General features: G+C 65.9%; 52 protein-coding genes and 1 other RNA gene (2 of these 53 only partly in view). 16 read left to right on the top strand and 37 right to left on the bottom strand.

Going from position 1 to position 56702, the window contains the following annotated elements; genetic code table 11:
- The 5 genes from JQ603_RS29780 to JQ603_RS29760 form a co-directional block, all read right to left on the bottom strand.
- Window positions 1-1379, bottom strand: partial view of a hydantoinase B/oxoprolinase family protein gene (locus tag JQ603_RS29780; RefSeq protein ID WP_212344967.1) — the 5' portion only. 280 nt of this gene lie to the left of the window's left edge; the window shows 1379 of its 1659 coding nt (coding positions 1-1379); the start codon lies at window positions 1377-1379; its stop codon lies beyond the left edge, outside the window.
- A 2-nt stretch (window positions 1380-1381) separates the two neighbouring features.
- Entirely contained in the window at window positions 1382-3466 is a 2085-nt protein-coding gene (locus tag JQ603_RS29775) for a hydantoinase/oxoprolinase family protein (protein WP_212344965.1), read from the bottom strand.
- 141 nt (window positions 3467-3607) lie between these two features.
- Window positions 3608-4414: an NAD-dependent protein deacetylase gene (locus JQ603_RS29770; protein WP_212344964.1), complete on the bottom strand. Its 807-nt coding sequence runs from the start codon at window positions 4412-4414 to the stop codon at window positions 3608-3610.
- Window positions 4415-4486: 72 nt separating this feature from the next.
- The gene (locus JQ603_RS29765; RefSeq protein ID WP_212344963.1) at window positions 4487-5323 is read right to left on the bottom strand and encodes an SDR family oxidoreductase; all 837 of its coding nucleotides are present in this window, start codon (window positions 5321-5323) and stop codon (window positions 4487-4489) included.
- Window positions 5324-5396: 73 nt separating this feature from the next.
- Entirely contained in the window at window positions 5397-6716 is a 1320-nt protein-coding gene (locus JQ603_RS29760) for a solute carrier family 23 protein (protein ID WP_212344962.1), read from the bottom strand.
- Between the two features lie 125 nt (window positions 6717-6841).
- Between JQ603_RS29760 and JQ603_RS29755 the strand changes: the two genes are divergently transcribed.
- Complete coding sequence (locus JQ603_RS29755) at window positions 6842-8170, top strand: dicarboxylate/amino acid:cation symporter (protein ID WP_212344960.1); 1329 nt, start codon at window positions 6842-6844, stop codon at window positions 8168-8170.
- Window positions 8171-8310: 140 nt separating this feature from the next.
- Here JQ603_RS29755 and JQ603_RS29750 read toward each other — a convergent pair whose 3' ends face one another.
- The 10 genes from JQ603_RS29750 to JQ603_RS29705 form a co-directional block, all read right to left on the bottom strand.
- Window positions 8311-9927, bottom strand: a complete 1617-nt coding sequence (locus tag JQ603_RS29750) for an ABC-F family ATP-binding cassette domain-containing protein (protein WP_212344958.1) — start codon at window positions 9925-9927, stop codon at window positions 8311-8313.
- A gap of 173 nt (window positions 9928-10100) precedes the next feature.
- The gene (locus tag JQ603_RS29745; protein WP_212344956.1) at window positions 10101-10448 is read right to left on the bottom strand and encodes a RidA family protein; all 348 of its coding nucleotides are present in this window, start codon (window positions 10446-10448) and stop codon (window positions 10101-10103) included.
- A 9-nt stretch (window positions 10449-10457) separates the two neighbouring features.
- Window positions 10458-11585 (bottom strand): NAD(P)/FAD-dependent oxidoreductase, encoded by a 1128-nt coding sequence (locus JQ603_RS29740; RefSeq protein ID WP_212344953.1) that lies wholly within the window; start codon window positions 11583-11585, stop codon window positions 10458-10460.
- Window positions 11582-13000, bottom strand: a complete 1419-nt coding sequence (locus tag JQ603_RS29735) for an NAD(P)/FAD-dependent oxidoreductase (protein ID WP_212344950.1) — start codon at window positions 12998-13000, stop codon at window positions 11582-11584. Before JQ603_RS29735 ends, JQ603_RS29740 begins: the two co-directional genes overlap by 4 nt.
- Window positions 12997-13293: a (2Fe-2S)-binding protein gene (locus tag JQ603_RS29730; protein ID WP_018641635.1), complete on the bottom strand. Its 297-nt coding sequence runs from the start codon at window positions 13291-13293 to the stop codon at window positions 12997-12999. The genes JQ603_RS29735 and JQ603_RS29730 overlap by 4 nt, the downstream gene beginning before the upstream one ends.
- A 27-nt stretch (window positions 13294-13320) precedes the next feature.
- Window positions 13321-14457 carry an NAD(P)/FAD-dependent oxidoreductase gene (locus JQ603_RS29725; RefSeq protein ID WP_212344947.1) on the bottom strand — a complete coding sequence of 379 codons (1137 nt, stop codon included), beginning with the start codon at window positions 14455-14457 and terminating at the stop codon, window positions 13321-13323.
- A gap of 8 nt (window positions 14458-14465) precedes the next feature.
- Window positions 14466-15272: an ABC transporter permease gene (locus JQ603_RS29720; RefSeq protein WP_212344944.1), complete on the bottom strand. Its 807-nt coding sequence runs from the start codon at window positions 15270-15272 to the stop codon at window positions 14466-14468.
- Complete coding sequence (locus tag JQ603_RS29715; RefSeq protein ID WP_212344942.1) at window positions 15269-16144, bottom strand: ABC transporter permease; 876 nt, start codon at window positions 16142-16144, stop codon at window positions 15269-15271. The genes JQ603_RS29720 and JQ603_RS29715 overlap by 4 nt, the downstream gene beginning before the upstream one ends.
- Entirely contained in the window at window positions 16141-17181 is a 1041-nt protein-coding gene (locus tag JQ603_RS29710; protein WP_212344940.1) for an ABC transporter ATP-binding protein, read from the bottom strand. The genes JQ603_RS29715 and JQ603_RS29710 overlap by 4 nt, the downstream gene beginning before the upstream one ends.
- A gap of 23 nt (window positions 17182-17204) precedes the next feature.
- Window positions 17205-18239, bottom strand: coding sequence for an ABC transporter substrate-binding protein (locus JQ603_RS29705; RefSeq protein WP_212344938.1), 1035 nt, complete (start codon window positions 18237-18239; stop codon window positions 17205-17207).
- A gap of 275 nt (window positions 18240-18514) precedes the next feature.
- Here JQ603_RS29705 and JQ603_RS29700 point away from each other — a divergent pair, with 275 nt between their 5' ends.
- The gene (locus tag JQ603_RS29700) at window positions 18515-19438 is read left to right on the top strand and encodes a LysR substrate-binding domain-containing protein (protein WP_212344937.1); all 924 of its coding nucleotides are present in this window, start codon (window positions 18515-18517) and stop codon (window positions 19436-19438) included.
- Here JQ603_RS29700 and JQ603_RS29695 read toward each other — a convergent pair.
- From JQ603_RS29695 to JQ603_RS29655, 9 genes are read right to left on the bottom strand one after another with little or no spacing between them, the layout of a single operon-like run.
- Complete coding sequence (locus JQ603_RS29695; protein ID WP_212344936.1) at window positions 19428-20801, bottom strand: amidohydrolase family protein; 1374 nt, start codon at window positions 20799-20801, stop codon at window positions 19428-19430. The two genes, JQ603_RS29700 and JQ603_RS29695, sit on opposite strands and share 11 nt — an antisense overlap.
- Window positions 20798-22381 carry an ABC transporter substrate-binding protein gene (locus JQ603_RS29690; RefSeq protein WP_212344934.1) on the bottom strand — a complete coding sequence of 528 codons (1584 nt, stop codon included), beginning with the start codon at window positions 22379-22381 and terminating at the stop codon, window positions 20798-20800. Before JQ603_RS29690 ends, JQ603_RS29695 begins: the two co-directional genes overlap by 4 nt.
- A gap of 41 nt (window positions 22382-22422) precedes the next feature.
- The gene (locus JQ603_RS29685; protein ID WP_212344932.1) at window positions 22423-23079 is read right to left on the bottom strand and encodes an aspartate/glutamate racemase family protein; all 657 of its coding nucleotides are present in this window, start codon (window positions 23077-23079) and stop codon (window positions 22423-22425) included.
- Between the two features lie 8 nt (window positions 23080-23087).
- On the bottom strand, window positions 23088-23972 hold the full coding sequence (locus tag JQ603_RS29680) for a polysaccharide deacetylase family protein (RefSeq protein WP_212344930.1): 885 nt from the start codon (window positions 23970-23972) through the stop codon (window positions 23088-23090).
- Window positions 23959-24774, bottom strand: coding sequence for an ABC transporter substrate-binding protein (locus JQ603_RS29675; RefSeq protein ID WP_212344929.1), 816 nt, complete (start codon window positions 24772-24774; stop codon window positions 23959-23961). Before JQ603_RS29675 ends, JQ603_RS29680 begins: the two co-directional genes overlap by 14 nt.
- Window positions 24775-24790: 16 nt before the next feature.
- On the bottom strand, window positions 24791-25555 hold the full coding sequence (locus tag JQ603_RS29670; RefSeq protein WP_212344927.1) for an amino acid ABC transporter ATP-binding protein: 765 nt from the start codon (window positions 25553-25555) through the stop codon (window positions 24791-24793).
- Window positions 25552-26409 carry an amino acid ABC transporter permease gene (locus tag JQ603_RS29665; RefSeq protein WP_212344925.1) on the bottom strand — a complete coding sequence of 286 codons (858 nt, stop codon included), beginning with the start codon at window positions 26407-26409 and terminating at the stop codon, window positions 25552-25554. The genes JQ603_RS29670 and JQ603_RS29665 overlap by 4 nt, the downstream gene beginning before the upstream one ends.
- Window positions 26406-27233: an ABC transporter substrate-binding protein gene (locus tag JQ603_RS29660; protein WP_212344923.1), complete on the bottom strand. Its 828-nt coding sequence runs from the start codon at window positions 27231-27233 to the stop codon at window positions 26406-26408. Before JQ603_RS29660 ends, JQ603_RS29665 begins: the two co-directional genes overlap by 4 nt.
- Window positions 27234-27283: 50 nt before the next feature.
- Entirely contained in the window at window positions 27284-28240 is a 957-nt protein-coding gene (locus tag JQ603_RS29655) for an N-carbamoyl-D-amino-acid hydrolase (protein ID WP_212344921.1), read from the bottom strand.
- A gap of 151 nt (window positions 28241-28391) precedes the next feature.
- Here JQ603_RS29655 and JQ603_RS29650 point away from each other — a divergent pair, with 151 nt between their 5' ends.
- Window positions 28392-29318, top strand: a complete 927-nt coding sequence (locus JQ603_RS29650) for a LysR family transcriptional regulator (protein WP_212344918.1) — start codon at window positions 28392-28394, stop codon at window positions 29316-29318.
- Between the two features lie 30 nt (window positions 29319-29348).
- Window positions 29349-30053: a type 1 glutamine amidotransferase gene (locus JQ603_RS29645; RefSeq protein ID WP_212344893.1), complete on the top strand. Its 705-nt coding sequence runs from the start codon at window positions 29349-29351 to the stop codon at window positions 30051-30053.
- Window positions 30054-30230: 177 nt separating this feature from the next.
- Here JQ603_RS29645 and JQ603_RS29640 read toward each other — a convergent pair whose 3' ends face one another.
- The 8 genes from JQ603_RS29640 to JQ603_RS29605 all read right to left on the bottom strand — a co-directional run bounded on the left by JQ603_RS29640 (window position 30231) and on the right by JQ603_RS29605 (window position 36442).
- A complete protein-coding gene (locus JQ603_RS29640; protein ID WP_212344890.1) occupies window positions 30231-30698 on the bottom strand; it encodes a DUF1348 family protein in 468 nt (155 codons plus the stop codon).
- Between the two features lie 78 nt (window positions 30699-30776).
- Window positions 30777-31226 (bottom strand): tol-pal system-associated acyl-CoA thioesterase, encoded by a 450-nt coding sequence (gene ybgC, locus JQ603_RS29635; protein ID WP_212344881.1) that lies wholly within the window; start codon window positions 31224-31226, stop codon window positions 30777-30779.
- A gap of 67 nt (window positions 31227-31293) precedes the next feature.
- On the bottom strand, window positions 31294-32214 hold the full coding sequence (locus JQ603_RS29630; protein ID WP_212344879.1) for a metallophosphoesterase: 921 nt from the start codon (window positions 32212-32214) through the stop codon (window positions 31294-31296).
- A 105-nt stretch (window positions 32215-32319) separates the two neighbouring features.
- Window positions 32320-33189, bottom strand: a complete 870-nt coding sequence (locus JQ603_RS29625) for a DUF6869 domain-containing protein (RefSeq protein WP_212344877.1) — start codon at window positions 33187-33189, stop codon at window positions 32320-32322.
- Window positions 33190-33282: 93 nt separating this feature from the next.
- Window positions 33283-34338 carry a Holliday junction branch migration DNA helicase RuvB gene (gene ruvB / locus JQ603_RS29620; protein WP_271582438.1) on the bottom strand — a complete coding sequence of 352 codons (1056 nt, stop codon included), beginning with the start codon at window positions 34336-34338 and terminating at the stop codon, window positions 33283-33285.
- Window positions 34335-34952, bottom strand: coding sequence for a Holliday junction branch migration protein RuvA (gene ruvA, locus JQ603_RS29615; RefSeq protein ID WP_212344874.1), 618 nt, complete (start codon window positions 34950-34952; stop codon window positions 34335-34337). The genes ruvB and ruvA overlap by 4 nt, the downstream gene beginning before the upstream one ends.
- Window positions 34949-35476 (bottom strand): crossover junction endodeoxyribonuclease RuvC, encoded by a 528-nt coding sequence (gene ruvC, locus JQ603_RS29610; RefSeq protein WP_212344872.1) that lies wholly within the window; start codon window positions 35474-35476, stop codon window positions 34949-34951. The genes ruvA and ruvC overlap by 4 nt, the downstream gene beginning before the upstream one ends.
- 219 nt (window positions 35477-35695) lie before the next feature.
- Window positions 35696-36442 carry a YebC/PmpR family DNA-binding transcriptional regulator gene (locus JQ603_RS29605; protein WP_018646706.1) on the bottom strand — a complete coding sequence of 249 codons (747 nt, stop codon included), beginning with the start codon at window positions 36440-36442 and terminating at the stop codon, window positions 35696-35698.
- A 218-nt stretch (window positions 36443-36660) separates the two neighbouring features.
- On the opposite strand from JQ603_RS29605, the gene JQ603_RS29600 reads away from it, so the two are divergent.
- The 5 genes from JQ603_RS29600 to JQ603_RS29580 all read left to right on the top strand — a co-directional run bounded on the left by JQ603_RS29600 (window position 36661) and on the right by JQ603_RS29580 (window position 44703).
- The gene (locus tag JQ603_RS29600) at window positions 36661-38409 is read left to right on the top strand and encodes a methyl-accepting chemotaxis protein (RefSeq protein ID WP_212344870.1); all 1749 of its coding nucleotides are present in this window, start codon (window positions 36661-36663) and stop codon (window positions 38407-38409) included.
- A gap of 119 nt (window positions 38410-38528) precedes the next feature.
- Window positions 38529-39953 carry a methyl-accepting chemotaxis protein gene (locus JQ603_RS29595; protein ID WP_212344868.1) on the top strand — a complete coding sequence of 475 codons (1425 nt, stop codon included), beginning with the start codon at window positions 38529-38531 and terminating at the stop codon, window positions 39951-39953.
- Between the two features lie 771 nt (window positions 39954-40724).
- Complete coding sequence (locus JQ603_RS29590) at window positions 40725-41189, top strand: (2Fe-2S)-binding protein (protein WP_212344866.1); 465 nt, start codon at window positions 40725-40727, stop codon at window positions 41187-41189.
- Window positions 41190-41197: 8 nt separating this feature from the next.
- Window positions 41198-43363, top strand: coding sequence for a xanthine dehydrogenase family protein molybdopterin-binding subunit (locus tag JQ603_RS29585; RefSeq protein WP_212344864.1), 2166 nt, complete (start codon window positions 41198-41200; stop codon window positions 43361-43363).
- Complete coding sequence (locus JQ603_RS29580; RefSeq protein ID WP_212344862.1) at window positions 43360-44703, top strand: c-type cytochrome; 1344 nt, start codon at window positions 43360-43362, stop codon at window positions 44701-44703. The genes JQ603_RS29585 and JQ603_RS29580 overlap by 4 nt, the downstream gene beginning before the upstream one ends.
- 413 nt (window positions 44704-45116) lie before the next feature.
- On the opposite strand, the gene JQ603_RS29575 is transcribed toward JQ603_RS29580, so the two are convergent.
- The 5 genes from JQ603_RS29575 to JQ603_RS29555 form a co-directional block, all read right to left on the bottom strand.
- Window positions 45117-45941, bottom strand: coding sequence for a TIGR00282 family metallophosphoesterase (locus JQ603_RS29575; RefSeq protein ID WP_212344859.1), 825 nt, complete (start codon window positions 45939-45941; stop codon window positions 45117-45119).
- Window positions 45919-46515, bottom strand: coding sequence for a 5-formyltetrahydrofolate cyclo-ligase (locus JQ603_RS29570; protein ID WP_212344856.1), 597 nt, complete (start codon window positions 46513-46515; stop codon window positions 45919-45921). Before JQ603_RS29570 ends, JQ603_RS29575 begins: the two co-directional genes overlap by 23 nt.
- Before the next feature lie 196 nt (window positions 46516-46711).
- Window positions 46712-46872, bottom strand: a non-coding RNA gene (gene ssrS / locus JQ603_RS29565) — 6S RNA.
- Window positions 46873-47133: 261 nt separating this feature from the next.
- Window positions 47134-47517: a cell division protein ZapA gene (locus tag JQ603_RS29560; protein WP_061025095.1), complete on the bottom strand. Its 384-nt coding sequence runs from the start codon at window positions 47515-47517 to the stop codon at window positions 47134-47136.
- Window positions 47514-47834: a DUF4164 domain-containing protein gene (locus tag JQ603_RS29555; RefSeq protein ID WP_020608063.1), complete on the bottom strand. Its 321-nt coding sequence runs from the start codon at window positions 47832-47834 to the stop codon at window positions 47514-47516. Before JQ603_RS29555 ends, JQ603_RS29560 begins: the two co-directional genes overlap by 4 nt.
- Before the next feature lie 371 nt (window positions 47835-48205).
- Here JQ603_RS29555 and tkt point away from each other — a divergent pair, with 371 nt between their 5' ends.
- From tkt to JQ603_RS29520, 7 genes are all read left to right on the top strand, one after another.
- Window positions 48206-50191, top strand: coding sequence for a transketolase (gene tkt, locus JQ603_RS29550; RefSeq protein ID WP_212344853.1), 1986 nt, complete (start codon window positions 48206-48208; stop codon window positions 50189-50191).
- Between the two features lie 148 nt (window positions 50192-50339).
- The gene (gene gap, locus JQ603_RS29545) at window positions 50340-51347 is read left to right on the top strand and encodes a type I glyceraldehyde-3-phosphate dehydrogenase (protein ID WP_212344850.1); all 1008 of its coding nucleotides are present in this window, start codon (window positions 50340-50342) and stop codon (window positions 51345-51347) included.
- A gap of 144 nt (window positions 51348-51491) precedes the next feature.
- Window positions 51492-52688, top strand: a complete 1197-nt coding sequence (locus JQ603_RS29540) for a phosphoglycerate kinase (protein ID WP_212344847.1) — start codon at window positions 51492-51494, stop codon at window positions 52686-52688.
- Window positions 52689-52740: 52 nt separating this feature from the next.
- On the top strand, window positions 52741-53808 hold the full coding sequence (gene fba, locus JQ603_RS29535) for a class II fructose-bisphosphate aldolase (protein WP_212344844.1): 1068 nt from the start codon (window positions 52741-52743) through the stop codon (window positions 53806-53808).
- Window positions 53809-54106: 298 nt separating this feature from the next.
- Complete coding sequence (locus tag JQ603_RS29530) at window positions 54107-55132, top strand: class I fructose-bisphosphate aldolase (RefSeq protein WP_212344837.1); 1026 nt, start codon at window positions 54107-54109, stop codon at window positions 55130-55132.
- 3 nt (window positions 55133-55135) lie between these two features.
- Window positions 55136-55825, top strand: a complete 690-nt coding sequence (locus tag JQ603_RS29525; protein WP_212344829.1) for a thiamine phosphate synthase — start codon at window positions 55136-55138, stop codon at window positions 55823-55825.
- Window positions 55826-55833: 8 nt separating this feature from the next.
- Window positions 55834-56702: the 5' portion of a tetratricopeptide repeat protein gene (locus JQ603_RS29520; protein ID WP_212344821.1), read on the top strand. Its footprint extends 214 nt past the window's final position; the window shows 869 of its 1083 coding nt (coding positions 1-869); the start codon lies at window positions 55834-55836; its stop codon lies beyond the right edge, outside the window.

Below are 56702 nucleotides of genomic sequence, written 5' to 3'. Positions count from 1 at the left end.
AACGGGGCATCGACGCCGCTGCCGACCTCGATGATCTGGCCGAGGCCGCCGCGGGTGCGCCCTGCTCCGCCGGAATCCGGACGCAGCTCCTTGCGCCAGAAGATCAGCGGCGTCTGCGTCTCCGCAATCTCCACCGGTGTGCCGCGCACGCCGCTTGGGTAAGCGGTCGCGGACAGGCCGTCCTTGCCGAAGCGCGCGCCGGTGCCGCCATTGGAGGTCACCGCCATCGAGAACCCGTAATTGCCGCCGGCGCCCGAGCGGGTCTGGCCGCGCACGTTGAGATTCCACAGGCAGGAGGTGCCTTCCGCCGGAACGCGCTCCGGAATGATCTGGCGCAGGCAGCCGAACACGACGTCGGGCAGCATCTGGCCGATGATGTGGCGCGACGCCACCGGCGCCGGCTTCGGGGCATTGAGGATGGCACCAGCCGGCGCCGACACCGTCAGCGGCGAGAGCGAGCCGGCATTGTTGGGGATCTGCGAGGCGACGACGCAGCCGAGGCCGAACACGGTGTAGGCCGTGGTGTAGGACAGGGGCACGTTGATGCCGAACTTCGAGGCGACTGATGTGCCGTCGAAATCGACGTGAATGCCCTGCTCCGAGATCGTCAGCGTCGCCGCCAGCGTCACCGGCGCATCATAGCCGTCGACCACCATGGTGTTGCGCCAGCTGCCCTTCGGCAGCTTGGCGATCTCGGCGAGCACCGCCTCGCGCGAGCGGTCGCAGATGTAGTCGCCGAGCTCATCGAGCGTGTCGATGCCGAACTCGGTCATCATCTCGACCAGCCGCTCGCAGCCGACGTCGTTGCAGCCGGCGAGCGAATAGGTGTCGCCCTCGGTGTCGATCGGCAGGCGCGTGTTGGTGCGGATCATCGCCATCAGCGTCTCGTTGACGACGCCCTGGTCGATCAGCTTCAGCATGGGGATGTAGAGCCCCTCCATGAACACGTCGGTGGCATCCGGCCCGAAGCCGATGCCGCCGATGTCCATCAGATGGCTGGTGCAGGAGAATAGCGCGACGACCTTGCCGTCCTTGAAGCAGGGCGTGGTGACGACGAAGTCGTTGAGATGGCCGGTGCCCATCCAGGGATCGTTGGTGATGTAGGCGTCGCCCTCTTTCATCGTCTCGATCGGAAACTGGGCGATGAAGTGCTTGACCGATTCCGCCATCGAGTTGACATGACCGGGCGTGCCGGTCACCGCCTGCGCCAGCATCCTCCCCCTGAGGTCGAACACGCCGGCCGAGAGATCGCCGCATTCGCGCACGATCGGGCTGAAAGCGGTGCGCAAGAGCACTTGCGCCTGCTCCTCGACCACGGCGATCAGCCGGTGCCACATGATCTGGAGGTCGATCAGGCTCGCGCCTTTTGCCTTGCTCATGATCAGGCCGCCTTTCGTTCCATGACGATGCTGCCGGCACCGTCGATATGCGCGTCGAAACTGGTCGAGACAAAAGTGGAGGTCTCGTCTTCCGCGATCATGGCGGGGCCCGCGATGGTCGCGCCCGGCGCCATGTCCTCACGGCGATAGAGCGGGATCTCGATCACTTCCCCGGCCCGGCCGTCGAAGAATTTTCGGCTTCCGGACGCCTTGGCCGCGGGCTTGCGCGCGACGGACGCGACGGCAGGCGGATTGCGCGCCTCGGTGGTGGCGAGCACCGACCAGCTCAACACCTCGATCGCAGCACCCGGGATCGGACGCTCGAACATCGCCGAATAGTCAGTCTCGAACTTCTGGCGCAAGCCGGCGAGATCGGCTGAAGTCAGCGGCCGGTTCGGCAGTTCGACGGTGATCTCGTGGCCCTGGCCGACATAGCGCATGAAGGCGGCGCGGCGCTCGCGCACGGGCGCACCGGCTGCACCGGGCTCGACCAGCGCACGCGCCTCACTCGCCATCTCCTGAAGCAAGTCGGAGACCGCCTTGGTGTCGAAATCGTCGAGCCGGACGTGACGGCTGCGCACCAGCTCGTAGGCGATGGGCGCCGCCAAAAATCCGACCGCCGAGCCGACGCCGGCATTCGACGGCACGATCACGCGGGAGACGCCGATCTTCTCGGCAACGCGCGCCGCGTGCAGCGGCGCGGCGCCGCCAAAGGCGATCAGCGTGTGCTGGCCGACGATGGCGCCGCGCTCGACCGCATGCACGCGCGCCGCACTCGCCATGTTCTCGCAGACGACCTCATGCACGGCATAGGCGGCAGTCTCCGCCGACAGGCCGAGTGCCTCACCGACATCGCGCAGCAGCGCCTGCTTCGACAGCTCCGGATCGAGCTTGATCGTGCCGCCTGCAAAGGCATCAGGATCGATCATGCCGAGCGCGACGTCCGCATCCGTCACGGCTGGACGCTGGCCGCCGCGACCGTAACAGGCGGGTCCCGGCTCCGACGAAGCGCTCTCCGGGCCGACAGTGACGCGCTTCATCGCGTCGACATGGGCGATCGAGCCGCCGCCCGCGCCGATCTCGACCATCTCGATCACGGGAATGCGCACCGGCAGGCCGGAGCCTTTCAGGAAGCGCGCGGCGCGGTCGACCTCGAACACGCGCGAGGTCTCGGGTTGGTATTTTTCGATCAGGCAGATTTTTGCCGTGGTGCCGCCCATGTCGAAGGAAAGCACCTTGCTCTCCCCTAACCGTGCCGCGATCTGTGCCGCGAAGATGGCGCCGCCCGCAGGGCCGGATTCGACGAGACGCACCGGAAAGCGCCGCGCCGTCTCGATCGAGGTGACGCCGCCGCCTGAGGTGACGAGGTAGATCGCACCGCGAAACTGCTCGACCTGCAGGGCATCGGCCATGCGGGCGAGATAACCGTCGATCAACGGCTGCACATAGGCGTTGGCGACCGCTGTGGAGGTGCGCTCATATTCGCGGATCTCCGGGCACACCGCCGATGACACCGTCACCGAAATCCCGGGCATCTCCTCACCGATGATCGCCGCCGCCCGCCGCTCGTGCTCGGGATTCGCATAGGAGTGCAGGAAGGCGATCGCGACGCTCTCGACGCCCAGCTCGCGCAATTTCGGCGCGAGCGCGCGCACCGCCGCCTCGTCCAGCGGGAGGCGGACGGCGCCGTGAGCGTCGATGCGCTCGGGTACGGTAAAGCGGAGGCTGCGCGGCGCCAGCGGCTTCGGCTTGTCGATCGAGAGATCGTACTGGTCGTAGCGGCTCTCGGTGCCGATATCGAGCACGTCGCGAAAGCCGTCGGTCGCGATCAGCGCCGTCTTGGCGCCGCGCCGCTCGATGATCGCGTTGGTCGCGAGCGTCGTGCCGTGAATAAACACGTCGATGTCGCTGATATGGGCGCGCGCATCGGCAAGAATGAGGCGCATGCCGTCCAGTACGGCCTGTTCGGGGCGCTGCGGCGTGGTCAACACCTTGCGCGTCTTGCGCGCCTCGCCCACGTTCAGCACGATGTCGGTGAACGTGCCACCGATATCCACGGCAAGCCGCACCTCGGCTCCCTCAAGCATTCCAAATTCTCCGTGCTGATCGTCAAGACAGGGTCCAAAAACGCAGCAATTTCCGTGCCATGAGGCATGCGGACAACGCTGCGCCCGGCCATTCTGCGCGGCACCTATGCAATAGGCAAGGCGTGTTCGCCGCCTGCGCGATCAGAGCAGGAATGCAAGCGCCGCTTCGCAGCGCTCCTCGACCTTGAGCGTCAGGAGATCGTCGGCGCGGGTGCGTCCGAGATTGACCGCGGCGATCGGAATCTGCCGTTTCGCGGCCGCCTGCACGAAGCGGAATCCGGAATAGACCATCAATGACGAGCCGACGATCAGCATGGCGTCGGCCTGCGACAGATGGTCCTGCGCCGTGGCGACCACGTCGCGCGGCACGTTCTCGCCGAAGAACACCACGTCGGGCTTGAGAATGCCGCCGCAGGCTGCGCAAGCTGGTACCTTGAACGACGAGAACTCCGCGTGCTCCAGATCGGCGTCGCCATCAGGCGCATCGGCGGCATCGAGCGTCAGCCACTCCGCGTTCGCGCGGCCGAGCGTGTCCTGGAATTCGCTCCGCGGCGTCTTCGCCCCGCAGCCCATGCAGCGGACGAGATCGAGCCGGCCATGCAAATCGATGACCTGCCGGTGGCCGGCGGATTGATGCAGCCGGTCGACATTCTGGGTCAGCAGCATCTCGCAGCGCCCGTTCGCCTCCAGACGAGCGAGCGCGCGGTGCGCATCATTCGGCTTCGCCTGGCCGAACCGCCGCCAGCCGATCAGGCTGCGCGCCCAATAGCGCTGGCGCGTGTGCTCCTCGGTCATGAAGGCCTGGAAATTGACCGGCTGGGTCCGCTTCCAATTGCCGTGACTATCGCGGTAGTCGGGAATGCCCGAATTGGTGCTGCAGCCGGCGCCGGTCAGCACGAACAGGCTTTCGTGCCGGCCGACGAAATCCTGAAGTGGGGAATCTGCCATGGCGCATCATGTAGTCTGCGCCGGCGGATTCTGCCAGATGCCCCGCACGGGCCCCGCCCGGGGCGGCCCGAGTCAGCTCGCCCAGTTCTCGCGAAACTCCGGAAACAACGTCACGCCTCCGCAGGCGTAGATGGTCTGCCCGGTGATGTAGCTCGCGTCATCCGAGGCGAGGAAGGCGAACACGGCGGCGATCTCCTCCGGCGTGCCGACGCGGCCGAGTGGAATGTGGCTGGTGACGACGCCGCGCTTTTCGGGATCACCGGTCCAGGCCGCATTGATCGGGGTGTCGATCGCGCCGGGACCGACCGCGTTGACGCGGATGCCGCGACCGGCGAACTCCAGCGCCAGCGTCCGCGTCAGACCGGCCATTCCGCTCTTGCTGATGGAATAAGCGAGATAGCCGGGTTTCGGGATGATCTGATGGACGCTGGAGCAGTTGATGATGCTGCCGCCTCCGCCGCGCGCGACGAAGTGCGCCAGCGCCTTCTGCGCGCAGAGCACGGCGCCATTCAGATTGACGTCGATGATGCGGCGATAGGTTTCGACATCGAGCGCATCGCTCGGCGATTCCCGCTGGAAGCCGGCATTGTTGACGAGACAATCGAGGCGCTTCCAGCGCGCCAGGATCGTCTCGAACATCGCGGCGATGTCCTGCTCGTTGCCGACGTCGGCCTTGACAATGACATGGTCGAGCCTGCCATGCCCGCGATCGCTCGACGCCGTCTGCGCCAGGGCGAGCGTCTCTTCGGCCCTTCCGGGATGATCAAAATAGTTGATGGCGACGGTCGCGCCTTCCTGCGCCAGGCGGATGGCGACGGCGCGGCCGATGCCTTGCGAGGCGCCGGTCACCAGCGCGTATTGACCGACGAGGCGCGAGGGAAAGGAGGTTGAGCGTTCGGTTTGCGGCATGTGTTCTCTCCGGGATGCGTCATCATGGATGGAACCGGCTTTTTGTTCCATCCCTTCCGCGCATTGCTGGGATTCACTCCGCGCGCCGCGCCAGCGGCGAGGTCAGGATCTGGTAGAGGATGATGGCGCCGAACGTCGCGGTGCCGATCCCGCCGATCGTGAACGCACCGAATTTGAGCGTGAGATCGCCCGCGCCCGCGGTCAGCGCCACGGCGACGGTGATGAGGTTCGCAGGATTTGCGAAGTCGACCTTGTTCTCGACCCAGATCCTGCCTGCCATTGCCGCGATCAATCCGAACAGCACGATGGAGAGGCCGCCGATGACGGGACCCGGGATCGACAGGATCAGCGCGCCGAATTTCGGCGAGAAGCCGAGCAGGATCGACACCGTGGCCGCGAAAGCAAACAGCAGGGTCGAATAGACCTTCGTCGCCGCCATGACGCCGATGTTCTCGGCATAGGTGGTGACGCCGGTGCCACCGCCGCAGGCCGCCACGATGGTCGCGAGGCTGTCGGCGAACAAAGCGCGGCCGAGATAGGCGTCGAGGCTGCGGCCCGTCATGGCGCCGACGGCCTTGATGTGCCCGAGGTTCTCGGCGACCAGAATGACCGCGACCGGCGCAATCAGAAAGATTGCATCAGCCTGAAAGGTCGGCGTGGTGAAATTCGGCAGGCCGAACCACGGCGCAGCCGAGAGCTGGGCGAAGTCGACCGGCTTGCCAAAGCCGAGGCCGTTCGCGAACAGCAGGTACAGGAGATATCCGCCGATCGCGCCGAGGATGATCGGCAGGCGGCGCCACAGGCCCGGCGCTGCAACGGCGACCACGCCGATCATCAGCACGGTCGCGAGCCCGATCCAGGTGTCGAACGCATTGGCGCTCACCGCCTTGACCGCCACGGGCGCGAGATTGAGGCCGATCGCGGCGACCACAGCACCGGTGACGGCCGGCGGCAGCAGCCTCTCGATCCAGCCGACACCGGACCACATCACGATCAGCGAAATCAGGCCGTACAGCACGCCGGCGCCGACGATGCCGCCGAGCGCGACGGAGAGATTCGGGTTCGGCCCCTGTCCGGCATAGCCGGTCGCAGCGATGACGACGGCAATGAAGGCGAAGCTCGAACCGAGATAGCTCGGCACGCGCCCCGCGACGATGACGAAGAAGATCAGCGTGCCGACGCCGGAGAAAAGGACCGCAACATTGGGATCGAATCCCATCAGCAGCGGCGCGATGATCGTCGAGCCGGACATCGCGACGCAATGCTGCAGACCTGAGACGATGGTCTGGCCCCATGACAGCCGCTCCTCCGGCATGATCACGCCCGAGGTCTTGAGCTTCCAACGCGGAAAATAGCCCTGTGCCTGCTCGTCCGAGCCTGATGCGATCGTCATGTTCCCCCCAGTTGCGGTGCAGCGATCGATGTTCGTGCGATCCGACAAAAATGTGATTGTCGCTTCTGCGGCGCCCATCACATGATGCAAATCATGCAAGATCGATACGTTCCAGGGCTCACTTTATGACACAGATTGCGATCCAGCCAGCCGTCCATCGCCGGCACCAGCCCTGGTACAAGATCCTTTACGTCCAGGTGCTGATCGCGATCGTGCTCGGCGTGCTCATCGGCTATTTCTATCCCAATCTCGGCAAGGCCTTGAAGCCGCTCGGCGACGGCTTCATCGCGCTGATCAAGATGATGATCGCGCCGGTCATCTTCTGCACCGTTGTGCACGGCATCTCCTCGATGGGCGACCTCAAGCGTGTCGGCCGGGTCGGGCTGAAGTCGCTGATCTATTTCGAGACGGTCTCGACTGTCGCGCTCGCGGTCGGCCTGCTGGTCGGCGAGATTCTCCAGCCCGGACACGGCTTCAACATCGATCCGGCCACGATCGACCCGAACTCGGTCGCGACCTATGTCACCAAGGCCAAGGAAGAGGGCATCGTCGCCCATCTGATGGCGATCATCCCCGACAGCTATCTCGGCGCGATTGCGCGCGGCGACCTGCTCCAGGTGCTGCTGATCTCGATCCTCTCCGGCTTCGCCATCGCCTTCCTCGGCAAGGCCGGCGAGCCCATTGCGGAGGCGATCGACAAGGCGGCCAAGATGTTCTTCGGCATCATCCGCATCATCGTGCGGGTGGCGCCAATCGGCGCCTTCGGCGCGATGGCGTTCACCGTCGGCGCCTACGGCCTCGGCTCGCTGCTCAACCTCGCCGCCCTGATCGGCACGTTCTATCTGACCAGCATCCTGTTCGTGCTGATCGTGTTAGGTGCGATCGCGCGGCTCGCCGGCTTCTCGATCCTGCGCTTCATCGCCTATATCAAGGACGAGCTCCTGATCGTGCTCGGCACCTCGTCCTCGGAGACGGTGCTGCCGCAGATGATCCAGAAGATGGAGCATCTCGGCGCCTCGCGCTCGGTGGTCGGCCTCGTCATCCCGACCGGCTACAGCTTCAACCTCGACGGCACCAACATCTACATGACGCTGGCGACGCTGTTTTTGGCGCAGGCGACCAATACGCATCTGACCATCTGGCAGGAGCTCGGCATTTTGGGCATCGCCATGATCACCTCGAAGGGCGCCTCGGGCGTGACCGGCGCCGGCTTCATCACGCTCGCCGCGACGCTGTCGATCGTGCCTGATATCCCGATCCAGTCCATCGCGATCCTGGTCGGCATCGACAAGTTCATGAGCGAGTGCCGTGCGCTGACCAATCTGATCGGCAATGGCGTCGCCTGCGTCGTCATCAGCATCTCCGAAGGCGAGCTCGACCGCGAGGCGCTGCACGAGACCATGGCGCATCCGCTGGAGATCGGCGAAGCGCTGGAACCGGGCGGCAACGCGTGAGGCCGCAGCACGCCGGTTCCGACCGCGGTAGTTTCCCGGAGTAGAAATTTGGCGCAGCACACGTCACAACAGTGGCGTTGGGATCACTGATTGATACTCATTTTTTCCACCCGACGCGCTGGGGGCAGGGCGTCGGGTTTTTATTGTTCGAATGACGGGCCTCTGGAATCACGTTCGCCGGCGAGATCGAATCGCCGCGTAATCCCGATCGCCTGCAAGAATGCCTCGTCATGACTGACGACAAGCAACGCGCCGTCATAAGCTCTCAAGCCCGATTCAACGGCCTCGATGGACTCGATGTCCAGATGGTTGGTCGGCTCGTCCAGGATCAGCAGAGACGGCGGCGTTTGCCCGCCCAGCACACAGGCAAGGCCGGCGCGAAACATCTGCCCGCCGCTGAGACGTCCGACGATCTGCAAGGCGGCATCGGCGCGGAACATGAACCGCGCCAGCGCAGCATGGCATTCATTCGCGCCCGCCTTGGGATTGAGACGTCCAAAATTCTCCAGGATCGAGATCTCAGGCTCGAGCAGGCTGACCTTCTGGTCGAACAGGGCGAAGTCCGGCCTGACCCTCACGGTGCCCGCAAGCGGGCGCAGCTCGCCCGCAACGAGTTTCAGCAGCGTCGTCTTGCCGGACCCATTCGGGCCGACCAGCGCGACCCGTTCCGCTCCGACGATCGCAAGCGAGAGATCGCGCAAGACCGGCCGCTCCGGACGATAGCCGGCGCTGATCCGGTCCAGTGAAAGCACCTCCCTGCCCGCCGGCAGGCCCGTCGCGGGCAGCTTGACCGACAGCGGCTGGAGAATCTCGATGCGCCGGCGCGCCGTGTCGACGGCCTCGAGGGCCTCCGCACGCCGCCGCTCGGCGATCAGTGCAGCCTTGCCGCCGGTGTCTTCGCTGCGATCCCTGCGGGCGCCGGCGAGGATGCGCGGCATGTCGCCCTTGGCGCGCTTCTTCCGGCCGCCGCTGTCCTTGCGCGCTTTCCTTTCTGCGGCCTCCTGCGCCTTGCCATCGATCTCGGACAGGCGCCTTTCGGCGTGCGCGAGGTCGTGCCTCACGGCCGCGAGCTCGACGGCTTTTTGTGCGCGATAGCTGCTCCAGTTGCCGCCGTATCGCGTGGCGCCGAGCGACGTCAGCTCGACCATCGCATCCATCGTTTCGAGCAGATCCCGATCGTGGCTGACCACGATCGCCCCGCCGCGCCAGGCGGCGAGGAGATCGGTCACCGCCTTGCGTCCGTCGCGGTCGAGATTGTTGGTGGGCTCGTCCAGCAGGAGAAAGTCCGGCTCGGCGAATACCAGCGCAGCGAGGCGAACCCGCGTGATCTGGCCACCGGACAGGCAGGACAGCTCTGTCTCGGGAGCCAGATCGAACCCGACGCGCGCCAGCGCCGCCTCCAGTCGCGCTTCGAGCGTCCAGTCGATCGCGGGGATGTCGTCGGCGGAGGCGTCGCCCCGCTCCGCGCGGCGCAGCAACTCCAGCGCTGGCCGCACACCGAACAGATCGGCCACGGTCGCGCCGTTGAGGATCTGCACGTCCTGGCGCAGCAGGCCGATGGTGCCGTTGACCAGAACGCGTCCGGATTGGGGGACATGTTCCCCTGAGATCGACGCGAGCAACGTCGTCTTGCCGACGCCATTGCGGCCAACGAGACCAATCCGCTCGGCGGCGAATGTCAGATCGATATTGGAGAGAAGAGGACGGCCGTCAGGCGTAGACAGCGACAGGTTCGACAGGATGATTGAAGCAGGCATGGAATTCCCCGGAGGCAAGGCGGATGAGCGTTGCGGTCGGGGTGAAATCCATGGCTTTCGAATATCCTGGTTGAGGAGCTCCCTAAGTAGCCCCATCGAAGGGCGAGATCAAGGCGCCGCGCAAGGAGACAACAGCGCGGAGAGGCGCTGTCGTCCTACGCCGGCCTGCGCGATCAGCCCTTGAGCGCGGTGACCACCACCTCGATCAGCGCGCCGCCGCCGAGATCGGCGACGCCGACGGTGGCGCGGGTCGGCAGATTGTCGCCGAAGAACTCAGTCCAGGCCGCGTCCATCTCCTTCTTCTTGGATAGATCGGTGACGAAGATCGAGGCGCTGACGACGCGGCTCTTGTCGGTGCCGGCCTCCTTCAGATAGCCGGAGATCTTGCCGAGGATGTTGCGGGTCTGGTCGCCCATGGAGACGCTGGTGTCGTCGGCGATGGTGCCGCCGACGAAGACGAAGCCGTTGGCTTCGACCGCACGGTGCATGATGGGCGTGCGGATGCTGCGGGTGATGCTCATGAAGTCCTCTTATTGCTGGAGCGTGGAAGGGTGGAAGCGGTCGATGCCGAGATCGCTGACGCGGGTCTGGGTGCCGCCATTGACGATCAGCTCCGCCATCACGGCGCCGGCGCCGGGACCGAGCTGGAAACCGTGCAGCGAGAAGCCGAACTGGTGATAGAGGCCCCTGTGGCGGCTGCTCGGCCCGAACACGGGGATGTCGTCCTTCATCTTGGCCTCGATGCCGGCCCAGGCGCGGACGATGGTGGCACTGCGCATCACCGGAAACAGCTCGAACACGGTCTGCGCGCTGGTCGCCAGACTCTTCCAGTCCAGCACCGTCTCGTTGCGGTCCTGGTACGGCGTTGCGAGATGGCCGCCGCCGATCAGCACGGTGCCGTTCTTGAACTGTTTGAAGGACAGTTTTCGCCCGCGCAGGATCACGACGGGGTCGATGAAGTGCGGCACGCGCGAGGTGATCATCAGCATCGGCGCCACGGTCTCGACCGGCACGGGCTCGCCGAGATCGGCTGCGATCTTGCCGGCCCAGGCGCCGGCGGCATTGACGAGCACGGGCGCGGCAAAGGTTTCAGTGCCGACATCGACATACCAGAGGCCGTCGCTGTAGCGGATGTTGCTGGCGGCCTCACCTTCGCGCACGGTCGCGCCTAGTTGCTCGGCCTTGCGGCGGAATGCCGTCGTCGTCTGCGCCGGATTGGCGGCGCCGTCGCGGCGTGAGACCACGCCGCCGGGACAGGTCTCGGCCACCGCGGGCACCAGCCGGCGCAATTCGGCGGCGTCGATCAGCTCCTCATGGGTGAAGCCGAGCGCGTTGAGCTCGGCCACGCGCGCGCGGCAGACGGCGAGTTCCTCCTCGTTCTCGGCAACCAGCACCTGGCCGTAGCTCTCGAAGCTGCAATCGTCGTCGAGGAGATCGGTGATCTTCTCCCAGATTCCCATCGAGCGGATCGAGAGCGGAATCTCCGGGATGTGCCGCGCGAGCTGGCGGACCCCGCCGGCATTCACGCCTGACGCGTGGCGGCCGGCATAATCCTTCTCGATCAGCACCGGCTTCAGGCCGGCGAGGCACAGATGCAGCGTCGTCGAGCATCCGTGGATGCCGCCGCCAATGACGATCGCATCCACGTTCCTGCTCATCCGCGCACCACGGCTTTGACGTCGGCCTCACTCTTCGGGACGGCGGCGAGCTCGGCGAGCGTGATCGGCTTCACCGGCGCGCGCAGCCGGTAATAGCCGATCTCCTGCGGGGTCTTGCCCCGCGCCTGCGCCATCAGCTCGGTGACGGTGAGGCCGCAGAGCCGGCCCTGGCACGGCCCCATGCCCGTGCGGCGATAGGCCTTGAGCTGGTTCGGCCCGGTCGCGCCGATCGCGACGGAATCGAGAACGTCCTTGGCGGTGACCTCTTCGCAGCGGCAGACGATGGTGTCGCCCGAGGGAATGCGGAACTGCGGCGCCGGGCGGAACAGCGTGTCGAGGAACAGGCGGCCACGCTCGGCCTTGGCGAGATCGGAACGGAGCGTCGCCATTGCGGGAAGCTTTGCGGCAGCCGCGGGCGCGAGCGCTTCGACCGCAGCGCGTGCCGCGATGCGGCCGCGCACCACGGCTGCATTTGCACCGCCAATTCCGGCGCCGTCACCGGCGATCGCGATGCCGGCGACCGACGAATTGCCGCTCGCGTCGAGCACCGGCGACCAGCACAATTGCAGGTCATCCCAGCGATGCTCGATGCCGGCCGCCATCGCCAGATTGACGTTGGGCACGACGCCCTGATGCAGCAGCAACAGATCGGCGGGAATAGTCTCACGCTTGCTGCCAGCGACGTAGCTCACGCTGGCAAGCTGGCCGTCACCAGTCGCCGCAAGCTCGGTGACGCCCGAGACGACCTGCACCTTCGCCTTCACCTCGCGCATCATCGACAGGCCCTTGGCGAAATAGGGCGAGGTCAGGAAGGCGAAGGCATGCGGAATGGCCGCGAAATAATTGCCGCGCTCGGTGGTTTCGAGGATGCAGTCGATGCGGCCGCCAAGCCGCAGGATCTGCGCGGCGAGCAGCCAGAGCAGCGGCCCCTGCCCCGCGATCACGGTGCGTCCGTCCGGCACCAGCGCCGACGACTTCAGCATGGTCTGCGCCGCGCCCGCGGTCATCACGCCCGGCAGCGTCCAGCCGGGAATTGGAAACGGCCGCTCCAGCGCGCCGGTCGCGAGGATCACGCGCTTCGCCTTGACGAAGGCCGAGGCGCCGCCGATCGAGACGGCGATGTCGAGATTGCGATCGAGGCTCCAGACCGTGGCACGCTGGATGACCTCCGCATTGCTCGCGCGCAGCGACTGCACGAGATCGGCGCCGACCCAATAATCCGCGCCAAGCTGATTGCGGTCGGTCACGGGCGTCGAAGCGATGGCGCGAAACACCTGGCCGCCGGGGCCGATATTCTCGTCGAGCAGCAGCGTGGACAGGCCGGCTTCGGCGGAGGTCGCGGCGGCGGCAAGGCCCGCCGGCCCCGCGCCGATCACCACGACATCGTAGTCTTCGCGCTTGGGAGCCACAGTCATCTTCCGATCTCCCGCTTGCCCTTCTGAATCTCGATCTGCATGCCTTCGGCGACGGGCACGAGGCAGCCCTGCCGATTGCCGACGCCGTCAATGGTGACGAGGCAGTCGAAGCACACGCCCATCATGCAATAGGGCAGACGCGGTGCGCCGCTGACTGCAGTGGAGCGACGTGCATCCTGGCCGGAGGCCAGCAGCGCCGCGGAGACGGTGTCGCCCTGGCGCGCCGCGACGGCAACGCCGTCGACGAAGATCTGCACCTGCGGGCGCTTGTCCTGTTCGGATCGTCTAAACATGGGATGCCTCTTGGCTCCTTGATATCTCTAGTAGCCGCTGCTGTTCGCCGCGCCCGCGCCGCCAAAACGGCTGGCCGAGAACGCGCCGACCAGCTCGGGCTCGAGCGCGCCCTGCGCCACCATGCGCGCGATCTCGAAAGCGTGGTTGGAGGCGAGCGTGACCCCGGAATGGCAGCAGGCGACGAAGGCGCCGGGATGCGTCTCCGACTGGTCGTAGATCGGAAAGCCGTCCTGCGGCATGACGCGGATGCCGGACCAGCTCCTGACCACGTTGAGCCGCGCCAGATGCGGGAACATCCGCTGCGCGCGATCGGCCATGACGCCGCTGATCGAGGGCTTCAGCGTACGATCGTCGAGCTCGTCTTCCTTGCTGTCGCCGATCATCACCGTGCCCTCGTCGGTCTGGCGGATCGTGGTCAACGGATGCGGCAGGAACGGCATGGTGCGCTCGGTCACGACGACCTGACCGCGGGTCGGCCCCATCGGCGCGTAGAGGCCGACCATCGGCGCCAGCGTCTGGTTGGCATTGCCGGCGGCGAGCACGATCTTGGCGGCACGCAGCTCGCCCTTGGGCGTGGTCAGGCGGAATTCGCCGCCGCTCTTGCTGATCGCCGAGACCGGACGCTCCGGAAAATAGTCGATGCCGAACGCCTTGAAACCGGTGTGAAACGCGCGGAACGTACGCAGCGAATTGACGTGGCCGTCGAGCGGGCAATAGCTGCCGCCGGAGACCTCGGGCCCGATCAGCGGCAGCGCCTTCTTCACCTCGGAGGGCCGCAGCATCTCCATCTTGTAGTCGGCTGCACCGGCCTGATTGTGCATGCGCTTGACGAGCTCGGTGCGCTGACCGAATTCCTCCTCGCCGAGCGTCAGGTGAAAGCCGCCGTTCTGCTGCAGGGCGACATCGAGCCCGGTCTGCTGCTTCAGCTCGGAGGCGAGCCGGCCCCACGCCTGCGACGCCTGCACGGTCCAGACCGTATAGGCCGGCATGCCCAGACCTTTGCTCTGCACCCACACCAGCGCGAAGTTCGCGCGCGAGGCGCGCTTGGTGATGTCGCCTTCGTCGAGCACGGCGACCTTCTTGCCGAGGCGGCCGAGGCCCCAGGCAATGGCGGAGCCGAGCAGTCCGCCGCCGACGACTGCGACGTCGTAATCTCCTGACATAGGTTCTCCTATCGCCCCGTGTCGCCCTTGCCGGCGAGCACGCGGTCGAGCCCGTAGAAGCGGTCGAGCAGAATGAGGGCGGTCATGGTGATCGCGATCACGCAGGCCGAGACCGACGTCACCAGCGGATCGATGTTGTCCTGGATGTAGAGGAACATGCGCACCGGCAGCGTCTCCGTGCCGGGTGCCGCGAGGAAGACGGTCATGCTGAGATCGTCGAAGGACTGGATGAAGGCGAGCGCCCAGCCGCTGATGACGCCGGGCAGGATCAGCGGCAAGGTCACACGGCGGAACAGCGTCCAGCCGCCGGCGCCGAGCGAGACCGCGGCCATCTCGACCGTGCGATCCATGCCGGTTGCGGCTGCGAGCGTCAGCCGCAGCGCGAACGGAAACACGATGATGACATGCGCGATGATCAGAGCGGCAAAGCCGCCGCCGAGACCGGCCGAGGTGAAGAAGCGCAGGAAGGCGATGCCGAGCACGACATGCGGGATCATCAGCGGCGACAGGAACAGCGCCGCGAGCGCATCGCGGCCGCGGAAGCGGTAGCGCGCAATCGCGAGCGCCGCCGGCACCGCGAACAGCAGCGCGACGAGGGAGGACAGCGCACCCAGCCCAAGGCTGACCCAGAAGGCGTGGATGAATTCGGGATAGTTCGCGATGGTCCTGAACCAGCGCAGCGAAAAGCCGTTGGTCGGCAGCGACAGGAAACCTTCGGGCGTGAAGGCGACGAGGCAGACCACCAGGATCGGCGCCACCATGACGATGACGAAGATGGTGTGGAAGATCAGCGCGAGCGGACCGTTCCGTCTCATCGGAACACCTCCGCATAGCGCCGCTCGATCAGCGCGTTGCTGCCGACGACGATCAGCACCAGCGCGACCAGCAACAGCGTGGCGACCGCAGCCCCCAGCGGCCAGTTCAGCGTGTTGAGGAATTCGTCATAGGCGAGCGTCGCCGCGACCTTGAGCCGACGGCCGCCGATGATCGCGGGCGTCGCAAAGGCGCTGGCCGAGAGCGAGAACACGATGATCGCGCCCGACAGCACGCCCGGCATGATCTGCGGCATGATGATGCGGCGGATGATGGTGGCAGGGCCGGCGCCGAGCGACATCGCGGCGTTCTCGATCTGCGGATCGAGACGCTGGAGGGCCGCCCACACCGACAGGACCATGAACGGCATCATCACATGCGCGAGCGCGATGACCATGCCGGTTTCGGTGAACATGAAGGGAATGGGCGAGCGGATCGCGCCAAGCGACATCAGGAGCTTGTTGACGAGGCCGTTGTTGCCGCCGAACAGCAGTGCCCAGCCGAGCGTGCGCGCGACCACGGAGATCAGCAGCGGGCCGAGGATGACCAGCAGGAAGAAGCTCTTCCAGCGGCCGCTCATGCGGTTGAGAATGTAGGCTTCGGGCGCACCGAGCAACGCGGTGAGCAGCGTGGTCAGGATCGCGATGCGAAACGTCCGCCAGAACATCTCGGCGTAATAGGGATCCGTCGCGATCTCGTGCCAGTTCTTCAGAATGAAGATCGGCTCGATGCCCTTGTACTGGCCCCAATCGTGGAACGACAGCATCACCGTCATCGCCAGCGGAATCAGCAGCACGCCGACGAACAGCATCAAGGGGGGCGCGGTCAGCGCCCACGGCGCACGCGCGCTGCGCTCCTCGGCGACCGCGCTCATGCGCCAGCCCTCGCGCGGACGCTCATGTCCTCCGGACGCCAAGTGAGGCGAACCGCGTCGCCTTCGGCCGGCTGCGCCTGCCCATCGTTCTGACGGATGACGATCGCCGGGCCGCATTCGCTGTCGCACTGGAACAGCCAGTGATTGCCCTGGAAGATTCGCGTGATGATTTTTGCGCTCAGGCCGGTATCGCCAAAGCCGATTCTTTCGGGGCGAACGCTGACGGTCACGGGACCGCCGAGCCCGGCCGGCGCCGGCGCGCGCCAGGAGCCCGCCACCAATTGCGTCGGCGCGACGGTCCGGTCGATCGTTCCGGCAAAGTCGTTCGTCTTGCCCAAAAACTGCGAGACGAAGGCCGAGGCCGGCTTCTCATAGGTCTCTTGCGGCGTGCCGATCTGCTCGATCTTGCCCTGGCTCATCACCACGATGCGGTCGGACAGCGACATCGCCTCGTTCTGGTCATGGGTGACGAGGATCGTGGTGGTGCCGATGGTGCGCTGGATCTGGCGCAGCTCGATCTGCATCTCCTCGCGCAGCTTGGCGTCGAGATTGGACAGCGGCTCGTCGAGCAGCAGCACGCTCGGCTTGATCACCAATGCGCGCGCCAGCGCCACGCGCTGCTGCTGGCCGCCGGACATGCGGCGCGGATGGCGGTCCTCGTAACCGGCGAGCCCCACCATCGCGAGTGCGGCGCGGACGCGCTCGGCCCGCTCGCTGCGCGGCACGCCACGCATCTCGAGGCCGAACGCAACGTTCTCCGCCGCGGTCATGTGCGGAAACAGCGCGTAGCTCTGGAACACGATGCCGAGGCCACGCTTGGCCGGATGGATCGCGGTGAGGTCCTTGCCCTCCAGGCGGATCGCGCCGCGCGTGGGATCGAGGAAGCCCGCGATCATCTGCAACGTCGTGGTCTTGCCGCAGCCGGACGGGCCGAGGAAGGAGATGAACTCCCCCTTCCCCACCGACAGGCTGAAGTCCTCGACCACAGTCTGCGCGCCGAACTGTTTTGCGACCCGATCGAGCTCGAGATAGGCCATGACGCTGTCTCCGCTGCGACCGATCAGCGTTCGACCTCGCGATTCCAGCGCTTGGTCCACTCCTCGCGCTTTTCGTTGATCACGGTCCAGTCCGGATTGTAGAGCTTGGCCGCGCGCTCGCCGATCGGCGCCATCTTGCCGAGCTCCGGCGGGACCACCAGCGACTTCAGCACCGGGCCGTAGCCGTAGTCCTTGAGCATCACCAGCTGGATCTTGGGATCGAGCAGCATCTTGACGAAGCTCACAGCGAGCGGCGAGGCATTCGGCTTGGTGATCGGGCAGGCAGTGGTGAGCAGCGTCGCCGCGCCTTCCTTCGGGTAGACGAAGTCGACGGGGAAGCCGGTGTTGGCAAAACTCTGCACGCGGCCGGTGCCCCACACCGCGATCACGGCCTGGCCGGACTGGAACAGCTCGGTCATCTTGCCCGGCGACGGCTCATAGGCCAGCACGTTCGGATTGATCTGCTCCTTGAAGATCTTGAAGCCGGAATCGACATTGGTCTCGCCGCCGCCATTCATCTTCGACAGCATCACCAGCGCTTCGAGGCCGTAGGTGTTGTTGATCGGCGGGATCACGAGCTGCTTGGCGTATTTCGTGTCCTTCAGGTCGTTCCAAGAGGTCGGCGGCGCCCAGCCTTTCTCTTTGAACACCTTGGTGTTGTACATCAGGCCGGTCGCGACGATGCCGATCGCGACGGCGCGATCGTCCTTGAAACGCGCGGTGTCGTAGAGATCGGCGGGCAGGCCATCGAGCTTGCCGCAGAAGCCGAGCTGGATCGCCTGGTACATCGGGCCGTCGTCGACGATGGCGACGTCGATCTGCTGATTGCCCTTCTGCGCCTGGAGCTTGGCCAGCGTGTCGGTGGAGTTGCCGGCGACGTATTCGACCTTGACGCCGTTCTCCTTCTCGAAAGCCGGGATCACCTCGTCGCGGATGGTCTTCTCGAACGAGCCGCCGTAACCGGCGACATAGAGCGTTTTCTGCTGGGCCGAGGCGACCGAGGGGGCGGCAATGAGCGCCGCGATGCTGACCGCTGTCAGAAGGCGAAGAGTCTTCATATGGACCGATCTCCAATACCGGAATGAGGTGACGTGCCGACGAGTCTCGCTGGCTGAAGCGCCTTCCGCATCTCCTTCCGCGCAAACCCTCTCCAATCAGGGCTCCGGCCCCTGTTCGGCGGGTTTTGGCGCGATCTGGAGGTTTGAACCCCTCCAATCTGCCGAAAAAGCGGGCTGTCTCCAGTCCTGATGAAAAAGATCGCAGACCTATACTTCCATCGTCCAATGAATAATGGCATCCTCTGCATGCCTAAATATTATGAATGGAAGTGGCGATGGCCCGGATCAATTCGCGGCAGGTCGAGGCCTTCCGCGCGACAATGCTCACGGGCAGCGTGACCGAGGCGGCGGCGCTGATGAAGGTGACGCAGCCGGCGGTCAGCCGGTTGCTGCGCGACCTCCAGGCCCTGCTGAAAATGGAGCTGTTCGAGCGGCGCGGCACCGGGCTGGTCCCGACCGCCGCGGCGATGGCGCTCTACACCGAGGTCGAGCGCTCCTTTGTCGGCCTCGAGCGCATCACGGCGGCCGCCGAGGAAATCCGGGGACGCCGCACCGGCTCGTTGCGCATCGCTGCGCTGCCGGCGCTGGCAAACGGATATCTGCCACGCCTTGCCGGACATTTCCTGATGGAACGGCCCAATCTCAACCTCGCTTTCTTCGGCGTGATCTCGCCGATCGTGGTCGACTGGGTGCTGAACAATCAATGCGACGTCGGCTTTGCCGAGGTGCCGATCGCGCATTCCGGCCTGCCGAGCCAGAGGCTGCCGGCGCCGGCGCGCGTCGCGGTGCTGCCGACCGGTCATCGCCTCGCAGAGAAGGACGTGCTGGAGCCGCGCGACTTCGAGGGCGAGACGTTCATCTCGCTGTCGGCGGGATCGTCGAGCCGGCATCTCGTCGACCAGGTCTTCCACCGCCACGATGTCCGCCGCGTGCTCAGGGTGGAGACCACGCTGTCGGAGATCATGTGCGGCATGGTGTCGTCAGGACTGGGCGTCGCAATCTGCGATCCCTTCACCGCGCAGGAATTTTCAACGCGCGGCGTCGTCGTGCGCCGCTTCCTGCCGCGCATCGACTTCGAATTCTCCGCCGTCTTTCCGGCGCAGCGCAGCCCCTCGCCGGTGGCGCTGGACCTGGTCGAGACCATGCGCAAGGCGCTCGCGGAGTTCGACGACCTGCCGGAGGCCGCTATCAGCCGTTGAATGCAGCCTGTGCTTCCGGCAGATCCCAGATCTTGCCGATCGCGGCGCTGCCCGCGGCCGTGATCGCGGCTTCATCTGCGCCGAGATAACGTCCCTCATTGACCAGCACGCGGCCGTCGACCATGACCTGATCGATATTGGCGCGGTTGGCGAGCGCGATCAGCACGCGGCGCGGATCGAACAGCGGCTGAAGATGCGGATGGGTGAGATCGACGACGGTGAGGTCGGCCGTCGCGCCCGGCTCGATGCGGCCGAGATCCGGCCGCTTGATGACGTCGGCGGCCACCGCCGTGTTCGCCTCGATCAGCTCCGGCGAGTTGGCGACGTCGGGGCGCGCCGAGGTGATCTTGGAGATCAGCGAGGCCGCATTGAGCTCGCCGAGCAGGTCCATGTTGTAGCCGTCAGTACCGACCACGGTGCGGACGCCGTGCTCGGCGAAGCGGCTGAAGGCGGCGGTGATGCCGGCGCGCGCGAACACGCGCGGGCAGTTCAGCACGGTCATGCCGCGCGCAGCCATGAGCTTGAGGTCGTCGTCGCTGCTGAACATGCAGTGCGCCGCCATCAGATCGGGCGCGAGCAGGCCGAGCCAGTCCAGGTATTGCGCCGGCGTGCGGCCGCCATAGCGCTTGCCGATGGTCTCGACCTCGCCGCGGCTCTGCGCCATGTGCGTCGTGATGGGCACACCGAGCTCGCGCGCCCGCATGGCGCAGGCCTTCAGCAGATCAGGACCGCAGGTATCGGTGGCATGCGGGCTCATCGCAAGGCTGATCCGGCCGTCGCCGCGATTGTTCCAGCGCTGATAGAGCGCGTCCCACGTCGCCATGTCGGCGGCGCCGTCATCGCCGGAGTAGCGGACCACGCCATCCGGGCCGGCCTTGGCGTCCGATGTGGAGAACAGATAGGGCGCGCCGTAGAAGCGGATGCCCATCTCCTCTGCCGCGTCGAACATCTCGGGGATCGAGTTGCGGAACGGCTCCATCACCGTGGTGGCGCCGCCCTTCAGAAGCTGGAGGATGCCGAGCCGCGCGACCGCCAGACGCTCTTCCGCCGACAGAATTTCGGCGCCGCGCTTGGTCAGCGGCAGCAGCACCGTATAGACGATGCTCTGGTTGTTCTTGCGGCCGTTGCCGTCCTCGCTGTGGCTGCGCGCCACCGCCTCGGAGAAGCAGTGATTGTGCAGATTCAGCAGGCCCGGCAGCACGAAGCGGCCCGGGCGATCGTAAACCTGGTCCGCGCTCGGCTTGTCGCGCGTGACCGCGGCGATCTTCCTACCTTCGACCAGGACCCAATGATCGCGCAGCACGTCCTGCGCGCCGTCTTTCCGTGACAGCACATAGCTGCCGAAAATTGCTGTGGTGCTCATGCGGGGCGTACGTTCCAGAACACGGCGGTGCCGTCGAGAATGCCGGTGATGGCTTTGCGATAGGCGGTCGGCTGCTTGTACAGGCCGATCGGAATATAGGGGATTTCCTCGAACGCGACCGCCTGGACCTCGCGGCAGATGCGCTGCTGCTCGGCGAGCTCGGACGCCGCCAGCCACTGGCTGCGCAACTCGCCCATCTTCGTGCTCGCATACCAGCCGGCGACCTTGCCTTCGCCACGGATGTTGGTGTTGCCGGCCGGGTTGAGCCAGTCGATGCCCTGCCAGTTGCCGACCGCCGCGCTCCAGCCGCCCTGCGGAAGCGGATCCTTCTTGAGCTGGCGCTGAAGCACGACGGCAAAATCGAGCCCGGCATATTCGACGTTCATGCCGGCCTTGCGCAACGAGTCCACCGCGATCTCGCCGAGCGGCTTCTGTGCCAGCGAGTTGGTGGGGACGAGCAGCACGATCTTCTCGCCGTTGTAGCCGGCGGCCTTCAGGTCAGCCTTGACCTTGTCGTAGTTGCGCGGGCCGCGGAAGACGTCGAGACCGACGTCGCTTGCCATCGGCGTGCCTGGAGCGAAATAGCCGATCGGCGACACCTGGAAGGCTGGATCGACGCCGGCGACCGCCGTCATGAACGCGGACTGGTCGATCGCCCCTAACAGCGCGCGGCGGATGGCGGGGTTGTCGAACGGCGGCTGCAGATGGTTGAGGCGCAGCATGCAGGCGTAGCCTCTGGGGTCGAGGACGCGGGTCTCGATATCGCCGGCGGCCTTGATCACCGGGAGCAGATCATGCGGCGTGGTCTCCTGCCAATCCTGCTCGCCGGTCTGGAGCGCGGCGACGCCGGTGCCGGCATCGGGCGTGGTGGTCCAGACCACGCGGTCGTAATGCACGATCTTCGGCCCGGCGGTCCAATCCGGCTTGCCGTCCGTGCGCGGCTGGTAGCGCTCGAATTTGGCATAGGCGTTGCGCGCGCCCTGCACGCGCTCGTCGGCGAGATAGCGGAAGGGGCCGCTGCCGATGACCTCGGTGAGCGGCTTGAACGGATCCTGACTCGCCAGCCGCTCCGGCATCATGAAGCAGGCATTGATCGCGGCCTTGCCGAGCGCCTGCGGCAGCAGCGGGAACGGACGCTTGAGACGGAAGCGGATGGTACGGTCGTCGGCGGCCGACAGCTCCGCGGTCGCCTCCAGCAGCTCGCCGCCAAAGCCGTCGCGCGCTGCCCAGCGGCGGATGCTGGCGACGCAGTCGCGGGCCAGCACGCGTTCGCCGTCGTGCCAGAACAAGCCGTCGCGCAAGCTGAGGTCCCACTGCAGCCCGTCGGCGGAGATGACGTGGCCCGACAGCATCTGCGGCGAGACCTGCAGCGACGAGCTCATGCCGTAGAGCGTGTCGTAGACCATGAAGCCGTGGTTTCGCGACACCTGCGCGGTCGAATAGATGGGATCGACGAAGGCGAGATCGATGACGGGGATGAAGCGCAGCGTGGACTGGGATTCAGCGCGGACGATGCCGGGCAGCGACAACGCCGGCACGGCGGCGGCGGCCTTGAGGAGCGAGCGGCGGGAGATGGACATTACGAGAGGCTCCTGACGAAATCGAACTGCATCGTTTCTTCTTACGTATTCAACAAGACCGCGCCGATCGCAGCGGACACCGCCTGCTGCGCCGGCTCGATCACGGGCACGCCGATCGCCTCCGCAATCGCCGCGCGATGCGAGGCCATGCCGGCGCAGCCCATCACCACGACATCGGCGCGGCATTGGGTGACCAGCGCGCGGCCGGCGTCGATCAGGCGGCCGCGGATATCCGCGCCCGCCGTCTCCGCCGCGCTCGCGCCGACCGACCAGCTTCCGGCATAGCGGCCATCGACGCCCATCACGCGGACCATGCGCTGCTGGCGGCGGATGCTCGACGGCGACAACGCGATGATGCCAAAGCGTTCGCCCAGCATCAGCGCGCGGAAGATGCCGCATTCGGCGATGCCCATGACCGGGCGTCCACCGGCCGCCTCGCGCACCGCATGCAGGCCGGGATCGCTGAAGCAGGCGAGCACGAACGCATCCGCATTGTCGCGCGACACGCGGTTGACCAGCGGCATGACCACGCTGTCGGCATCGCGCTGCGAGCTGATGCCGGGCGGGCCCTCGGCAAGGCCGACCACCTCGATGTCAGGCCCGCCGGCGATGCGCAGCGGCGCGACCGCGTCATCGATCGCCGCCGTCACCGACGCCGAGGAGTTGGGGTTGATGACGAGGATGCGGCGACGGGTCATGGCTTGGCTCAGCGGTTGGCCGCTTCGTGGCGCAGGAAGTTTTCCGCGATCTTCTCGCCGGTCGTGATCCAGACATCCGGGCACGACTTTGCGTAGGTGAGAAACTCGCGCAACAGGCGCAGCCGCATCGGACGGCCGCTGCATTGCGGATGCAGCACCGTCGTCACCATCGCGCCCCAGTCGCGGACCTCATCCAGTTCGTCCTTCCAGATCGAGAGCACGTGCTCCTTGGGGAAGATCGAGCGCGGGCTGAAGCGGGCGGAGAGGCCGTGCATCCAGTCGTCATAGCTCGCAGTGACCGGCAGCTCGATCGTGCCGGGCTTGCCGTCGGCGAGGCGATGACGATAGGGCCTGACGTCGTCGCGGAACGAGGACGTGTAGACGATGCCGTGACGCACCAGCGCGACGCGCAGCTCCTCGGTGAATTCACCGTAAGGCGCGCGATATCCGGTCGGCTTGACGCCGAGCCGCCGCTTAAGCGCCTCGAAGCCGCGCTCCAGCTCCTCCTCGATCCAGGGATCGCCGGGATCGGGCAGGAGATGGTGATAGCCGTGATGACCGATCTCGTGGCCGGCCTTGAGGATGGATTCGGCCATCGCCGGATGCGCATCGACCGACCAGCCCGTGACGAAGAACGTCGCCTTGAGATCGAGCTGGTCGAGCAGCTCCAGCAGCTTCGGCGTGCCGACGCGCGCCTCGTAGCCGCCATAGCTCATGGTGATGAGCCGCTGCGCATGCACCGCGTCCTTGCTGGTCCAGGCGCTCTCCGCGTCCACGTCGAACGACAGGAACATCGCCGACTTGTACGGCTTCGGCCAGGGATATTCCGGCGCGGGATCCGCGGTGTTGGCTGGGGTGAGCGGGATGCTCTTGAGTGCCTTACTGTCCAGCATTGATGGTCGCCTTCTCTAGTCCGTTGTCGTTGAGTTTCCACTTGGCAAGCAGAGTCTTATAGGTGCCGTCGGCGATCAGCGCATCGACGGCTTCGAGAATGGCTTGCTGAAGTGCCTTTTCCTTGACCGGCAGGGCGATGCCCGTGAACTGCGTCGCGAAGGGATCACCGACCGGCGCATAGGTGCCGGGCTCGAGGTCCATCAGATAGGGTAGCGTCTCGTTGCCCTGCACGGCGGCGTCGATGCGGCCCTGCCTGAGCTGGTTACGCGCATCGGCCGAGCCGTCGGTACCGACGAACTGGATCGGATTGCTGCCGCAGTTCTTCTGGCTCCACTTTTCGATCTCGGCCGGGAACATGGTGCGTCGACTGGCGCCGACCTTCTTGCCGCAGAGCGCAGCCATGTCCTTGAACTCGGAAGCACGGGACTGCTGCACGAAGAATTTCGGGCCGCTGCGCAAGTAATCGACGAAGGAGGCAACCTCGTGCCGGCTTGCATAATCGGTGAAGCCGGACAGGATGGCATCCACTCGTCCCGTCGAAATCGACGGCATGAATTCGGCAAAGCTGGTCTCGGTCCATTCGATCTTGACGCCGAGCTTGCGGCCGATCGCCTCGCCGAGATCGATATCGAATCCGGACAGCGCGTTGGTGGCGGGATCGCGGAACTCCATCGGCGGATAGTTCGGCACCAGCGCCACCTTGAGGCTGCCGCGCTTGACGATGTCAGGCGGCAGCTCGATCGCCATCACCGATGCGTTCATGGCGCCCAGGAACGCCGCCGCAACCAAAAGCCTCTTCATCACCATACCCCCAATATCAGATCACAGCCGAAAGAAATGCCTTGGTGCGCTCCTCGCGCGGCGCGCCCAACACGTCCGAGGCGCGCCCCTGCTCGACGATCGCGCCCTGGTCCATGTAGACGACGCGGTCGGCGACCTCGCGCGCGAAGCCGAGCTCGTGCGTCACCACCATCATGGTCATGCCGCTTCGCGCCAGTTCCTTCATCACCGCAAGCACCTCACCGACGAGCTCGGGATCGAGCGCGCTGGTGGGCTCGTCGAACAGCATCAGCATCGGCTTCATGGCGAGCGCCCGCGCGATCGCCACGCGCTGCTGCTGGCCGCCGGAAAGCTGCGCCGGATAGGCGTCCGCTTTGGCCGCAAGTCCGACGCGACGGAGCAGCTCGAGTGCCTCGGCGCGCACCTCATCAGCTTTACGCCCCTGCACCTGGGTCGGGCCTTCCGTGATGTTCTCCAGCGCGGTCTTGTGCGGAAACAGGTTGAAGCGCTGGAACACCATGCCGGTCTTCAGCCGTTGCCGTCCGATCTCCCGCTCGCTCAGGCGATGGAGCTTGCCGCCCTGCTCGCGCACGCCCAAAAGCTCGCCGTCGAGCCAGATGCCGCCGGCATCGATCATGGCGAGCTGGTTGATGCAGCGGAGCAGCGTGGTCTTGCCCGAGCCGGAGGCGCCGATCAGGCACATCACCTCGCCGGGCCAGACGTCGAGCGAGACGTTCTTGAGAGCCTGGAACTCTCCAAAATTCTTGCTGACGGAGCGGATCGCGACGAGGGGTTTTGTCATCGCGCCAGCCGCAATGTGCCGCGTGCAAAACGGCGTTCGAGCAGCATCTGCAGCGGGGTCAGGATCGAGACCACGAGCAGGTACCAGAGCCCGGCGACGATCAGGAGCTCGATGACGCGGGAGTTGGCGTAGTAGATGTTTTCGGCGTTGTGCAGCAGCTCCGGATACTGGATGACGCTGGCGAGCGAGGTCGCCTTCACCATGCCGATGAACTCGTTGCCGAGCGGCGGGATCACCACCCGCATCGCCTGCGGCAGCACGATCCGGCGCAGCGCACGCAGCCGTCCCATGCCGATCGCCTGCGCCGCCTCATACTGCCCGATATCGACCGACAGCATGCCGGCGCGCATCACTTCGGAGGTGTAGGCGCCCTGGTTGATGCCGAGCCCGAGCAGTGCAGCGAGGAACGGCGTCATGACGTCGACGGCCCGCGCGCTCCACAGCCCGGGAATGCCGATGGTCGGAAACACCAGCGCCAGATTGAACCACAGCAGCAGTTGCAGGATCAGCGGCGTGCCGCGGAACAGCCAGGTGTAGCCGGCCGCCACCGACTTCAGCACCGGATTGGGCGACAGCCGCATGATCGCCACGACGATGCCGAGAAAGATGCCGAGCATCATCGCCAGCACCGCCATCACCATGGTGTTGACGATGCCTTCGAGGATGACCTTCACGGTCAGGAAGCGGCTGACATAGGACCACTCGATCTGGCCGTTCGCAAACGCGCGCACGATCGCCGCCAGCACGAGGACGATCAGGGCCGCGCTGATCCAGCGAAACCAGTGCGGCTCGCGCGCGATCCGCATGCCCGATAGATCGGGAAATCCCTCCGCGAGTGCCGGCGCCGGCCTCATTGCGGCGCCGCGTTCAGCATGGGCTGGGCCACCGCGTTGGCGCCCAGGCCCCATTTGTCGAGGATCGCCTTGTACGAGCCATCGGCGATCATCGCGGCAAGCTTCTCGGTCACGACCTCGCGCATGGCCGCATCATCCTTGCGGAACATGATCCCTTGATAGCCTTTCGCAAAGGCCTCGCCGACGATGCGGTATTTGCCGGGCTCCTGCGTCTGCGCATAAGGCAGCGTCTCGCTGCCTTGCACGGCAGCATCGATGCGGCCCTGCTTGAGCTGGTTGCGGACGTCGATCGAGTTCTCGCCCGGAACGTACTGGATCGCGGGCTTGCCGGCCGGCTCACAATTCTGCTTGCTCCACTTCTCGATCTCGACCGGGAAGCTGGTGCTGCGGGTGGTGCCGACCTTCTTGCCGCAGAGATCGGTCGCGTCCTTGGCCGCGTTGTCCGCCATCACGAAGAACTGCGGGCCGGTCGCGAGGTAGTCCACGAAATCGGCGGTCTCGCGCCGCGAGGCGCGGTCCGAGATGCCAGAGATGATGAAATCGGCGCGCTTGGTCTGGAGCGAAGGGATAAGTTCCGCAAACGGCGTCTCGCTCCACACGATCTTGAGGCCGCCGAGCCGCTTGGCGAGCTCGTTGGCCAGATCGATGTCGAGCCCGACCAGCTCGTTGGTCGCGGGATCGCGATATTCCATCGGCGCGTAGGTGGAGTTGACCGTGAGTTTTAGCGAGCCGGCCTGCTTGATCTCCGCCGGAAGCTCGGCGGCGCGCGCGGAGGTCACCGCAGCCAGCGCGGCAACAGCGAGAGAAAACGAGAGGCGTGTCATGTCAGCTCCTTTGCCCATGTCAGCTCCTTTGCCAGCGCCGTGCCACTTGCTCAGTCGGCGTCGAGAACGGCCGGCTCGATGACGCCGGCGCGTTCGGTGATGACCCTGTATTGCTCGGGCCGCCGGTGGGCGGCGAAGTTGAACATCTTGTCCTTGCCCTGGCGGCAGAGATCGAGATCGATGTCGGCCACGATCACCTCGTCGGCCAGCGTCTGCGCCTGTGCGACGATGCGGCCGTTGGGATCGACGATGCAGGAGCCGCCGATCAGGCCGGAGCCGTCCTCCTCGCCCGCCTTCGCCACCGAAATCGCCCAGGTCGCGTTCATGTAGGCGTTGGCCTGCGTCACCAGCGTCGAGTGGAAGGTGCGCAAGGCGCCGTCTTCCGTCGTGCCGCCATTGGGATCATAGGCCGCCGAATTGTAGCCGATGCAGACCAGCTCGACGCCCTGCAGGCCGAGCACGCGCCAGGATTCCGGCCAGCGGCGATCGTTGCAGATCATCATGCCCATGATGGCGTGAGCCCAGGCCGAGCCGGCGCGGAACGCCGGAAAGCCGAGGTCACCATATTCGAAATAGCGTTTCTCGAGCTGCTGGTAGCGCGCGCCTTCGCGAGGCTCGACCGAACCCGGCAGATGCACCTTGCGATAACGGCCGAGAATCTCGCCGTCGCGATCGACCAGGATGGCGCAATTGTAGCGGCGGCCGTCTGGCGTCAGCTCGGCATAGCCGACATAGAAGCCGACACGCAGCGCACGCGCGCGGTCGAACAGCTTGGCCACGGCCGGGTTCGGCATGCCGCGCTCGAAATAATGGTTGAGTTCGTCGCCCTCCAGCAGCCAGCGCGGGAAGAAAGTGGTGAAGGCGAGCTCGGGAAACACCACGAGGCTGGCGCCGCGGCCGGCGGCCTCCTCCAGCAATGCGAGCATCCGCGCCAGCGTATGCTCGCGCGAATCTGCTTTTTGCGTCGGCCCCATCTGGGCGGCGGCGGCGCGAAGGACACGAACCAAGATTGCCTCCAATCTGTGCGCAGTGCTGCCTCAATGGGCGAATGAACCCTTTGATGCGACGCGCAAATCCGCCGCCATTACGGAGAAGCGGGGCTGCAAAATCAATTCGTTCTGCTATGATGTTTTGGCCCAGAGTATAATCGGCAGTGATATGAACCTGCGCCAGCTCGAGATCCTCCGTGCCGTCATCCGCCACCGCACCACGGTGGCGGCGGCGGACGAGCTGGCGCTGTCGCAGCCCGCGGTCAGCAACGCCTTGAAGACGATGGAGGCGCAGGCGGGCTTTGCGCTGTTCGAGCGCGTCAACAACCGGTTGTTTCCGACCGCCGAAGCGATGGCGCTCTACAAGGAGAGCGAGGCGATCTTCGCGCTGCACGCAAAGCTCGAAAGCCGCGTGCGCGATCTGCGCGAGAACCGCTCCGGGCATCTCGCGATCGTCGCGACCCCGCCGCTCGCCTACAGCATCATTCCTTCCGCGCTGTCAGGCTTTTTGCGCCGCCGCCCCGAGACACGCGTGTTCTTCGACGTGCGGCGCTATGAGGGCATCATCGAGGGCGTGCTCAGCCGTGTCGCCGAGCTCGGCTTCGCACTCGGGCTGACGCATCATCCCGGCATCGCGCACGAGGTGGTGCACACCGGAGAGATGGTCTGCGTGTTGCCGCCGCAGCACCCGCTCGCAGGCAAGCCGGTGATCTCGGCCGCGGACCTGTCCGGCCTGCCCTTCATCGGGCTCGAGCGCGGCACGCGGCTTGGCGAAGCCGTGCGCGACAGTTTTGCCCGGGCCGGCGCGCCGTTCCAGCCGACCGTCGAAGTTCGCTACTGCAACACGGCCTGCGTGCTCGCCGCCGCCGGCGTCGGCGCCGCGGTGGTCGACCCGTTCTCGCCGCGGCAGAACGGCGGCAGCGGCCTCGTCGTCCGGCCGTTCACGCCGACGACCCACGCGGTCGCCTATATGCTGTGGTCGGAGGCCGAGCCGCTGTCGCGCCTCGCCAAGGCCTTTCTCAACGAAGTGCGCAAGGAAAGCGCGCTGCTGGAGCGCACAGCGCCACACCAGCAACATGGGGCAGAAAGCGACTGAGCTTCGCAACCTTTTTATCCGGGGGGGCACATGGCACGCATCACCATCATCGAGACCGGACAGGTCCCGCCAAAATATCGCGAGCAGCACGGCTCGTTTCCGGACATGTTCGAACGGATGATCCGCACCGAGGATCCGACGGCGACGGTCGAGGTCGTCAGCATCCCCAACGGCGATGCGCTTCCCGATCCCGGCAAGCTCGAAGCGGTGCTGATCACGGGCGCTGCCGCCGGCGTCTATGACGGGCTCGACTGGATCGCGCCGCTGGAGGACTTCGTCCGCAAGGCCTACACCAACAAGACACCGATGGTCGGCGTCTGCTTCGGCCATCAGCTGATCGCGCAGGCGCTCGGCGGCACCGTGCGCAAGTCCGAGAAGGGCTGGGGCATCGGCCGCCACGTCTATCAGGTGCTGCCGGAAAACGGCGTCGTCGACGGCGAAGCGGTCGCCATCGCCGCCTCGCATCAGGACCAGGTGATCGAGCCGCCGAACGATGCGCTGACGATCCTCTCCTCCGAGTTCACCCCGCATGCCGGCCTGCTCTATGCCAACGGCGCAACGCTGACCGTGCAGCCGCATCCGGAATTCGACGTAGAGTTCGCGCAAGTGTGCTGCGAGCTGCGCGACGGCAAGGCGCCGGAGGACGTCGTCGCCACGGCACGGGCGTCGCTGGTGCAGCCGATGGACAGCGCGAAGCTCGGCGGGGCGATCACGCGGTTTCTGGCGAGACGGTGACTTCACCTCGCCTCGCTTGCGGGGAGAGGTCGGATTGCGCTCGGTGATGCGAAGCATCGTCCGAAGCAATCCGGGTGAGGGGGACTCTCCGTGAGTCCGCCTGCCATCGAGTTTGCTGAGGCAGCCCCTCACCCCAACCCTCTCCCCGTAAGAACGGGGAGAGGGAGAGGAAGCAGTTCAAAACGGATCCGTCCCCAACCCCGGCACATCGGCCGGTCGCGGCCCGGGCGCTGCCCAGTGAAACCGGCGGTCCTTTTCCGCAATTGCGATGTCGTTGATCGACGCCTCGCGGCGTTTCATCAGGCCGTGCTCGTCGAACTCCCACTGCTCGTTGCCGTAGGAGCGGTACCACTGGCCGTTTGCATCGTGCCATTCGTACTGGAAGCGCACCGCGATGCGGTTGCCGTCGAAGGCCCAGAGATCCTTGATCAGGCGGTAGTCCTGCTCCTTCTCCCATTTACGGGTGAGGAAGGCGACGATGGCCTCGCGGCCCTGAAACACTTCGGAGCGATTACGCCAGCGGCTGTCCTCGGTATAGGCGAGCGAGACCCGCACCGGATCGCGTGAATTCCAGGCATCCTCGGCCATGCGGGCCTTCTGCGCGGCGGTCTCTCGGGTAAAGGGCGGAAGCGGCGGGCGCGACATGATGGCCTCATCGGTTGGCAGGAGCAGCAATCTACGCCGGCATTCCGCGGAGTCGAGTGGCCATCGCCTATCGAACGATCACGAAATCAGATCGGCCTTCATCAGCGTGCGGATCGATTTCGGGATCGGCTGGGCGCGGCCGCCGCTGATGAAGGCGACGCGCACCTCGGCCTTTACCAGCACGTCATCGCCGCGCCGCACTTCCTGCGCCAGCATGATCGAAGCGCCCTTCACCGCGATCGGCCACGTCACGACGTCAAGCACGTCGTCCATACGCGCGGGCTTGAGGAAGTCGAGGTGCATCGAGCGCACGACGAAGGCAAAGCCCGCGCCTTCCGTCTCCACCTGCTCGAACAGCGCCTGCTGCTCGGCGCCCATCAGCCGGAGATGATTGGTCCGGCCGCGCTCCATGTAGCGCAGATAATTGGCGTGATAGACGATGCCGGAAAAATCCGTGTCCTCGTAATAGACGCGGACCTGCATATGGTGGCGGCCGTCGCGGATCTCGCCGTCGAGATGGGCAGTCACGTCGCGAGCCTCTTCGCTTGTCGCTGTCGGCCCGTTTTGCGCAAAAACCGCGGTCCGTGCAAGCGTATTAGGACACAACCGGCGCGGCCCGCCCCAGCGTCACCTCAACGATCTCCGGCGGCACCCCGACGCGGACCGGCATGATGCTGCAGCCGAGGCCGCCAGAGATGATGACGTCGCATTTCAGCCTGACATGACCATAGGCAAGCCGCAGCCCCTGCTGCTTCGGAACGGCCGGCGACCAGCCGAGCAGGCGGACCTGGCCGCCATGGGTGTGGCCGGACAGTTGCAGCGCGACGCGTGCGGGCACGCGCGGTGCGATGTTGGGCTCGTGTGCGAGCAGGATGACGGGCGCATCGTCGGTGACCTTGGCGAGCGTTGCCGTGAGATCGTCGGCGCCGAAGCGCCCCGTGCTGCGGAAGCGCCGCGCCGGCAGGAAGGCGAGCTGATCGCCGAGCCCGGCGAGCCAGAAGGAGCGGCCGTCCTTGCTGAGGCGCACGGCGTCGTTCTCGTAGACGGGAATGCCGGCCGCCTCCAGCGCGCGGTGCGCGACCGTCGGTCCTTGCCCGGCCTGCTGCACGACCCTGTCGACCCAATAGTCGTGATTGCCCATGACGGCGTGAACGCCGAGCGGCGCTTTCAGGCCGGCGAGCACCCTCGCCCATTCGCTCGACGGAATGAAGCGCGTGACCTGGTGAAGGCCGGCGACATAATCGCCGAGCAGCACGATGAGGTCGGGCTTGAGCGCGTTGGTGCGATCGACGATGCCTTCTATGCGCTCCAGCGACATCCAGGGATCGCAGGCATGGATGTCGGCGATCGCGGCAATCTTCAGCGGAAAATCCGCGGGCCATTGCCGCGGGGTCGGATGATAGCGGGTGACACGGAGCCGCAGCATCGGTTCGACGCCGACGCCGTAGGCCGCGCTAGAGACGCCGAGGGCTGACAAGGCCCCGATGGACCGGATAAAACGACGCCGTGTGATCATGGAAGCCCGATGGTGATGCAGCTTCTTGATGCGGTCCGATTGGAGCGGAATTGGGGTGCGCTCGTGCAGACCGTCTGCATCTGCGTGCAGAAGCCTGCACAAAACTTACCAGCGGCTCTCGCCGACCAGTGCATCCAGCCGCGTCTTCAGCTCGTCGGACGCCCGATAGTACCAGACACCGCCGAGCAGGTCACGAAAACGTTGGTTGATCCGCGCCTCGTGCTCGATGCGGTCGATCGTGCCGGAGCTGATTACGTCCTCGAGAGGCCCCGCGGCCAGCAGTGCCAGCAGCACCGGATTGGACTCGATGTTCAGGATCTCCAGGATCAGGTCGATCATCCCATCGGGATCGTCCTCGCGCAGGTCGCGCTCGAAATCCATGATCGTGAACAGATTGTCATCCTGGTCGCGCTCGGATTTCGAATATTGCTCGACCCAGGCATGGGCGAGCTCTGTGACCGACATGCTGGCGCAATCGAGCGGCTCGCGCGGCGTGCGCTGCGCCAGATGGTCGGCCTGCCAGGCCTCGCTGTCGGCAATGCGCGCGATGCGGGGCATCAAGGGGTCGTCGGGATCACCATGCACGCCGCCGAGCAGCCAGCGCAGGCGGTCATTGTGCGCGGCTTCGCGCTCGATCCGTGCGATCACATCCGGGCCGTGCGCACAGAGCAGCGCCAGCAGGAACTTGTCGTTGAGCTGCATCACCGTCGGCTTGTCGGCCTCCGTCTTCAGCACTTCCAGCACGAGATCGAGTGCAGCCTGCGGCAGGCGATGCGGCAGATGGTCGAAATAGAGTTTGATGGCCCAGATGCTGCCGGCCTGGTCGCGCCGGCTGACGCGCTGGAGCGCGCACCACATCGACGCCAGCTCACTGACCGGCAGGGAATCGAGGAATGCCTCGGTCCTGTCGGGCGTGCGCAGCTCAGGCGCCGCCGCGACGGTCTCGAGCAATCCGGTCTTGTCCGCTGGCGCCATTCCTTCCCACTCCGATCCAACAGCGGCGATGCCGTTCGCCGCGCGTTCGGATTAGTGATCGAATGAAACCGGCGGGTTCATCGGCTGCGGCGATCAGTCGTCGCTCTCGTCTGTCCCGAACAGGCCGAACTGCGCCGCATCGCGATTGGGCTCGGCGAGGCCGAGATGGCGGAAGGCATGCGAGGTGAGGAGCCGGCCGCGCGGAGTGCGCTGGAGATAGCCGCACTGGATCAGATAGGGCTCGATGATGTCCTCGATCGCATCGCGCGGCTCGGAGAGCGCCGCGGCCATGGTCTCGACACCGACCGGGCCGCCGCCATAGTTGAGAGCGATGGTCGAGAGATAGCGGCGGTCCATGGCATCGAGACCCGCGGCGTCGACCTCGAGCGCGCTCAGCGCGTGATCGGCGATCTTGCGATCGATCGTGTCGGCATTCGCCGCCGAGGCAAAATCGCGCACCCGGCGCAGCAGGCGCCCGGCGATGCGCGGCGTGCCGCGGGCGCGGCGCGCGATCTCGTTGGCGCCATCCGCGCTCATGCCGACATTGAGCACGCGCGCGCCGCGGCTGACGATGCTCTCGAGCTCCTCGATGGTGTAGAAGTTGAGCCGCACCGGAATGCCGAAGCGGTCGCGCAAGGGATTGGTGAGCAGGCCTGCACGCGTGGTGGCGCCGACGAGGGTGAATTTCGACAGCTCGATCTTGACCGAGCGCGCCGCCGGACCCTCGCCGATGATGAGGTCGAGCTGAAAGTCCTCCATCGCGGGATAGAGCACCTCTTCCACTGCCGGGCTGAGGCGATGGATCTCGTCGATGAAGAGCACGTCGCGCTCTTCGAGATTGGTGAGGAGCGCTGCGAGATCGCCGGCCTTGGCGATCACCGGGCCCGAGGTGGCACGAAAGCCGACGCCGAGTTCTTTCGCCACGATCTGCGCCAGCGTGGTCTTGCCGAGGCCGGGGGGACCTACGAACAGCACGTGATCCAGCGCCTCGCCGCGCTTGCGCGCGGCCTCGATGAAGATCGACAGGTTCTTGCGGGCCTGCTGCTGGCCGACGAAGTCGGACAGCGATTGCGGGCGCAGCGCGGTATCGCCGACATCGTCGCTGCGGCGCTCGGGCGACACCATGCGGTTGGCCTTGGGATCGCTCACTTCGCCAGCTCCTTCAGGCCGAGGCGGATGAGCTGCGCCGTCTCGGCGCCTTCACCCGCACTGCGGGAGGCCGATGCAATCGCCGCAGCCGCCTGCGGCTGGCCGTAGCCGAGATTGACCAGCGCGGAGATCGCATCCGCCACCGGGCGCGGCGCGCGCTGGTCGTCGACGGCGCCGGCGAGATGCACGACGGCCGGATCGACATTGGCGAAGGCCGGCGCCTTGTCCTTCAATTCGGTGACGATGCGCTCGGCGACCTTGGGACCAACCCCGGGCGTGCGCGACACTGCGGCCTTGTCGCGTAGCGCAATGGCGTTGGCGAGATCGGAAGGCTGCAGCGTGCCGAGCACCGCGAGCGCGACCTTGGCACCGACGCCCTGCACGGTCTGGAGCAGGCGAAACCATTCGCGCTCCTGATCGGTGCGGAAGCCGAACAGTTTTATTTGATCCTCGCGGACATAGGTCTCGATCGACAGCACGGCGGCTTCGCCGGGCGAAGGCAGGTGCTGCAAGGTGCGTGACGAGCAATGCACCTGATAGCCGACGCCGCCGACGTCGAGGATGACGAAATCCTCGCCGTAGGTGTCGATCAGGCCCTTGAGCTTGCCGATCATAACCCCGCCACCTTCAGCCTGAGCGCCGTGCTCTGGCGGTGATGGGCGTGGGTGATGGCGATGGCGAGCGCGTCGGCAGCATCCGCGGACGGCGGCTCGGCTTTCGGCAGCAATATCTTCAGCATCATCGCGATCTGTTGCTTGTCGGCGTGGCCGGCACCGACCACCGTCTTCTTGACCTGGTTCGGCGCGTATTCAGCGACACCGATGCCGAACATTGCGGGCGCCAGCATGGCGACGCCGCGGGCCTGGCCGAGCTTCAGCGTCGCAACGCCGTCCTTGTTCACAAAGGTCTGCTCGACCGCGGCTTCCATCGGCTGGTGGCTGGACAGGACCGAAGCGAGCCCCTCGTGGATCGCGAGCAGCCTGCTCGACAGCGGCAGATCGTCCGGCGGCTCCACCGAGCCGCAGGCGACGTAGATCAGGCGATTGCCCTCGGCCTCGATCACGCCCCAGCCGGTGCGGCGCAGGCCGGGGTCGATGCCGATGATGCGAACGGGGCCGCGAATCGGAAGCGCAGTCATGGGCCAGTGATAGCGGCTGGCCGCGGCGGGGGAAACAGAAACAGAACGGAAGTAACAGGGGAAGTGAGGCGGGAGCTACCCACCACACGGCACGCCGTCATACCCCGCGAAAGCGGGGTATCCAGTACGCCGCAGCTTACCCGTATTTCCTCTGGCGTCTCTGGAATACTGGGTCGCCCGGTCAAGCCGGTCGACGACAGCGGAATTTGGAACTGACTGTCAGCCGCCCATCTTCGCAACAAGCGCGTCCGACACCTCGAAATTGGCGTAGACGTTCTGGACGTCGTCGTGCTCGTTGAGCAGGTCCATCAGCTTCAAGAGCTTCTCACCGGTCTCGTCATCGACCGCGACCGTGTTCTGCGGCTTCCAGATCAGCGCGGCCTTGCGCGGCTCGCCGAACTTGGCTTCCAGCGCCTTGGCGACGTCGCGATAGCTTTCGGTCGAGGCGTAGATCTCGTGGCCGCCTTCGCCGGAGACGACGTCGTCGGCGCCGGCCTCGATCGCGGCATCGAGCACCGCATCGTCATCGGCGACGCTGCGGTCGTATTCGATGATGCCGGTGCGGTCGAACATGAAGGAGACCGAGCCGGTTTCGCCGAGATTGCCGCCGGATTTGGTGAAGAAGGAGCGGATGTCGGAGGCGGCGCGGTTGCGGTTGTCGGTCAGCGCCTCGACGATGACGGCGACGCCGCCGGGGCCATAGCCCTCGTAGCGGATCTCGTCATAGTTCTCGCCGTCGCTGCCGAGCGCCTTCTTGATGGCGCGTTCGATATTGTCCTTCGGCATGTTCTCCTGGCGCGCGGCGATCACGGCGGCGCGCAGGCGGGGGTTCATGGCGGGGTCGGGCGTGCCCAGCTTGGCGGCGACGGTGATTTCCCGCGCCAGCTTGCCGAACAGTTTCGACTTCTGCGCATCCTGCCGCCCCTTGCGGTGCATGATGTTCTTGAATTGGGAATGTCCGGCCATGCGTGGTCTCTTGTGGAATAGTCAGCCAAAGGTGAGCGTGGGAAGCGCGGCCTTATAGGCCGCCAACCCACCGGAATCAAAGGGCCGTGAGGCTTCAAGGTAGCACTGTAGAGATAGCCACCCCAACGGTCCGTGCCCAGATGTCGGGCATTGTTAACCCTGATTTCATTCCGGACTGCGAAAATACCGTCCGCCCGCCCCCCGACAAGAGAGACCTGATGGCATTCGGATTGTTTCGGAAGCGTCTGCCTGATGCGGCTGCGCCGGCGGCCACCCCGCAGGCTGCGCAGCCGGCGGCCATCTCCGAGCCCGGCCCGGCCCATGAGGGCGATTCGGCCAGGGAAATCCTGGAACTACTGGAACTCGAGCTCGGGGCGATGATCCGCCAGCTCGAGCGCGCCGCCAATTCGGTGGCCGGCGGCGCCGAAGCGACCGCCGCGACACTTTCCGCCATTCGCGACCGCACCGACGCCCTGACCGGCCGCACCAACGCCGCCCAATCGACCGCATCGACCTTCGCCCATGCCGCCGACAAGTTCACCCAGTCCGCGCAAGGCATCGGGGCGCAGGTGCGCGCGGCCGGCAAGCTCGCCGACGAGGCCAGCGCCGCGGCGCAAGAGGCGCGCGCCAATGTCGATCGCCTGCGCGAGTCCTCCGCCGCCATCGGCAACGTCGTCAATCTGATCGCGCAGATCGCACGGCAGACCACGCTGCTCGCGCTCAACTCGACCATCGAGGCCGCGCGCGCGGGCGCCGCGGGCAAAGGATTTGCGGTCGTCGCCACCGAGGTCAAGGCACTCGCGGTGCAGACGCAAGGCGCGACGGAAGAGATCACAAAAAAGATCGACGCGCTGCAGCGCGATGCCGCCGGCTCGGCGGAGGCCGTGCACCGCATCTCGCAGGCGATCGAGGCGATCCGCCCGGTGTTCGAGACCGTCAATGGCGCGGTGGCCGAGCAGAACGCCACCACGAGCGAGGTCTCCGGCAATGCCGCCAGCGCCTCGGACTTCATCATCTCGGTCGGCGAGAGCGCGGCCGAGATCGACGCCGCGACCAAGGCCGCCGAGACCCATGGCGAGAACGTCGCCAGCGCCGGCAAGGCCGTGACTACCTTCGCCCGGAAGCTGAAATCGCGCTGCGCGGTGCTGCTGCGCCAGAGCGAGCACGATGACCGCCGCAAGACCGAGCGGCTGCCCTGCCATCTCAAGCTCGAGAGCCTGCGCGGCGTGATGCCGGTCTATGAAATTTCGATGGAGGGCGTGCTGATCGGCGGCGCAGACGCTGGCCGGCTGGCGCCGCAGGCGATCATCGAAGGCACGCTCGAACAGGTCGGTGCCTGCCGCCTGCGCGTGACGGAGCAATCCAAGGCCGGCGCCCGCGCGCAATTCGTCAACCCCAATGCCGAGCTCTGCGAGAAGATCGAGGACAAGCTCTGGTCGATCCACGAGGAGAACACCGAGTTCGTCACCCGCGCGATGGAGGCAGGCAATGCGCTGACCCAGATCTTCGAGCAGGCGGTCGCGCGTGGCGAGACCAAGGTCGACGACCTCTTCGACACCGACTATGTCGAAATCGCCGGCACCAATCCGCAGCAATTCCGCACCCGCTATCTGGACTGGGCCGATCGCGCGCTGCCGCCATTCCAGGAGGCCTTCCTCGCCAAGGACCCGCGCATGGCGTTCTGCGCCATGGTCGACCGCAACGGCTTCCTGCCGGTGCACAACAAGATCTATTCGCATCCGCAGCGGCCGGGCGATGTCGCGTGGAACACGGCCAACAGCCGCAACCGGCGCATCTTCAACGATCCGGCGGGGCTCGCCGCCGCACACAACCAGCGCTCGTACCTGGTCCAGAGCTATGCCCGCGACATGGGGAACGGGAACACGGTGATGATGCGCGAGATCGACGTGCCGATCCGCGTCAAGGGCCGGCACTGGGGCGGATTTCGCACCGCATACAAGCTGTAATGCACCCTCTCGTGCACTCCTGGGCAAGACGCCGGGCGCGAATCATCCTCTAAAGTCGAATCTGGAATGGGAATGCCGCGGAGAGCCGATCAACGGCTCTGACTGGAGAAAGCCCGTACATGTCCCTTGCACAACTTGCAGTACTGGACACCGGATCTAACCGGACGCTCGCCGAACGGCTGATCGACCAGCTCGCCGACCGCATAGGCGGTCTCGGCGTCGAGCTCGCCGACATTGCCGGCAACGTCCAGGAAGTGGCCAACCGCGTCGCCAACCAGTCTGAACGGTTCCACCATCTCCAGAAGACGGCGGAGACGATGGTCTCGGCCAATCACGACATCGCCAACGCTTCGCAGGCGGTGCAGACGACGACGTCCGCGGCGGTCGGCGAGATCGCGCAGTCGCGCAGCGCGGTCGATACCGCGGTCAGCCATATCTCCGAGCTGGTCGCGGCCGTGGAGCGGATCGAGGCGCGCCTGAGCGCGGTGGGCTCGGCGCTGGCGCAGGTGGCAAAGGTGTCCGGCTCGATCGAGGCGATCGCGAAGCAGACCAACCTGCTCGCGCTCAACGCAACCATCGAAGCCGCGCGCGCCGGCAATGCCGGCCGCGGTTTTGCGGTGGTCGCGAGCGAGGTGAAGAACCTCGCAGAGGCGACGCGCCAGGCCACGCATCAGATCTCCGACACCGTGCGCGACCTCGACGGCCAGATCGAAGGCCTGATCGGCGAAAGCAGCGACGCCTCGCAGCGCGCCAAGACCGCCGGCGAGGGTGCGCAGCAGATTTCCGGCATCATCTCGCGCGTCCAGCAGGGCTTCGCCTCCGTGGAAGCGGAGATCGACAGCGTCGCGCGCGCGGCGACTTCCAATCTCGGCCATTGCGACACCGTCATCAGCGAGCTCAACGAGCTCGCCAAGGGCGTCGACCTGTCGTCGCGCGATCTTAGGAACGCCGACCAGCGGGTGGCCAAGCTGCTGGACGCCTCCGAAGGGCTGATCGCGCTGATCGCCGACAGCGGCGTGGAGACATCGGACGCGCCGCTGATCCGCGTCGTGGTCGAGACCGCCAAGCGGATCTCGGCCGAGTTCGAGGCCGCGATCGACCGCGGCGAGATCACGCTCGACCAGCTCATGGACGAGAAATACCGCGAGATCCCCGGGACCGATCCAAAGCAGTACAACACGGCCTATGTCGAGTTCACCGACCGCGTGCTGCCCGCGATCCAGGACCCGATCCAGAAGTCCGATCCGCGCATCGTGTTCTGCGTCGCCTGGGCCAAGGGCGGTTACCTGCCGACCCACAATCCGAACTACCGCCTGCCGCAGGGCAAGGACCCGGTCTGGAACAACGCCAACTGCCGCAACCGCCGCCTGTTCACCGATCGCGCGGTGAAGAAGGTCGCGGCCAACACCAAACCCTTCCTGCTCCAGACCTATCGCCGCGACATGGGCGGCGGGCAGTTCGTGCTGATGAAGGACCTGTCCTCGCCGATCGTGATCCGCGGCAGGCACTGGGGCGCCTTCCGGATGGGTTTTCGCCAGGGCTGATAGCCGGCGCGACGGCGCTTAGGCGCCCCTGAAATAAAAAGCTCGAAAACAACCCCATGCACAGTAGGCGGGGTGTGCGGAATCAATGGCTTGGAGCAGGATGAAGAGACTCAGCTAGCGCCCCGACGGAGGTGCGTTCCCTCCCCCCTTGCGGGGGAGGGCTAGGGAGAGGGGTAGCCCAGCAACAGGTGCCCGTTGTTGATGACGCACCAAGGGCGAATGCGCGACGGAACGAGTCCCCGTGTGGCACCCCTCTCCCTGCCCCTCCCCCGCAAGGGGGGAGGGAACGGAGAGAGTTGTGCCATGCCGTCAGCCGAGCCAGATCGGACTTCGACTCATCAAACTGCACGCGCCTTGCGAGTCCGTTGCTCCGTCGGGCAAAACAGGAGCATGATGTCATCATCGCGCACGTCGGCTATCCGGCAAATCGGCCATTGCGATTGATCCCGTCGAACGACCGTGCTCGCCGTCCGACTTTTCCAATCGCACGACTTTCGTCATCGCACGGCTTTGCGCTTTCGCACGATCGTCTGCGGCGACTATCGACGCTCGCGACGAAAAAATGCGTCAAAACATGACGATTATCATATCACTTAGCGTATAACCGTTGCAGCGATCGCCGCACAAATTCGTGAACGTCATGGTCTGACGCGCTAAGCGCGCAAATATGCATTGCTGCGAATTTGGAAGCTTCATCGTTGCGCATCGATATGATTATGGTCGCGCGCAAATCGCCGACGCCGCAAGCGCTCGTCGAGCAAGGGGATGCACATGGCAACAACTCTCACCATCAACGGCGAAACGAAATCGTTCGACGCGCCACCTGAAATGCCCTTGCTGTGGGTGCTGCGCGACATCCTCGGCATGACCGGCACCAAGTTCGGCTGCGGCATCGCCCAATGCGGCGCCTGCACGGTGCATGTCGACGGCAAGGCGGTACGCTCCTGCGTGCTGCCGGTCAGTGCCGTCGCGAACCGCACTGTGACCACCATCGAGCATGTCGGCAGCACGCCTGCGGGCGCGAAGGTGCAGAAGGCCTGGCTCGAGGCCGAAGTGATCCAGTGCGGCTATTGCCAGTCCGGCCAGATCATGGCGGCCGCGGCGCTGCTGGCGGCAACGCCCAACCCTGACGATGCCGACATCGATGCCGCGATGGCCGGCAACATCTGCCGCTGCGGCACCTATGTGCGCATCCGCGAGGCGATCAAGCACGCGGCCAACGGCCGGCAGTCGTGAGGTCCGCCATGAATGCACACAACAACCTTTCCCGCCGCGCGCTTCTCACCGGCGGTCTCGCCACCGGCTTCCTGCTCGCCTTCCATCTGCCGCTGCGCGCCGCCGCCAACGAGCCGGCGCAACGCGACGTGACCGACGGCAAGTTCGCGCCCAACGCCTTCATCCGCATCGACGAGACCGGCCGCACCGTGCTGATGATGCCGCAGGTCGAGATGGGCCAGGGCACCTACACCTCGATCTCCGCCGTGCTCGCCGAAGAGCTCGATGCCGACTGGAGCAAGGTCGAGGTCCAGCACGCCCCGCCCAACGACAAGCTCTACGGCAACCCGACCTTCGGCCTGCAGGTCACCGGCAACTCCAACTCGATCCGCGCCTGGTGGCTGCCGCTGCGCAAGGCCGGCGCCACCGCGCGCGCGATGCTGGTGCAGGCCGCAGCCGCCCAATGGGGCGTCGAGCCCGCAAGCTGCACGGCATCGAAGGGCGAGGTCGCGCATGAAGCGAGCGGCCGCAAGCTCGGCTATGGCGAGCTGGCGCTCTCAGCCCAAGGCCAGACGCCGCCGAAGGATGTCGCGCTGAAGGACCCCAAGGACTTCGTCATCATCGGCCAGCCGTTGAAGCGGCTCGACACGCCGGACAAGGTCAACGGCAAGGCCGTCTACGGCATCGATGCGATCCTGCCCGGCATGAAGTTCGCGACCGTGGCCGCCTGCCCCGTGTTCGGCGGCAAGGTCGGCAAGGTCGACGACAGCGCCGCGTTAAAACTCCCCGGCGTGCGCAAGGTCGTGGTGCTCGACGACATGGTCGCCGTGATCGGCGACCACATGTGGGCGGCCAAGAAGGGCCTCGAAGCGCTCAAGATCGAGTGGAACGAGGGACCGAACGCGGAGATCACCACGAAAGACATCTGGGACGATCTGCGCAAGGCCAGCCAGAAGGACGGCGCGATCGCCAAGTCGGACGGTGACATCGCCAAGGCGCTGGCGAGCGGCGACAGGTTCGAAGCGGCTTACGAGCTGCCGTTTCTGGCGCATGCGTCGATGGAGCCGATCAACGCTACCGTCCACGTCAGGCCGGATGCCTGCGAGATCTGGACCGGCACGCAGATCATGACGCGCGTGCAGTCGGAGGCGGCGAAGGCCGCGGGCCTGCCGGTCGACAAGGTGATCGTCAACAACCATCTGCTCGGCGGCGGCTTCGGCCGCAAGCTCGAGCCCGACATGGTGATCGCGGCGGTGAAGATCGCAAAGCAGGTCGACTACCCCGTGAAGGTGGTGTGGACCCGCGAGGAGGACATCCAGCACGACGTCTACCGTCCGGTCTATCGCGACCAGATCACGGCGTCGCTGGTCGACGGCAAGGTCGCGGGCTGGAAGTACAAGGTCGCCGGCTCCGCCGTGCTCGCGCGCTGGCTGCCGCCGGCGTTCCAGAAGGGCATCGACATCGACGCGATCGACGCCGCGGTCGACGCGCCCTACGACTTCGCCAACTTCCACGTCGAATATGTCCGCGCCGAGCCGCCGGCGGTGCCGACGGGCTTCTGGCGCGGCGTCGGCCCGAACAACAACGTGTTCGCGGTCGAATGCGCGATGGACGAGCTCGCGCGCAAGGCCGGCAAGGACCCGATCGAGTTCCGCAAGTCCATGCTGACCAAGAACCCGCGCATGCTCGCGGTGCTCAATCAGGTCGCGGAGAAATCCGGCTGGGGCCAGCCCCTGCCCGCACGCGTCGGCCGTGGCGTCTGCGTGCAGCCGTCATTCGCCAGCTTCATCGCGACGGTGGTCGAGGCCGAGATCGACGACATCGGCGAGATCGTGCTCCGCCGGATCACCTCGGTGGTCGACACCGGCATCGCGGTCAACCCCGATACGGTGAAGGCGCAGATCGAGGGCGGCCTGATCTTCGGCCTCACCGCCGCACTCTATGGCGAGATCACCATCGACAAGGGCCGCGTGCAGCAGTCGAACTTCCACGACTACCGCATGATGCGCATCAACGAGACGCCGAAGATCGAGGTGATCGTCGTCAAGAGCGGCGAGGCGCCCGGCGGCATCGGCGAGGCCGGCGTCAACGCCGGACCGCCGGCACTGCGCAACGCGATTTACGCGGCAACCGGCGTGGCGCTGCGGCGCCTGCCGATCGATGGGAAACTGCTGGCTGCGGGGAAGAAGGCATGAGCGGCAAGATGCGTATCCTCACGAGCCTCATTGTGATCGCCGTCATCGCGGTGGCACTCGGAGTCTGGATCATCCGCGGGCCCGGCCCGCTCGACTTTGCCGGCGGCAGCAAGGTGGCGCTGGCGGACTATCGCGCCGGCAAGCCCACGGGCGTACCGGCCAGGCTGGAGAAAGCGAGCCTGGTCGAACGCGGCGAATATCTCGCCAAGGCAGCCGACTGCATGGTCTGCCACACCAAGCCCGGCGAGAAGGACTATTCCGGCGGGCTCGCCTTCAAGCTGCCGTTCGGCACGCTCTATTCGACCAACATCACGCCGGACAAGGACACCGGCATCGGCAATTACAGCGACCAGGATTTTCTGAACGCGGTCCAGCACGGCCAGCGCCGTGACGGCGCGCGGCTCTATCCGGCGATGCCCTACACGTCCTACACGTTCATGACCGACGAGGACGTGCTGGCGGTGAAGGCCTATCTGTTCAGCCAGCCGGCGGTGCGGGCCAAGGCACCGGACAATACGCTGTCGTTCCCGTTCAACCAGCGCTGGGCGATGATCGTCTGGTCGGCGGTGTTCAATCCGGACACGCGCTTCACGCCTGACACCTCGAAGAGCCCGGAATGGAATCGTGGCGCCTATCTCGCCGAAGCGCTGGCGCATTGCGGCGAGTGTCACACGCCGCGCAATCTCGGCTTCGCGCTCGATAACCGCAAGAAGTTCGCCGGTGCGATCACCGCGGGCTGGCGCGCCTTCAACATCTCCTCGGACAAGGCGACGGGTCTCGGCAACTGGAGCGACCAGGATCTGATCTCGTATCTGTCGCTCGGCCATGCGCCGGGCCATGGCTCGGCCTCGGGCCCGATGGGCGAAGCGGTCGATCACAGTTTTAGCCAGTTCACCCCCGAGGACATCAGCAGCATCGTTGCCTACTTGCGCAGCGTGCCGCCGCAGCCCTCGCCCGACCTGCCCGCTACAACGGCACCCGTCGCGCCCACCTCGCACAAGGAGGGCGTGACAGCGGATGCGCGCGGCAAAAAAGTGTTCGCCAGTGCCTGCGCCAGCTGTCATGGCTGGAGCGGCGAGAGCCCGGTCTCGCCGATGGCAACGCTCACCGGCACCTGGGCCGTCAACGACCCCGCCGCCACCAACGTCGCGCAGATCGTGATCTCGGGCACCAAGCGGCATACGCCTGATGGTGCGCTGTCGATGCCGGCGTTCGGCAATGCGTATACCGACGACGAAATCGCGGCGGTGGCGAACTATGTCACGGCGCGGTTCGGTGCGAAGGGCTCGAAGCTGACGGCGAAGGATGTTGCGGAGCTGAGGGGGCAGACGGCGGAGTAGCGTAAGGCGAGATTGACGAGTGATCGCACGTCAATCTCCGCCGTCGTCCCGGACAAGCGCAGCGAAGCGAAGCGCAGATCCGGGACCCATACCCACAGGGAGTGGTTTGGCGAAGACTCGGAGTGGGAGCTGTGCCCCACACTACTCCCTTGGGTTATGGGTCCCCGCGTTCGCGGGGACGACACTGAATTTGACGCGCCGCCGTCGTTAGCTCAACCAGTATCGTAGGGTGGGCAAAGCGAAGCGTGCCCACGCACTGTTGAAGATGGAGAGAGATCGTGGGCACGGCGCAAGTGCGCCTTTGCCCACCCTACGATACTGCCCGTGTTGAGAGATCACCCCACCCCGCTCGCGCTGCGCGCGATCGACCCTCCCCCTCCAGGGGAGGGTGGCAGTGGTGTTCGCCGCGCGAGCTAACTCAACCAGAACTTCGGCGTCGCCGGCTCCAGCCTTCCGCCCATGCGCACCGGTGCAATCCGCAGAGCGAGCCCCGTCGCATCGTCCGTCTCCACGGCGACGCCGCTGAGCGTCGCAGCGCCTGCGGCCGGCTCGAAGCGGCTCGACGGAATCCCTGATGTGAACCGGCGCAGCGGCTCTTCCTTCTGCATGCCGATGATGGAGTCGTAGTCGCCGGTCATGCCGGCGTCGGTCATGTAGGCGGTGCCGCCCGAGAGGATCTGGTGGTCGGCGGTCGGCACATGCGTATGGGTGCCGACGACGAGGCTGGCGCGGCCGTCGCAGAAGAAGCCGATGCCCTGTTTCTCGCTGGTTGCCTCGCAATGGAAATCGACGACGATGGCATCCGCGGCAACGCCGAGCGGGCAGGCGCCGAGCTCGCGCTCGAGCGCGGCGAAGGGATCGTCGAACGGGGTCATGAAGACGCGGCCCAAAGCGTTGACGACGAGGGCGTGCTTGCCGTTCTTGGTCTCGACCAGAGCGGCGCCGCGGCCGGGCGTGCCGCGCGGATAGTTCGCCGGACGCACCAGGCGGTCGGCGCGCTCGATGAACACCAGGGCTTCACGCTGGTCCCAGGAGTGATTGCCGAGCGTCACCGCATCGGCGCCGGCCTCGATGAACTCCTGGTAGATCGCTTCCGTGATGCCGAAGCCGCCGGCCGAATTCTCGCCGTTGACAACGACGAAATCGAGCGACCAGTCCTTGACCATGCCGGGCAGATATTCGGCGACGGCCTCGCGCCCGCTACGGCCGACGACGTCACCCACGAAGAGAATGCGCAACTTCAGAACTCCGGAAATCGAACACGTCCGATTCCGTTAGCACATAATCCAGCGCCACGTCGTGGGATAGTGCCGGAACCGCCTCGATCTCCTGCGCTGCAAACGCAAGGCCGATACCGACGATGTGCTTGGTCTTGCGCAAATGCGCGAAGGTGAAATCGTAATGCCCCGCGCCATAGCCGATGCGATGGCCGAGGCGGTCGAAGGCGGCGAGCGGCGTCAGCATGATATCGGGGATCACCTCGGCCGCCGCAGGCGACGGCTCGGGAATGCCGAGCGGGCCGAGCATCAGGCGGTCGTTCGGATGGAAGATGCGGAAGATCAGCGCCTTGCCGCGCGTGGTGACGCAAGGCAGCGCCAGCCTGGCGCCCTGCTCCGCAAGCGTCTTCAACAGCGGCATCGGATCGATCTCGCTGCGGATCGGCGAATAGCCGGAGACGATGCTGCCCGGCAGCAGCTCGAACGGCAGTCCGCGCTTGGCGAGCTTTGCGGCCGCTGCCGTGCGCTTCTTTTCGCTCAGCGCATCGCGCTTGGCGAGGGCTTTGGCACGGAGTTCGGCTTTCGTATTTGACATGCGCGTTTTCCCCCGAAGCGGAGCCCTGCTCCGCCGCCACCCCCCGCCTCGTGCGCAATCGCGCACTGGGCGAGCGATCCGATATTGCAGAAACGCCAGTGCAAGAACCTCGACGCCGCGGCATGACACCGAGCCTCAATTGAACCGCAAGCGTGTCGGGGACGCAATTCGACAGGCACGAACCAGAAGAAAACAGTGCGAAGCCGCGTACGCCGTTGAAGCACTCGATCCCGGAGTTCCCTACGAAAGTAGGTGGGCACCATATGTCCGGGCCCACGGGCCCGGCCAGGGACAGTTCCCTAAAGGATCGATAAGGCCCCGGGGATATATGGCTCCTGACGCACGTCGCAGCCTCGCCCGCGCAATGTAACAACGATACTGACGAATCGCCAGCCCGGCGAGCGCGTCGCTTTCGCGGCCCTCTCGGTGCCACCCTCCCCTGGAGGGGGAGGGTGGCACCGCATGCAGCGAAGCGAAATGCGTAACGGGGTGGGGCGGGGTGACGGTCTCTCCACCTCCAACAGTGTTCGTGTGGAGAGATCACCCCACCCCGCTCGCGCTACGCGCGATCGACCCTCCCCCTCCAGGGGAGGGTAAGGCGCGCAATCACATCGAGTTCTACCCGATCGCGATGCCGTTGCCGACGGTCCGGTTCAGAACCTGGGTCGACTTCTCGATGCGCTCGGCCGCGGCGTTCAGGGCGTTCACCACCGCGGTCTGGGTCATGCGGGCGCGCTCGACCGCGGCATTGCGGAAATCCCGGAGCTCGGTCAATTCCTGCTCGAGGGTGCGGACGCGGTTGCTGGTGTCGATCAGCTCGTCGCAGACGGTCAGCGCGGCCATCACGGTGAGGCGCGCATCGCCGATCTCGCCGAATTTTCCGCGCAGCGACTGAATGCGTGTCTCCAGGGTTTCGGCGAGCTTGAGCAGCCGCACCTCCTGGCCCTCCTCGCAGGCCATGCGGTATTGCCGGCCGTTGATGGTGACGTTGATGTGGCTCATCCATCCTCTCCGGTATCGAGCACCGAGCGTATCGTGACGATCGCGGAATCCAGCCGGTCGGAGATCTCGCGATTGGTGCGCTCGAGCTTGCGCGCCTTCACCAGCGCGCCGTCGAGCTCGTCGGCGAGTCGCGAGCGGTCCGCGCCCAATGCCTGGATTCGCGCCGCGAGTTCGTTCTCGTCGCGATCGGCATCGCGCCGCCGCTCGACCGCGCTTTCGAGCGCATCGAGCGCCGCCATGAGTCTGCGGGTCGCGATCTCGATCTCGACGGCGGACGACTCCGTCATGGCAGAGCTGTTGGACACGCGATCGTTCATGCAGTCAGCGGCGGAACCTGGCGGCCTTTGCCCAGTGGCCTTTCCCTGGAGCTTGCCGTCCGGCAAAAGACTCGGTTCGGCAAGCGGTTAGAAGCAGAAATTTACGTGGCAAGCTAGCCAAGCGCAACGCCGCCCCGAAATTGTGCACCGATAGATCGGAGGGACATCGTCCGGATCCGTCAATTCCTCCCGGTGCAATCCCGGGGGAAAACCGGGCTCCACAGAGGCAACTTTTACGGTCAAACGGGCGTTTGATTGCCTTGGACTCCCGGAACTGAGGTGCTATCCCAGCCCCGACCTCCAGCAGCCGAAAGGCTCCCTCCCCGCGCGGGCGTGCACGCCAAGCGCCTCATTTCAGACGGATTTCAGACATGACGCAGGTCGACCACACCCGTATGGCCAACGCCATCCGCGGCCTTTCGATGGACGCTGTCGAGAAGGCGAAATCGGGTCATCCCGGCCTGCCGATGGGCGCCGCCGACATCGCCACGGTGCTGTTCACGCAGTTCCTGAAATTCGACGCCACCGCACCCGCCTGGCCGGACCGCGACCGCTTCGTGCTGTCGGCCGGCCACGGCTCGATGATGCTCTATTCGCTGCTGTATCTGACCGGCAATGCGGAGATGACGCTGGACCAGATCAAGCAGTTCCGGCAGGTCGATTCGCTGACCCCCGGACATCCCGAGAATTTCCGCACCAAGGGCATCGAGACCACGACCGGCCCGCTCGGCCAGGGCATCTCGACCGCGGTCGGCATGGCGCTCGCCGAGAAGATGCTCGCCGCCGAGTTCGGCAAGAAGATCGTCGATCACCACACCTATGTGCTCGCCTCCGACGGCGACCTGATGGAAGGCGTCTCGCAGGAAGCGATCGCGATGGCCGGGCACTGGAAGCTCGCCAAGCTGATCGTGCTCTATGACGACAACGGCATCTCGATCGACGGCCCGACCTCGCTCGCCGATTCCGTCGACCAGGTGAAGCGCTTCAAGTCCGCCGGCTGGGCCGCCGAGAAGATCGACGGCCAGGATCAGGCCGCGATCGCCGCTGCGATCACCCGCGCGAAAAAATCCAACAAGCCGACGCTGATCGCCTGCCGCACCACCATCGGCTTCGGCGCGCCGAACAAGGCCGGCACCTCGAAGGTGCACGGCGAGGCGCTCGGCGCCGACGAGCTCAAGGCGGCAAAAGAAAATCTCGGCATCTCGCTCGAGCCGTTCGCGGTCGCCGACGACGTGCTGAAGGCCTGGCGCGCAGCCGGCAGCCGCGGCGCTACTTCGCGTCAGGAATGGGAAGCACGGCTCGGTGAGCTCGGCAGCCGCAAGCGCGCCGAGTTCGAGCGCCGCCTGCGCCATGAGCGTCCGGCCTCGCTGGCAAAGGCGCTGCGCGCGCACAAGAAGGAGCTGCTGGAGAAGCCGCTCGTTGCCGCCACGCGCAAATCGTCGGAAGCGGCGATCGAGGCGATCGCAGCCGCAATGCCGATGGAATTTTTGGCGGGCTCGGCCGATCTCACCGGCTCCAACAACAACAAGGCGAAGTCGGCGACCGCCTTCTCCGCCAAGACGCCGAAGGGCCGCTTCATCCATTACGGCATCCGCGAGCACGGCATGGCGGCTGCGATGAACGGCATCTTCCTGCACGGCGGCTTTGCGCCGAACGGCGCGACCTTCCTCGTCTTCACCGATTATGCGCGTCCTGCGATGCGCCTTGCCGCGCTGATGGGCGCCGGCGTCGTCTATGTGATGACGCACGATTCCATCGGCCTCGGCGAAGACGGCCCGACCCATCAGCCGGTCGAGCATCTCGCCGCGCTTCGCGCCATGCCCAACATGCGCGTGTTCCGCCCCTGCGATTCCATCGAGGTGGCCGAGTGCTGGGAACTGGCGCTCAACCGCATTGACGGTCCGACCGTGCTGGCGCTGACGCGGCAGAACCTGCCGCAGCTCCGCACCACTGCGCCGAACGACAACCCTTGCGCGGCCGGTGCCTATGAACTGGTTCCGGCGCAGGGCGAAGCCAAGGTGTCGCTGTTCGCGTCGGGCTCCGAGGTCGAGATCGCCGTTGCCGCGCAGAAGCAGCTCGCCGAACGCGGCATCGCGTCACGGGTGGTGTCGGTGCCCTCGCTCGAGCTTTTGTTAGCGCAACCAGAAGCCAAGCGCGCCGCCATCATCGGCAATGCGCCGGTGAAGATCGCAATCGAGGCCGCAGTACGCTGGGGCTGGGATGCCGTGATCGGCCAGGATGGCGAATTCATCGGCATGCATTCGTTCGGCGAAAGCGGTCCGGCGAAGGAGCTTTACAAGCATTTCGGCATCACCGCCGAGGCTGCGGTTAACGCTGTGCTGAAGCGCGTTAGCTGAGAGTTGAGCTTGTCAAAAAAAAGGACTACGTAACGTCTCATATGATCAAGCCCCCGCCCGGCCGAACCGGGCGTCCGCCCTAAAAAAACCCACGCAGGCGCGCGAAGCGCGTTGTGCGGGACGACAACGGCATTGAAGGAGACGAAACATGGCAGTCCGCGTCGGAATCAACGGTTTTGGCCGCATCGGCCGCAACGTGCTGCGCGCCATCGCCGAGTCAGGCCGCAAGGACATCGAGGTCGTCGGCATCAACGATCTCGGCCCGGTCGAGACCAATGCCCATCTGCTGCGTTTCGACAGCGTCCATGGCCGCTTCCCCGGCACCGTGACCGTCGATGGTGACTCGATCAACCTCGGTGGCGGCAAGATCAAGGTGACCGCCGAGCGCGATCCCTCGAAGCTGCCCTGGAAGGATCTCGGCGTCGACATCGCGCTCGAGTGCACCGGCATCTTCACCTCGAAGGACAAGGCCTCCGCGCACCTGACCGCCGGCGCCAAGCGCGTGTTGGTCTCCGCGCCCGCCGACGGCGCCGACGCCACCATCGTCTACGGCGTCAACCACGACACGCTGACTAGGGATCATCTGGTCGTCTCCAACGGCAGCTGCACCACCAACTGCCTCGCGCCGGTCGCCAAGGTGCTGAACGATCTCGTCGGCATCGAGACCGGCTTCATGACCACGATCCACGCCTATACCGGCGACCAGCCGACGCTGGACACGCTGCACAAGGATCTCTACCGCGGTCGCGCGGCTGCGATGTCGATGATCCCGACCTCGACCGGCGCCGCCAAGGCGATCGGCCTCGTGCTGCCGGAACTGAAGGGCAAGCTCGACGGCGTCGCGATCCGCGTGCCGACCCCGAACGTCTCGGTGGTCGACCTCAAGATCGTCGCCAAGCGCGCCACCGACGCCAAGGAAATCAACGCGGCGATGAAGCGCGCCAGCGAGCAGCAGCTCAAGGGCATCCTCGGCTACACCAGTGCGCCGAACGTCTCGATCGACTTCAACCATGACCCGCACTCCTCGACCTTCCACGAGGACCAGACCAAGGTGCAGAACGGCACGCTGGTGCGCGTGATGTCCTGGTACGACAACGAGTGGGGCTTCTCGAACCGCATGGCCGACACCGCCGTCGCGCTGGCGAAGGTGATCTGAGCGTTACTCTCGTGTCCCGGACGCGGCGCAGCGTGTCTTCACGGTGCGCCGCAGAGCCGGGACCCATGTCCCCCGCGTAGGTCCCGGTTCTGCAGCGCGCCGCTTTGCGGCCAGCGCAGCGCCCGGGACAAGAGAGAGTGTCCCATGGCGAACAAATTTCGCACCCTCGACGACGTCGACGTGAAGAGCAAGCGCGTGCTGTTGCGCGTCGACCTCAACGTGCCCATGGACAACGGGCGCGTCACCGACGCAACCCGGCTCGAGCGCGTCGCGCCGACCATCACCGAAATCTCGGACAAGGGCGGCAAGGTCATCCTGCTCGCGCATTTCGGCCGGCCGAAGGGGCGCGATGCCAAGGACTCGCTGAAGCCCGTTGCTGAAGCGCTGTCAAAGGTCGTGAAGAAGCCTGTCGCGTTTGCCGATGACTGCATCGGCGAGCCTGCGGCCACCGCCGTGGCGGCCCTCAACGACGGCGACATTCTCTGTCTCGAAAACACCCGCTTCCACAAAGAGGAAGAGAAGAACGATCCCGCCTTCGTCGCGGAACTGGCAAAACTCGGCGACATCTGGGTCAGCGACGCGTTCTCGGCCGCGCACCGCGCCCACGCCTCGACCGAAGGCCTCGGCCACAAGCTGCCGGCCTATGCCGGCCGCACCATGCAGGCCGAGCTCGATGCGCTGGAGAAGGCGCTGGGCTCGCCGACCAAGCCGGTCATCGCCATCATCGGCGGCGCAAAGGTCTCGACCAAGATCGACCTGCTCGAAAACCTCGTCACCAAGGTCGACGCGCTGGTGATCGGCGGCGGCATGGCCAACACCTTCCTGCACGCCCAGGGCGTCGCGGTCGGCAAGTCGCTGGCCGAGAAGGACCTCGCGCCGACCGCGCTGCGCATCATGGAGAAGGCGGAAGCCGCCAACTGCGCGATCATCCTGCCGGTGGACGCCACCGTCGCCTATCATTTCGCGGCGAACGCGCCCTCGCACGCCTATGGCCTCGATGCGATCCCGGCCGATGGCATGATCCTCGACGTCGGCCCGCAATCGGTCGTGCGCGTCCAGGCCGCGATCGACGACGCGGCAACCCTGGTCTGGAACGGCCCGCTGGGAGCCTTCGAGCTGCAGCCGTTCGACCGCGGCACCATGGCGGCCGCCAAGCATGCCGCCGAACGCACGAAGGCCAAGAAGCTGATCTCGATCGCGGGCGGCGGCGACACGGTTGCAGCCCTCAACCAGGCCCATGTGGCCGGTGACTTCACCTATGTCTCGACCGCCGGTGGCGCATTTCTTGAATGGATGGAAGGCAAGCCCCTGCCCGGCGTCGAAGTCCTGCGCACCAAGTAATTCGTCGGCAAGAAACAAGCGGCCCTGTAGGCCCAAACGGAGAAAAACACACATGGCTCGGATCACGTTGCGTCAATTGCTCGACCATGCGGCGGAGAACGATTACGGCGTACCGGCCTTCAACATCAACAACATGGAGCAGGCGCTGGCGATCATGGACGCGGCCAACCAGGTCGACGCCCCCGTCATCATCCAGGCCTCGCGCGGCGCGCGCTCCTACGCCAACGACATCATGCTCAAGCACATGATGGACGCGGTCACCGAGATCTATCCGCACATTCCGGTCTGCGTGCATCTCGACCACGGCAACGAGGCCGCGACCTGCATGACCGCGATCCAGGCCGGCTTCACCTCCGTCATGATGGACGGCTCGCTCAAGGCCGACGGCAAGACGCCGGGCGACTGGGGCTACAATGTCGGCGTCACCAAGACCGTGACCGACATGGCCCATCTCGGCGGCATCTCTGTCGAGGGTGAGCTCGGCGTGCTCGGCTCGCTCGAGACCGGCATGGGCGACAAGGAAGACGGCCACGGCGCCGAAGGCAAGCTCAGCCACGACCAGCTGCTGACCAATCCGGACGAAGCCGTGAAGTTCGTGCAGGAGACCAAGGTCGACGCGCTCGCGATCGCCATGGGCACTTCTCACGGTGCCTACAAGTTCACCCGCAAGCCCGACGGCGACATCCTCGCCATGAACGTGATCGAGGAGATCCACCGCAAGCTGCCGAACACGCATCTCGTCATGCACGGCTCCTCCTCGGTGCCGCAGGACCTGCAGGACATCATCAACGCCTATGGCGGCAAGATGAAGCCGACCTGGGGCGTGCCAGTGGCCGAGATCCAGCGCGGCATCAAGCACGGCGTGCGTAAGATCAACATCGACACCGACAACCGCATGGCGATGACCGGCCAGATCCGCAAGGTGCTGAAGGACAATCCGGAAGAGTTCGATCCGCGCAAGTACCTGAAGCCGGCGATGGAAGCGATGACCAAGCTGTGCAAGCAGCGCCTGCAGGAGTTCAACACCGCAGGCCAGGCCTCCAAGATCAAGAAGGTGCTGACCACCGCCGAGATGGCCAAGCGCTACGCCAAGGGCGAGCTGGACCCCCGCGTCGCGTAGCGATCGCGTGGTGGCTTTGAGCCTATCTGGCACGGCCGATCCTTTCCCCTCGCCCCGCTTGCGGGGAGAGGGTCAGGGTGAGGGGGAGTCTCCCCGGGGGCGGTAGCAGACGGACTCGCGGAGAGTCCCCCTCACCCGGATTTTACGCTACGCGCAAAATCCGGCCTCTCCCCGCAAGCGGGGAGAGGCGAAGAACCCAGCCTCCCCCCTTACCCTGCGACGAACGTTAACTCGGAATTTGCCCGAGAACGGTCTATTTTCACAGGCAAGGGCAGAATCGTTTTGGGAGGACCTCTCGATGAATCTGACTGAGCTCAACAGGATCGCGGCCGCCATGGTCGCGCCAGGCAAGGGCATCCTTGCCGCCGACGAATCCTCCGGCACCATCAAGAAGCGCTTTGACGCGATCGGCGTGGAATCGACGGAAGGCAACCGCCGCGACTATCGCGAGATGCTGTTCCGCTCGAACGAAGCCATGAGCCAGTATATTTCCGGCGTGATCCTCTATGACGAGACCATCTGGCAGACGGCCGCGGACGGCACGCCGCTGGTGAAGCTCATCGAGCAGAGCGGCGCCATTCCCGGCATCAAGGTCGACGAGGGCACGCAAGGCTTACCGATGTGCCCCGGCGAGCTGGTCACCGTCGGGCTCGACAAGCTCGCCGAGCGGCTGAAGAAATATTACGAGCGCGGCGCGCGCTTCGCCAAATGGCGCGCGGTGATCGACATCGGCAACGGCATCCCCTCGATGACGGCGATCAGCGTCAACGCCCATGCGCTGGCCCGCTATGCCGCGCTATGCCAGGCCGCACAGATCGTGCCGATCGTCGAGCCTGAGGTGCTGATGGACGGCGACCACGATATCGATCGCTGCTATGACGTCACCCAGCGCGTGCTCAACAAGACGTTCCAGGAATTGCGCGTGCAGCGCGTCGCGCTCGAAGGCATGGTGCTGAAACCGAACATGGCGATCTCAGGCAAGAAATCACCGAAGCAGGCCCCGGTCGAGGAGGTCGCGGAGAAGACGATCCGGCTGCTGAAGGCCTGCGTGCCGGCGGCAGTCCCCGGCATCGCCTTCCTTTCCGGCGGCCAGTCGGACGAGGAGGCAACCGCGCATCTCAACGCCATGCACAAGCTCGGTCCGCTACCCTGGGGCCTGACCTTCTCCTACGGCCGCGCGCTGCAGGCCGCGCCGCAGAAGGCCTGGTCGGGCAAGGCCGAGAATGTCGCGGCCGGCCAGCGCGCCTTCAGCCATCGCGCCCGCATGAACGGCCTCGCCTCCAAGGGCGAATGGCAAAGCAGCCTGGAAAAGAAGGCAGCCTAGATCTTGTCGAACAAACCGCCTCCGCCGCGCCCGGCGCCGCGCCTCTATCTTGCGACGCCCGTCGTCGATGATCCCGCTGCGCTCGTCGCTGAATTGCCGGGCCTGCTCGCCGCCGCCGACGTTGCGGCCGTGCTGCTGCGGCTGAAGGAAACCGACCAGCGCGGCATGATCACGCGCATCAAGACGCTGGCGCCGCCGGTGCAGAAAGCGGGCGCCGCGCTGCTCGTCGACGGCCATCCCGAGCTCGTCGCACGTGGCGGCGCCGACGGCGCACACCTGCCCGGCATCGCCGCGCTGAAGGAGGCGCTGCCATCGCTCAAGCCCGATCGCATCGCCGGCGTCGGCGGGCTGACGACGCGGCACCATTCCATGGATGCGGGCGAGATCGGTGCCGACTATTTGCTGTTCGGCGAGCCCGACGCGAAGGGCCAGCGGCCATCGTCGCAGGCGATCGCCGAGCGGCTGGACTGGTGGGCCGAGCTGTTCGAGCCGCCCTGCGTCGGCTATGCGACGTCGCTGCAAGAGGCCTACGACTTCGCCGCCAGCGGCGCCGATTTCGTGCTGGTCGGCGAGTTCATCTGGGCCGATCCGCGCGGTCCCAAGACTGCGCTGATCGAGATCGATGCTGCGATCAAGAAGGCCCATGCGGCGGCGCTTGACGGCCAGGATACCGCCGGTCAGGAGCACGGCTAGCGCCCGACATGAAGCTCCCGCGCATCACCATTCTGGCCACGCTGCTGCTCACGGCGCCCGCGGCCGCACAGCTCCAGATCACGCCGCCGGCCACCACGCCAAGTCCCCCGGCCGAGAAGCAGAAGCCCAAGGCGCCTCCGCCCGCCAAGAAGAAAGAAGCCGCGCCGGCGCCAAAGCCTTCGGCCTCGCCCAAGCCGGCCGCATCTCCAAAACCTCAGCTGCCCGCGACCGTGATCCCGGCGCCGCCGACCGACACGCCCGGTGTCGATCTGGTGTTCGGCGCCTACCAGCGCGGCCAGTACAAGACGGCGTTCGAGCTCGCCACCGCCCGCGCCGCAGCCGGCGATCCCAAGGCGATGACCATGCTGGGCGAGCTCTATTCCAACGCCATGGGCATCCGCCGCGACTACGCCAAGGCGCTGGAATGGTACAAGCGCGCCTCCGACGCCGGCGACCGCGAGGCGATGTTCGCGCTCGCCATGCTTCGCATCTCCGGCCGCGGCGGCTCGGTCGACAAGGGCGAGGCAGTCAAGCTGATGGCCTCCGCCGCCAAGCTCGGCGAGCCCAAGGCGGCCTATAACCTCGCTTTGCTCTATCTCGACGGCCAGACCCTGCCCCAGGACGTCAAGCGTTCCGCCGAGCTGTTGCGCCAGGCTGCCGACGCCGGCCTGCCCGAGGCGCAATACGCGCTTGCGACCTTCTACAAGGAAGGCACCGGCGTGCCGAAGGACCCCGAGCGCGCGGTACGCCTGCTCCAGGCCGCCTCGCTCGCCGACAATGTCGATGCCGAGGTCGAATACGCCATCGCCATGTTCAACGGCACCGGCACGCCGAAGAACCAGCCGGCGGCTGTCGCGTTGCTCCGCAAGGCGTCGCG

This window comes from Bradyrhizobium liaoningense (assembly GCF_018130825.1).
Lineage (GTDB): Bacteria > Pseudomonadota > Alphaproteobacteria > Rhizobiales > Xanthobacteraceae > Bradyrhizobium > Bradyrhizobium liaoningense_B.
The sequence above is the reverse complement of the archived record's forward strand: the minus strand, read 5'-3'. Positions and strand labels throughout refer to the sequence as shown.

Bases quoted from the DNA above. Each gene is read 5' to 3' on its own strand.
- JQ603_RS29585 (WP_212344864.1), top strand. From the start codon at position 41,198: ATGAATGCACACAACAACCTTTCCCGCCGCGCGCTTCTCACCGGCGGT.
- JQ603_RS29660 (WP_212344923.1), bottom strand. From the start codon at position 27,233: ATGACACGCCTCTCGTTTTCTCTCGCTGTTGCCGCGCTGGCTGCGGTG.
- JQ603_RS29580 (WP_212344862.1), top strand. From the start codon at position 43,360: ATGAGCGGCAAGATGCGTATCCTCACGAGCCTCATTGTGATCGCCGTC.
- JQ603_RS29690 (WP_212344934.1), bottom strand. From the start codon at position 22,381: ATGTCCATCTCCCGCCGCTCGCTCCTCAAGGCCGCCGCCGCCGTGCCG.
- JQ603_RS29725 (WP_212344947.1), bottom strand. From the start codon at position 14,457: ATGTCAGGAGATTACGACGTCGCAGTCGTCGGCGGCGGACTGCTCGGC.
- JQ603_RS29730 (WP_018641635.1), bottom strand. From the start codon at position 13,293: ATGTTTAGACGATCCGAACAGGACAAGCGCCCGCAGGTGCAGATCTTC.
- JQ603_RS29710 (WP_212344940.1), bottom strand. From the start codon at position 17,181: ATGGCCTATCTCGAGCTCGATCGGGTCGCAAAACAGTTCGGCGCGCAG.
- JQ603_RS29775 (WP_212344965.1), bottom strand. From the start codon at position 3,466: ATGCTTGAGGGAGCCGAGGTGCGGCTTGCCGTGGATATCGGTGGCACG.
- JQ603_RS29675 (WP_212344929.1), bottom strand. From the start codon at position 24,774: ATGAAGAGGCTTTTGGTTGCGGCGGCGTTCCTGGGCGCCATGAACGCA.
- JQ603_RS29670 (WP_212344927.1), bottom strand. From the start codon at position 25,555: ATGACAAAACCCCTCGTCGCGATCCGCTCCGTCAGCAAGAATTTTGGA.
- ruvA (WP_212344874.1), bottom strand. From the start codon at position 34,952: ATGATCGGCAAGCTCAAGGGCCTGATCGACACCTACGGCGAGGATTTC.
- JQ603_RS29745 (WP_212344956.1), bottom strand. From the start codon at position 10,448: ATGAGCATCACCCGCAGCATCCGCACGCCCATCATGCACCGTGCGGTC.
- JQ603_RS29560 (WP_061025095.1), bottom strand. From the start codon at position 47,517: ATGAGCCACATCAACGTCACCATCAACGGCCGGCAATACCGCATGGCC.
- JQ603_RS29640 (WP_212344890.1), bottom strand. From the start codon at position 30,698: ATGTCGCGCCCGCCGCTTCCGCCCTTTACCCGAGAGACCGCCGCGCAG.
- JQ603_RS29770 (WP_212344964.1), bottom strand. From the start codon at position 4,414: ATGGCAGATTCCCCACTTCAGGATTTCGTCGGCCGGCACGAAAGCCTG.
- JQ603_RS29755 (WP_212344960.1), top strand. From the start codon at position 6,842: ATGACACAGATTGCGATCCAGCCAGCCGTCCATCGCCGGCACCAGCCC.
- ruvC (WP_212344872.1), bottom strand. From the start codon at position 35,476: ATGACTGCGCTTCCGATTCGCGGCCCCGTTCGCATCATCGGCATCGAC.
- JQ603_RS29705 (WP_212344938.1), bottom strand. From the start codon at position 18,239: ATGAAGACTCTTCGCCTTCTGACAGCGGTCAGCATCGCGGCGCTCATT.
- JQ603_RS29720 (WP_212344944.1), bottom strand. From the start codon at position 15,272: ATGAGACGGAACGGTCCGCTCGCGCTGATCTTCCACACCATCTTCGTC.
- JQ603_RS29540 (WP_212344847.1), top strand. From the start codon at position 51,492: ATGGCGAACAAATTTCGCACCCTCGACGACGTCGACGTGAAGAGCAAG.
- JQ603_RS29760 (WP_212344962.1), bottom strand. From the start codon at position 6,716: ATGACGATCGCATCAGGCTCGGACGAGCAGGCACAGGGCTATTTTCCG.
- JQ603_RS29700 (WP_212344937.1), top strand. From the start codon at position 18,515: ATGGCCCGGATCAATTCGCGGCAGGTCGAGGCCTTCCGCGCGACAATG.
- JQ603_RS29605 (WP_018646706.1), bottom strand. From the start codon at position 36,442: ATGGCCGGACATTCCCAATTCAAGAACATCATGCACCGCAAGGGGCGG.
- JQ603_RS29570 (WP_212344856.1), bottom strand. From the start codon at position 46,515: ATGTCAAATACGAAAGCCGAACTCCGTGCCAAAGCCCTCGCCAAGCGC.
- JQ603_RS29665 (WP_212344925.1), bottom strand. From the start codon at position 26,409: ATGAGGCCGGCGCCGGCACTCGCGGAGGGATTTCCCGATCTATCGGGC.
- JQ603_RS29630 (WP_212344879.1), bottom strand. From the start codon at position 32,214: ATGATCACACGGCGTCGTTTTATCCGGTCCATCGGGGCCTTGTCAGCC.
- fba (WP_212344844.1), top strand. From the start codon at position 52,741: ATGGCTCGGATCACGTTGCGTCAATTGCTCGACCATGCGGCGGAGAAC.
- JQ603_RS29555 (WP_020608063.1), bottom strand. From the start codon at position 47,834: ATGAACGATCGCGTGTCCAACAGCTCTGCCATGACGGAGTCGTCCGCC.
- JQ603_RS29740 (WP_212344953.1), bottom strand. From the start codon at position 11,585: ATGAGCAGGAACGTGGATGCGATCGTCATTGGCGGCGGCATCCACGGA.
- gap (WP_212344850.1), top strand. From the start codon at position 50,340: ATGGCAGTCCGCGTCGGAATCAACGGTTTTGGCCGCATCGGCCGCAAC.
- tkt (WP_212344853.1), top strand. From the start codon at position 48,206: ATGACGCAGGTCGACCACACCCGTATGGCCAACGCCATCCGCGGCCTT.
- JQ603_RS29645 (WP_212344893.1), top strand. From the start codon at position 29,349: ATGGCACGCATCACCATCATCGAGACCGGACAGGTCCCGCCAAAATAT.
- JQ603_RS29650 (WP_212344918.1), top strand. From the start codon at position 28,392: ATGAACCTGCGCCAGCTCGAGATCCTCCGTGCCGTCATCCGCCACCGC.
- JQ603_RS29595 (WP_212344868.1), top strand. From the start codon at position 38,529: ATGTCCCTTGCACAACTTGCAGTACTGGACACCGGATCTAACCGGACG.
- JQ603_RS29590 (WP_212344866.1), top strand. From the start codon at position 40,725: ATGGCAACAACTCTCACCATCAACGGCGAAACGAAATCGTTCGACGCG.
- JQ603_RS29530 (WP_212344837.1), top strand. From the start codon at position 54,107: ATGAATCTGACTGAGCTCAACAGGATCGCGGCCGCCATGGTCGCGCCA.
- JQ603_RS29695 (WP_212344936.1), bottom strand. From the start codon at position 20,801: ATGAGCACCACAGCAATTTTCGGCAGCTATGTGCTGTCACGGAAAGAC.
- JQ603_RS29735 (WP_212344950.1), bottom strand. From the start codon at position 13,000: ATGACTGTGGCTCCCAAGCGCGAAGACTACGATGTCGTGGTGATCGGC.
- JQ603_RS29715 (WP_212344942.1), bottom strand. From the start codon at position 16,144: ATGAGCGCGGTCGCCGAGGAGCGCAGCGCGCGTGCGCCGTGGGCGCTG.
- JQ603_RS29680 (WP_212344930.1), bottom strand. From the start codon at position 23,972: ATGCTGGACAGTAAGGCACTCAAGAGCATCCCGCTCACCCCAGCCAAC.
- JQ603_RS29600 (WP_212344870.1), top strand. From the start codon at position 36,661: ATGGCATTCGGATTGTTTCGGAAGCGTCTGCCTGATGCGGCTGCGCCG.
- JQ603_RS29685 (WP_212344932.1), bottom strand. From the start codon at position 23,079: ATGACCCGTCGCCGCATCCTCGTCATCAACCCCAACTCCTCGGCGTCG.
- JQ603_RS29765 (WP_212344963.1), bottom strand. From the start codon at position 5,323: ATGCCGCAAACCGAACGCTCAACCTCCTTTCCCTCGCGCCTCGTCGGT.
- JQ603_RS29625 (WP_212344877.1), bottom strand. From the start codon at position 33,189: ATGGCGCCAGCGGACAAGACCGGATTGCTCGAGACCGTCGCGGCGGCG.
- JQ603_RS29750 (WP_212344958.1), bottom strand. From the start codon at position 9,927: ATGCCTGCTTCAATCATCCTGTCGAACCTGTCGCTGTCTACGCCTGAC.